The sequence below is a fragment of the Bacillus bruguierae genome (assembly GCF_037104725.1).
Classification (GTDB): domain Bacteria; phylum Bacillota; class Bacilli; order Bacillales; family Bacillaceae_G; genus Bacillus_A; species Bacillus_A bruguierae.
The window spans coordinates 230685-288355 of sequence record NZ_JBAWSX010000003.1; the positions used below are offsets into that span (position 1 = coordinate 230685).

A 57671-nucleotide genomic window follows, 5' to 3' on the forward strand; every position below is an offset into this window, starting at 1 on the left:
ATGCGAAAAAAGTAGCAGAATGGCTAGCAGAGAAGAAGTAAGAAAGAAAAGCGGAGCCGACTGTTTAGGCCTGTTGGCTAAGGTTCTTTCACACAGAAGGTGCTTTTTACCTTCTGGTGTGGAAAGTTCTTAGGCATGAGGGCCTAGGAGGCAGAGCTGGACAAAAAAGAAAAGCGGGAGCGGCTTGCTCAGAATGGGAGGGGGATGGAGCTCCTGACAGAGAGGCGTATTGTGCCTCGGAGGAAGGCGCGAAGCCACCGACCGTTCTAGCCGCAGGAGCTGGACAGAAAGAAAAGCGGAAGCGGCTTGCTCAGAATCGTTTTATGGAATAAATGAGACCTTTTTGTATGAAGGCAGAAGGTCTTATTTGTTTGTGTCATGTCCTATCCTATATTTCGCACTGTGTAACATAACTGTAACAAACTTGTATCCGAATTTAAAACGGAATAATGGTACAATGTAGAGCGTAGTGCCTTTTTGTAGAATTTTGGAGAAAAGTTTTGCATATTTAGATGATGTAATAGTGAAAAAAAGTAGAAACGACCGAAGATTTTAGCAGCTATAGTTAAACATCGAAGAATAGAAAGTGTCGAAAAAATCATTAGTATTGGGTGATAAATAATGATAACAATGACGAATGTTTATAAGGAGTATCCAAATGGCATGAAAGCCGTTAATGGACTCACAGTAAAAATTAAGCAAGGTGAATTCGTATATGTAGTAGGACCGAGTGGAGCCGGGAAATCTACATTTATTAAAATGATGTATCGTGAAGAAAAACCAACCACAGGATCTATTAATATAAATGGTTTGGTAATTGAATCTTTAGCAGAGCGTGACGTACCACATTTCCGTCGTCAGCTAGGCGTAATTTTCCAAGATTTTAAGTTGCTTCCGAAGTTAACTGTATATGAGAATGTTGCGTTTGCCTTAGAAGTAATCGAAGAAGAACGAGAAGTGATTCGTGAGCGTGTTATGGAAGTATTAGCTCTTGTAGGTCTTGAAGAACGTGCTGATTCATTGCCAAGTGAGCTTTCTGGTGGGGAACAACAACGTATTGCAATTGCAAGAGCGATTGTGAATCGTCCGAAAGTTGTAATTGCCGATGAACCAACAGGTAACCTTGATATAGATACAGCGATGGATATTATGAGTATTTTCAAGCGCATTAATGATCGCGGTACAACAATTATTATGGCGACGCATAATGCAGATATTGTAAATACAATTCGTCATCGTGTAATTGCAATTGAAGGTGGAAAAATTGTTCGAGACGAGATTGAGGGAGGATACGGATATGAAGACTAAAACCCTTAGTCGCCATTTACGAGAAGGTATCAAAAATTTATCCCGTAACGGATGGATGACATTTGCTTCTGTAAGTGCAGTAACAGTTACATTACTACTTGTAGGTGTCTTTTTAACAGCGATTATGAATATGAACCATTTTGCAACGAAAGTAGAGCAAGATGTAGAAATTCGTGTACATATTGATCCAGCAGCTAAGAAAGAGGATCAAAAAAAATTAAAAGAAGATATTTCAAAGATTTCGAAAGTCGAGTCTGTTAAATATTCTTCTAAAGATACAGAACTAAAAAAATTGATTAAAAGTTTAGGTGATAGCGGGAAATCATTTGAGCTATTTGAACAAGATAACCCGTTAAAAGATGTATATGTTGTAAAAGCGAAAGAACCAACTGATACAGCTGGTATTGCAAAGAAAATTGGAAAAATGCAATTTGTAAATAAAGTACAATATGGACAAGGCGAAGTAGAAAAATTATTTGATACAGTAAAAGCCGGCCGTAATATTGGGATTATATTAATTGCAGGTCTGTTATTCACAGCGATGTTCTTAATCTCTAATACAATTAAAATTACAATCTATGCACGAAGCACTGAAATTGAAATTATGAAACTTGTTGGAGCAACAAACTGGTTTATTCGTTGGCCATTCTTGTTAGAAGGGTTATTCCTAGGTGCACTAGGTTCAATCATTCCAATTATTATGATTGTGACTTCATATAATTCGCTTCAATCTATGTTTAATGAGCAATTTGCAGGAACAATTTTTGAATTGCTTCCATACAGCCCGTTTGTTTTCGAGCTATCTGCATTGTTAATGCTAATCGGTGCATTAATTGGTATGTGGGGAAGCGTTATGTCAATCCGTCGTTTCTTAAAAGTATAAAGTGTAAAAAGTTGCAAACATATTTCGTACAAGCTTATCATATAGTAGAAATAGATAAAGGCATCGCACAACGTGTGATGCCTTTTCATACACCATTGTGTGTTCGGAAAGGGGAATTCCGCATTGAAACGTAGAGTTGCGATTATAGGAATGGTTGTAGCGTTTTTCATTGGCGCTGGCGGAATGTTTGCGGGTATATATTGGCTTGGTGGCCCTTATATCGCGCAATCTATTACAGGAAAAGATGCCAATGTAAAACAAGCGGATTTGGATAAAATTCGCGAAGCGTATACACTAATTGATTCACGTTATGTTGAGGATGTGAAGGATGACAAGCTAGTTGAAGGAGCTATTCAAGGGATGCTTGCAATGCTGAAAGACCCATACTCTACATACATGGATAAGAAAACAGCAGAGCAATTTGAGCAATCGCTTGATCCAGAACTAGAAGGAATTGGTGCTGAAGTAAATAAAACGGATGAGAAATTAATCATTGTGTCACCAATTAAAGATTCGCCGGCAGAAAAGGCAGGTCTAAAACCGAACGATCAAATTTTAACAGTTGATGGAAATGGTGTGAAAGACTTATCGCGCGAGGAAGCAGTTATGAAAATTCGCGGAAAAAAAGGGACAACAGTTACGCTTGAAGTGAAGCGTTCAGGAGTTACTGATCCGTTAACATTTAAAATTAAGCGTGATAAAATTCCGATTTTCACTGTATTTAGTTCTGTGAAGAAAGAGAATGGAAAGGATATTGGATATATACAAATTACATCATTCTCTGAAAAAACAGCGAAAGAATTTAAAGATCAGTTGAAAGAGCTTGAGAAGAAAAATATACAAGGGCTTGTCATTGATGTGCGCGGAAACCCAGGCGGTTATTTAACAAGTGTTGAAGATATTTTAAAAGTGCTTATGACAGATAAAAAACCAATGCTTCAAGTAGAACAGCGAAATGGTGAGAAGCAAAAGTTCTACACATCGTTAAAAGAGAGAAAACCGTATCCAATCTCTGTATTAGTTGATAAAGGTAGCGCCTCTGCTTCTGAAATTTTAGCAGGAGCGTTAAAAGAAGGAGAAGGCTATTCTCTTATTGGTGAGAAAACATTTGGGAAAGGCACTGTTCAGCAAGCTGTGCCATTTACAGATGGCAGCAATATTAAATTGACAATGTTTAAATGGCTAACACCAGAAGGCAACTGGATTCATAAAAAAGGAATTGAGCCGACGGTCGAAGTGAAGCAGCCTGATTACTACCATGCAACGCCAATTCAAATTGAAAAAACGTTGTCTTACAATGATAATGATGAGCAAGTGAAGCATGTACAAGAGATGTTAAAGAGTCTTGGATATGAGCCAGGCCGTGAAGATGGCTACTTTAGTAAGGAAACAGAAGCAGCTGTGAAAGCATTCCAAAATGCAAACAGTATGGATGCAACGGGCAAGCTTGATAAAAGGACAGCAGAGACAATCCAGAATAAAATTGTTGAAAAAATTCGTTCTGGTGAAAACGATATGCAGCTTCAAGCAGCACTGAAATTAATGGCGAAATAAGAAAAGATGCCGGGGGTTCCCCGGCATCTTTTCTTTATAAGTCGCTGCTATGCAGAATACAACATGTTCGCTACTTAAAACCTGGCATGTGGCAGGAAAAGGCCCTGAACGCTCCTATGTGCGGCCAGACGCTCTCGCCCTTCCCTAAAAAAGAAAGGGTTTTTATGTCGTTTTTGCAATTTGTATTTATATATATTTTCAATGTGATAAGTACAATGTTCTGTATATTTTTTATGTGTTAAACAAACGTTTGATTAATTATGATAAGATAAAATGAAACGGAGTAAATCTTACATAAGGTAATGTGTACGGAAGAAATGAAATATCTTATAAATGGTGGTGAATCGTTTCGTGGAGAGTTGGTTATCAGAAATTGTGAAGGCAATCGTGCGTTTTTTAATGCATCCTGCTTTGTATGTTTTCTTTATAAGTAGTTTTTTTGTTGGATATTTACGAGTATTACGAGAGCGGAAAGATTTTTCCTTTAAGGTGTATGATGTTTGGTATGAACTACGTACATCTATATTTGCAGGAATTGGTTTAGGAATCATTTTATCATTGATTACAGTTGGAACAGGCCTTGTTGTATCACAAGCAAGTGTGTTTATAATGGCGATTTGGACGGGACTGTTTGCTATCATTGTTCAGTATAGATACTTATCACCTGCATATACGTTAGGGGTTGCCATTGTAGCAGCGATATTATCTTCGAAACTTCCGTATTCCTTCTTACAGCTTCAAGAAGGAGAAGAGAGTAGTATTGTATCATTAGCGATTTTACTTGGCCTCATGTTAGTTGTAGAAGGTTTACTTATTTCTAAAAATGCCACAAACTATTCAACTCCGAAATTGCGAAAAGGAAAACGCAGTTTAAATATTGGATTGCATGAATCAAACAGATTATGGCTGGTACCGTTATTCGTTCTTATACCAGGCGATACTTTAACGCAGTTTGTATCTTGGTGGCCAGTTGTCTCTGTTGGATCACAAAAGTTTTCTTTATTCTTAATTCCGTTTTTAGTTGGATTTACGAGAACGATTAAAAGCTTTGAACCAAAAGAAGCGTTGTTATTTACAGGACGGCGCGTGTTTGGGCTAGCTGCAGTTGTCCTTCTATTAGGAATAGTGAGTTATTGGTGGCATACATTAGCAATTGTAGCTATGGGAGTAGCAATTCTTGGACGGTTGACAATTGCTGTACAAGAGCGTTTGGAAGATGGACGGCGCCCTGCATACTTTTCTTCCCGCGATAATGGTCTAGTTGTACTAGGCACAATTCCAGGTACAGCCGGGGAGGCGCTGGACTTGAAACCAGGGGAAACCATTGTAAAAATGAACGGAGTCGTTCCAACAAATGTGGATGAGTTCTACAATGCGCTGCAATCAAGAACAACAGGTGCTTTTTGTAAAATGGAAGTTGTTGATACGAACGGTGAGCTTCGCCTTGTACAACATGCGATTTATGAAGGGGAGCATCACGAACTTGGGATTGTTTTTGTAGAACAAGAACATCAGTGGGATACGGAAGTTGGCTGATGCCGTTAAAAGAATGGCATATCAAAACGCATCTAAAGTTAGGTGCGTTTTTTTGTGCTATTTTTTCTATGATTTTTTATGTAAATCGTTAATTAATATACGATCGTTTTTAAGAATGTCATTGAAATGTACCGATACATTCTAGTACAGCAAAATAAATTATGCTATGATGTGAACAAATATAAAGCTATCTAACGGAGGGATTCACATGCCGCATGTTGTATTTCGTGGAATTACTACTGAACAATTAAAGGATATAAGTAAACCATTAGTAGAAGAGCTTGCAGAGATTTGTGAGTGTGGTACGGATAATTTTACGTTGGAACTACCAAGTTCTACATTTGTATACAATGGGGAAGAAATAGAAGCGTTTCCTCTTATTGAAGTAAAATGGTTCGAGCGTGGACAGGAAATTCGTGATCGATTTGCCAAGGCCATTACTACATATATAATGGATTTTGGACTTCCAGAAGTAGAGGTTGTATTTACGGTTTTCACAGAGTCAGCTTATTATATTAACGGGAAGCATTGTGCAAATTAGAGCTATTTGAAAGACTTTTGTAACATTCATGAGAGAGTAATGAAAGATTTGTTATGTATGATGAAGTTAAGGTTATTACCCAATATGATGTAATTTCATGAAAATAGGGTATTTTATACATAGGGTTATAAGCTTATATACATAGGAGGTAATCTATTATGATCGTTACAACAACTTCTGTTATTCAAGGAAAAGAAATTGAAGAGTATATTGATATCGTAAACGGAGAAGCAATTATGGGAGCGAATATCGTTCGTGATTTATTTGCTTCTGTTCGTGACGTTGTCGGCGGCCGTTCTGGTGCTTATGAAAGTAAGTTAAAAGAAGCGCGTGATATTGCAATGGAAGAAATGAAGCAGCTTGCAGCACAAAAAGGTGCAAACGCAATTGTTGGCATTGATGTTGATTATGAAGTAGTTCGTGAAGGTATGTTAATGGTAGCTGTAAGCGGAACTGCAGTTAAAGTTCGATAAGAGAATGATTTTTTGAACCCTTCCTCAACTAAGAGGAGGGGTTCCTTTTATATGGGCTTTAAGTTGTCTTTTCAGTAAAATCGTTTAGACTAATAGAGAGGTGAAAACGAATGAAAGAGAAGGTTTCAAGTACGAAATGGTTCGGACTTGCTGTGCAATCTTTATTGGTACTAGCAGATTATGACGGTATTTGCCCTAGTGCAATTATGGCTGAAAAGTTAGGAACAAAGTCACTCTTTTTGAGGAAAATCCTTACTCATTTAGTTAAAGCGGAACTGATTGCAGCGAAAGAAGGACGAGATGGCGGTTATTATTTAGCTAGATCTGCAAATGAAATTACATTAGTAGAAGTTTATGATGCGATAAGAGCAGACCCATATTCAAAAGGATTCCTTGATGTAGATGGGAAAGAGTGTTTTTCTCCTTCGACATGTTCAGCGTTATATGAATTAAGAGATGAAATGGAAAGATGGCTTGTAGATGGACTGGCAAAGAAAAAGCTAGCTGATTTACTTCCGAAAGAATGAATGAAACGGAACTGTAGTTTTCGTTTTATTTTTTATAATTAACTGTTCTTGACAAAGGAACAGTTAAAAGAATATACTGTTCTTAAAATCAGAACAGTTAAGGGGAGAAATATAATGTCTGCAAAAAGATCAGCAACAGAAGAGTATTTGAATAAAATCCATGAGCTTACTACTCATACGGAAGCTCCGAAAGAAATTACGGACACAGATTTCTTTACTATCGCTAAGGAGCGCCAATCTGTACGTCATTATGATTCACATTTTAAAATGGATGAAAAAGATATTCGTGAAATTTTAGAGCTCGCAACTTTAGCTCCGTCATCGTCAAACTTACAATCATGGAGATTTCTTGTTGTGCAAGATGAAGCAGCGAAAGAAGAGTTATTACCAATTGCAAACAATCAACAACAAATTGTAGATGCTTCTATTGTCATTGCTGTTTTAGGAGATAAACAGGCCTATAAAAATGCTGAGAAAATTTACGGAGAAGTAGTGAAAAAAGGAAGAATGACAGAAGAAACGAAGAATTTCTATGTCAATTCAATTGTTGAAAACTATGGGAAATTCTCTAATGAACAAGCTACTCGCGTGGCGATGATTGATGGTGGCTTAGTAGCGATGCAGCTTATGTTAGCCGCAAAAGCAAAAGGTTTTGACACTGTACCAATTGGTGGTTTCCATCCGCAGAAATTTGTAGAAGCTTTTCATGTTCCAGAAAATCTTGAACCTGTCATGTTAATTTGTGTAGGGAAAGCAGTGCAGGCTGGGTTTGAAAAAGTTCGCCTTCCACTTGATGATGTGCTAACGTGGAATAAATTTTAATCGAAAAAAAACGGGGCTGACCCAGGTCAGCCCTCTTTAGTGTGTGCAGAGTGTCTAATGTTGCCTGTGGGTTTTTATACTATGTCGAATCGCCGATATATCAGAGGACAGATGTTTTACATTCTTGAATTTGACGTAGCAACTGCTCGTATTCACTTCCCAGAGCAATCACATCATCATGACGTCCTGGCATCGAAATGCGTCCGATTACTTCTGTTAATTTTGTTTGCAGACGCAATAGTTCCTGCTCTGTTGGATTGATAGAAGACTGTTCAGTTCGTTTCGTATATTGCTTGTAATTGCCTTGAAAGATCCGCGGTTCGTCTTCATCTAGGTGTAAAATGTGATCAGCAATTTTATGAACAAATGTGCGATCGTGACTAATGAACAACACAGTACCAGGATAATCTTTCAGCATGTGCTCTAGTTCTTCTTGAGTGGCAAGATCTAAATAATTTGTCGGTTCATCAAGAAGAAGCATATTGTAGTCTCCTAAGAAGATTTTTGCTAGTGCGACCTTTACACGTTCGCCGCCGCTTAATACGTTTACTTGTTTATACACATCTTCTCTTCGAAATAGTAGGCGAGCAAGGATTGTTCGTACAAAAGCTTCGTCATAACGCGTTTCTTCCATCACGTTTTGTAAAATGGTTTTGTCTTTTTGCAGAATGGCTAATGTTTGTTCAAAATAACCAATTTTACAGCTTTTTGAAAGCTGAATTCCTTGTTCCTTTGCTTGAATCAGATGAAATAGCGTTGTTTTTCCACTTCCATTTTTTCCGAGAATAGCAAGCTTTGCACCTGGAGCTATACTTCCGTTTATATTGTGAAAGAGGGTGCGGTTGCTGATTTTTTTCGTAATTTTATTAAATTGCACAGCTGTTTTACTATGAATGGGTGCATGGTATTGTACATCAAACTTTGTATGCACAATTTCTTTTGGTTTTTCTTTCTTTTCTAGTTGTTCTAATCTTGTTTCTAGTGCTTTTGCGGCTTTTTGAACATTGCCTTGGCTATAAGCTGCTCCCGATTTATATAGCCTAGATTCAGAAGAACTAAAACTTGAACGAATTTTTGTCATACCGGAAGCCCGCTGTAGTCTGCTGGCGATTGCTGTTTCTAAGCGCTGTTTTTCTTTCGTATACTTTTCATATTCCGCTTGCTGGTGCTGCCTTTGCTGACCTTTTTGCCCCCGGTAGTTTGTGTAATTTCCTTTATATTCCCGAACGGTACCGTCTTCAATCTCGATTATCTTTGTACAAATGGCATCTAATAAGGCGCGGTCATGGGAAATTAAAATAATTGCTCCTTTATAAGATAGTAATGCCTGCTCTAGTTGTTCTGTGCCATGCATATCGAGATGACTTGTTGGTTCATCAGCAAATAAGATAGATGCTTCTTGTTCAAGAGCATGAGCAATTTTTAAACGCCCGCGTTCGCCGCCGCTCATATTCGTTGTGACGTGAGAAATACCCCATTGTCCTTTTGCAATAGAAGAGGCTGTTTCCAATGTCTCCTCATGGAATTGTGGAATGATAGCGATCGAACCGTAATGAGTAATTGTTCCGCCATCAGGTTCTATTTCTTTACTTAATATTTGTAATAGCGTTGATTTTCCGGCGCCGTTTACACCGACAATTCCAATGCGATCATGGGCGTGGATATCAAGTGCTTGTAACGTAAATAAAGTGCGGTCACCAAAGCTTTTTTCAATGTTTCGTGCTGTTAAAATGGTCATAAAAAAACCTCCCTAGTTTCACTAGAGAGGATAGATTTCACCCGTAGTATGTAAAAAAGAGATGCACAAAAAACTGTACACGTATTTTTACATGTTCCTGTCAAAAGAAAGTTATCGACAAAAGGGCAGACTAATCCTCTTCTAGTTTTCATCATTTTGTTTCACTATTTGTGATGGATGAATAAAAAAGAGAATTAGAACTTCATTGGCCGATGTACCTTCCTTTCATAATTTCACCTTTATTGTATGCATTTGGATGTTAGTTTGTCAAATCATTCTGTTAATTTTTCTTAAAAATTTGATTATATAGTTTTGCCTTTTCGATTGTTTCTTTGTCATTCACAATCTCTCCTGGTGCATTGGCAGATCCAATTATATAACCTTCAAAGGAAGCATCGACAAAATCAAAAATGTACTGGAACTGTGCAATGAGCGGAAGTGCTTTTAATTTTGGATTGTCGCCGCCGACAATGACAACATACATTTTCTTATCTTTCATACGTTCTTTAAAATGAAGGGAGGTATCTCGTAAGCTTTGCGACCAACGATCGACAAAGTTTTTCATATATCCGCTCATCCCGTACCAATAAAGCGGCGTTGCGAAGACAATAGTATCATGCTCAAGCATTCGTTTGACGATGCCCTCGTAATCATCATCAATTGGTTGAAAGCCCTCGGCATCGTGACGCTGGTCTGTAATGGGCTTGATGGTATGATTGCGTAAATATACTTCTTCCGTTTGGACGCCTTCTAACAGCATATGCGTTAATTGTTCTGTATTCCCATTTGAACGTGAACTGCCGTGTAAAACGAACATCGTATATCAATTCCTTTCTTTTAACAACGTAATGTGCTTTTGTAAATTCGCCTCGATATGAGAAAGTAACGAAATCTGCTTTTTTACTTCCGCAAGCTTATCCTCGTAAAGTGTGATGATACTGCTGCACGGGTTATCGTGTAAGTGCGGCTCTATTTCTAAACAACGCAATATTCTAGCGGTTTCTTCTAAATTTAGCCCAAGCTGCAAATACATTTGAATGAGCTTTACTTGTTCAATCGTCGTTTCATCAAAATCACGATAGTCATTTGCAAGTCGTTTTGAAGTCAATAAGCCTTTTTCTTCATAATGCCGTAATGAACGTTCGCTTACGCCTGTACGTTTCGATAATTCTCCGATGCGCAAATCTATCACTCCTTCTTTTCTTATTTTAAACCTTCACATTAGTGTAAAGGTCAACGCTGTTGATTCGCAAAGTTTTGCACATGATCTAAAAATACTTGAATCGCTTTAGAAGGAATAAAATATTTTCCCCGTACAATGGAGAACGGGCGCAGGAGCTTTTCGTTTGGCACAGGGATGTGACATACTTCACCAGCTTGCAATTCCTTACGTACTGTCCAGTCTGATAAAATGGCAATTCCGAGTCCGGCCGCAACGGCTTCTTTTACACTTTGAATGCTGCTAAATGTGAAGTAACGCTTCATTTTTAAATGATGGTCGTGAATAAAGCGGTCGCTGTAAGCCCTTGTTCCTGAACCGGTTTCGCGGAGCACCCATATTTGATCTTGCAGCATGTTTGTCTGAATTGGGTTTGTCATCGTCAGAGGATGATTTGGCGGAACGACAAGCTTCATTTCATCCTCCATAAATGATTCTACGTCTACATCTGTGTAGATGACTTGCCCTTCTACTAGGCCAATATCTAGCTGATTTGAGCGAACTCCTTGTAATACCTCTTCTGTATTCGAGATAAAGGTATGAACTTCAACGCGTGGATGTTCCTTCGCATAGTTTGCTAATATTTTAGGAAGAAGATATTCTCCAATTGTAAAACTAGCGCCAATACGCAGCGTCCCCGTAACGATATTATGAAGTTCATTAATTTCTTGTTTTGCTTCTTCGTACAGTGTAAGCATTTGTTTTGCATGTATGTATAAAATGTTTCCTGCTTCTGTGACTTGGACATGTTTTGGTGAGCGCTGAATGAGCGTTGTGCCGAATTCATTTTCTAAATTGCGAATGTGCATGCTTACCCCTGGCTGGGAAAGATTCAGCATTTCGGCAGCTCTTGAAAAATGTTTTTGCTCTACGACTGTTACAAAAATTTTTAAAATGTCGGTGTTTATGAGACTCATTCCTTTCGTTTTTTAAATTTTATCGTAACTACTTAGCCATACATTTCATTTAGAAATTTGGTAAGGGGTATGATTCCAGTGAAAATACGCCTCTTATTACCTATAGAAAGTTATGTTCATTTTTCAGCATATAGATTGCTGTTATGAAGATAAAAATGGACATATACCTTGCTGCCTTTCTTTGTTTTCAAACTTTGCGGGTGGCAGGAAAAGGCCCTGACCGCTCCTATACATAGCCATAAAATAATGCTTTTCTGCCTTTTTTTCATAGAGTGACTGAGTAGTTACATTCTATCATAAGTTTTCTTGATGATTGAAATAGCATATTAGTATTAAACTTATGGTTAAAATGCTCTTATAATGAAAGTAGAACGAACATGCATGTTACAAGATAGTTATTGGAGTGGTACAAAGTGAATCAAATGATAGCCTTACAAAAGGAGAAGCGTTTCGGATTCGCGCAGGGCATTGGGATTACGTTACTTATTGCTATTGTTGCAAAATACTTGGCGCAGCTTCCATTTTTAAGTATTATGGGCCAATTAGTAATTGCTATTCTAATCGGAATGATATGGAGAGCGGCAATTGGTGTACCGAATCAAGCGGTTGCAGGAACGAATTTTTCGAGTAAAAAACTACTGCGTCTAGGGATTATATTACTCGGTATGCGATTAAATTTAGTTGATATTGCGAAGGCTGGTCCAAAGGTATTGGTCATGGCCGCAATTGTCATTACATTTACGCTTACTGTTGTATATGCATTAACGCGTTTTTGTAAAGTAGAGAAGAAACTTGGCATTTTAACGGCATGCGGAACAGCGATTTGCGGGGCGGCAGCTGTTGTGGCAATTGGACCGCAAGTAAAAGCAAAGGATGAAGAGGTCGCAGTTAGTGCAGCGATCGTTGCGATTTTAGGAACAATTTTCACATTAGCATATACATTGCTGTATCCTGTGCTTCATTTGTCTCCGTATGGATATGGTGTTTTTTCTGGGGCAACATTGCATGAAATTGCTCATGTCATTGCAGCGGCAGCACCTGGTGGAAGTCAATCGGTTGATATTGCGGTAATTATGAAGTTAACGCGCGTTGCCTTTCTTGTACCTGTGGCCATTTTAATTGGCATATGGTTTCAGCGTGGAGAAGAAACGGGGCAAAAAAAATCTTGGCGTGACATTCCGATTCCGTGGTTTATTTTTGGTTTCTTAGCAGTGAGTGCGTTTCATTCATTAGGAATTGTACCTGAAAAAATCGCAAGCGATATCGTTGTTATTTCTTATATGCTTATGGCTATGGCCATGGCTGGGCTGGGCTTAAATGTAGAATTTAAGACATTTCGTAAGCTAGGAACGAAAGCATTTATTGCAGGGCTCATTGGATCGGTATTACTTTCTGTTCTTGGGTATACGCTTTTGTATGTGTTGCATTTTGTGTAGAGGACTTGCTGGGCAAGTCCTTTTTTATTGGGGATTTTGTAAAGATATCTTTACTTGTTCTGGAAAATATTTATAATAAAAGTAAAGATATCTTTACTTTTTGAGGGTGGGTTCTATGGGGGTACAAAACAGAATTAAAGAATTAAGAAAGAAAAATCATATTACGCAAGTTGAGATGGCAAAAGCAATGCAAGTGACGCGTCAAACAATTGTTGCGATTGAAAATCATCATTACAATCCGAGTTTGGAGTTGTCATTAAAGATTGCGAAGTATTTTAAGATGAGTGTGGAGGAGATTTTTACGTTGGAATAGGGGGAATTGAATCATGAAAAGACGAGTCGATGAATACGAATGGCACATAACAGGAAAAGCTTCTAGATACACCTTTATGTTTTACAGTACATGCTTATTAATTTGGACATTTTACGACATGATAACGAAAGGGAAAACAGGTTGGGAGTTTCCAATTATGGCAACTGGTAGTGCAATCTTTTTTGCGATTTGTGCATGGGAGAAACGAAAGCTTAAAAATCTTGAAGATGATGAATAAGAATGATTTCGATAAGAGCTGTTTACAAGAAGATGTAAACGGCTCTTTTTTATAAAACCTCTTGAAACTAACGTTACGTCACCTTTTATAATGAAAACGAGAGGGTGATGGAAATGATTTCTATTCAACAGTTAACGAAGGAAACGAGTGTTACAGTAAGGACGCTTCGGTATTATGATCAGATCGGTTTGTTAGAGCCGAGCGGAAAGACGGAAGGCGGGCACCGATTATATAGTGAACGTGATGTATGGAAATTGCAGCAGATATTGTTTTTAAAAGAAATGGGATTCCCTTTAAAAGAAATTATGAATATGTTAGAAACAGAGCGTGTAAATGTTAAAGAGTTTTTGCAACAGCAATTGTTGTTCGTAAGAGAAGAGCAGCAGAAGTTTTCACGTATGGAGAAAATGCTGCAAGCTGTCTTGTATTCTAATGAGCTGGAAGGAGAGCTGAATTGGGATATGATGTTTGAGCTTATGCAGCTCTCCCAGCAGTCCCCGCGAATGCGCCAGCTATTTCAGCAACAAGTATTTTCACAGGAAGAAGAACATTTACTTAAAAATTTGCCAAACATGAGTGAGCAAAATGCAGAAGTGCAAGAGTGGATTATTTTATTAAAGCGAATGCGGCAACTCATGCAGAAGAAAAAAGCACCAAGTGATGCGGAAGTACAAGGAATTACTGGAATCATTTTAGAAAAATGCAGGGAGATGGCAAACGGTGATGAAGCATTTTTAGATAAATTGTGGGAAGTACGTAAATCAAAAGAAGAGTCGAAAAGGATGAATATGTATCCAATTGAAGAAGAGCTTTTGCAGTATATGGATACGGCTTTTGAAGTGTATATAGAAGGAGAGGAGAAATAATGAATATACTAATCGAGTATCGCTGGGCATTTTTAATTGGCGCTGAAATTGTGTTTTGGAGTGCAGTGATTAGTTTCTTTTTGTTAAGGTATGCCTTTCAACTGCATAAAGCAAGTTTCATTGTAGGGATTGTATTATTGTTAAATGAATTATTTATTTTAACGTTAGGTGTCGTTGATTATTATGAAACAGGGAAGTTTTCTCAATTTCAAATTATTATCGTCATCATCTTATTGTATGCTGTTTTTTATGGAAAGAAAGATTTAAGGAAGCTAGATTTACGTATACAACGAATGATTGCAAAGTGGCGGGGAGAAGCACTGCCAATGACACAAGAGGAAGTAGAATTAACAGGCTGGGCATATACGAAGCAAGAGTTGTTACATTGGGGGATTCACTTTATTGTATTTGCGGGTGTGCACATTGTGTTTTTCTTTCTGTATGGATTAGTACCACTTGAAAACATATCAAGTTGGGATGCTGATATATTTTTAAATGAAACTGTGAATCGTGTAAGTAAAGTGTGGAGAATCGTTTTCGGTGTAGATACGCTTATTACTCTTTCTTACGTTATCTTTCCGAAAAAGAAAAAAGAAGTGTTGTCTCGTTAAAGACAACACTTCTTTTTATTAGGCAACGTCTTCTTTTTGCTCATTTTTCAGCGTACTATTTTTATAACCGTAGCTGAAATATACAACTAATCCGATAATTAACCAAACGACAAAGCCGATCCATGTTGTTGCAGGAAGTTGTAATGTTAAGTATCCGCAGAATAGAATTGCTAATATCGGAACCAATGGTACGAATGGTACTTTAAAAGCACGCGGCAACTCTGGTTGTTTTTTTCGTAAGATGATAACGCCGATTGATACAACGATGAATGCGAATAATGTACCGATGTTTGTTAGCTCTGCTAGCTTGTCCAATGGAACAAATCCAGAAAAGAAAGCAACCATAGCTGCTGTAATCCAGCTGTTCATAACAGGTGTTTGCGTTTTTTGATTTACGCGAGAAAATGCTTTTGGTAGTAAGCCATCACGGCTCATTGCATAAAATAAACGAGTTTGTCCATATAGCATAACGAGTAATACTGTTGTAATCCCAGCAATTGCTCCTAAAGAGATAAGTCCAGCAATCCAATCTTGATGAATATATTGCAAAGCATATGCAACAGGGTTCTTTACGTTTAATTGGTTGTAGGGAACGATTCCTGTCAATACTAATGAAACAACGATATATAAGATTGTGCAGATTGCTAAGGAAGCAATAATACCAATTGGCATATTACGCTGTGGATTTTTTACTTCTTCAGCAGCTGTTGATACAGCGTCAAATCCGATATAAGCAAAGAATACAGTTGCTGCTCCAGTTGTTACGCCAGAGAAGCCAAATGGCATGAATGGCGTCCAGTTCTCGGGTTTTACATAGAAAGCACCAACGCCGATGAATAGAAGAACAACAAAAATTTTGATAGCTACCATAATGGCATTGAAGCGAGCTGATTTTTTTGCGCCTCTTGTTAATAACAATGTCATGATAAAAATAATACAAATTGCTGGTACGTCTACGTATGTGCCAGCTGCAGGATTATAAGCGCTGGTTAAAGCGTGAGGCAATTTAATACCAAATCCAGCTAATAATCCTTGGAAATATCCTGACCAACCAGATGCAACGGCTGAAGATGCCAATCCGTATTCTAGAATTAAGTCCCAACCTAAAATCCAAGCAATGATTTCTCCAAATGTTGCATAGCTGTAAGTGTAAGCACTACCTGATACCGGTACAGTTGAAGCAAATTCGGAATAACATAATGCCGCAAATACACAGGCTAAACCGGATAAAATAAACGATAAAATAAGTGCTGGTCCTGCATGTTTTGCTGCTGCAACGCCGGTAAGAACGAAGATGCCTGTTCCAATAATAGCCCCGACTCCCAACATTGTTAAATCAAATGCACCTAGCTCCTTTTTTAAAGAAGCGCCTTTCTGCTGCGATTGCGCTAGCAGTGCAGAAATCGATTTTTTTCGAAATAGATCCATATAAGCTCCCTCACCCTCTAGTTGTTGTAATATTCTGAACTTTACGTTCGATTTGTCGTATAATGTCGAATCTTTAAACGTATTGTAATATGAAAAGTGGGTGTTGTAAATATTAATTTTTTAGAAAATTCTACCTATACAAAAAATAATTCGTTGTCGAATTGTTTATCGAATATTTGTTCGTTTTTTGGTTTTTTCATGAGTGTTCGTGTTAAAATGAAAATACAGATTTTTTACGAGGAGGGCGGATTTATTTGGAACATCAATTTGAAATTGTCTCAGAATATTCTCCGCAAGGTGATCAGCCAAGAGCGATAGAGCAGCTGGTAGCTGGGATCAAAAATGGTAAGAAACATCAAGTGTTGCTTGGAGCGACAGGAACGGGTAAGACATTTACGATTTCAAATGTCATTAAAGAAGTGAAGAAGCCAACACTTGTAATGGCTCATAATAAAACGTTAGCAGGACAGTTATACAGTGAGCTCAAAGATTTTTTTCCGAACAATGCGGTTGAATATTTTGTTAGTTACTACGACTATTATCAACCGGAAGCATATGTACCACAAACAGATACATTTATTGAAAAAGACGCAAAAATTAATGATGAGATTGATAAATTGCGTCACTCAGCGACATCGGCTTTATTTGAAAGAGATGATGTTATTATTGTAGCGAGTGTGTCTTGTATTTACGGTTTAGGTTCTCCAGAAGAATATAGTGAACTTGTTGTTTCTTTACGCGTTGGTATGGAGAAAGATCGCAATCAATTGCTTCGTGAACTTGTTGATGTGCAGTATGGCCGTAATGATATTGACTTCCAGCGTGGGACGTTTCGCGTGCGCGGTGATGTAGTTGAAATCTTCCCGGCATCTCTTGATGAGCATTGTATCCGAATTGAATTTTTTGGTGATGAAATTGATCGTATCAGGGAAGTAAATGCATTAACAGGTGAAGTATTAGCAGAACGTGAGCATGTGGCAATTTTTCCGGCATCTCACTTCGTTACACGCGAAGAAAAGATGAAAGTTGCCATCGAAAATATTGAAAAAGAATTAGAAGAACGCTTAAAAGAATTAAATGATAACGGTAAATTGTTAGAAGCGCAGCGGATAGAGCAGCGGACACGTTACGATTTAGAAATGATGCGTGAGATGGGCTTTTGTTCAGGGATTGAGAACTACTCCCGTCATTTGACACTTCGCCCAGCTGGTTCAACACCGTATACATTATTAGATTATTTTCCTAAAGATTTTCTCATCGTGATGGATGAATCGCATGTATCAGTGCCACAAGTAAGAGCGATGTATAACGGAGATCAGGCGCGTAAGCAAGTGCTTGTTGATCATGGATTTCGTCTGCCATCAGCGCTTGATAACAGACCGCTTATGTTTGAAGAGTTTGAAGAGAAAACGAATCAAGTTGTGTATGTATCAGCAACGCCGGGTCCATATGAGCTTGAGCATTCACCAAAAGTGGTGGAACAAATTATTCGTCCAACAGGGCTTTTGGATCCAAAAATCGATGTTCGTCCAATAGAAGGACAAATTGATGATTTATTAGGAGAAATTCATGACCGAATTGCCAAGAATGAGCGTGTGCTAATTACGACATTAACAAAGAAAATGTCGGAGGATTTAACTGATTACTTGAAGGATGTTGGCATTAAAGTAAACTACTTGCATTCTGAAATTAAGACGTTAGAACGAATTGAAATTATTCGCGATCTTCGATTAGGAAAGTTTGATGTGCTTATTGGCATTAACTTACTTCGTGAAGGACTAGACATTCCCGAAGTATCGCTTGTAGCTATATTAGATGCAGATAAAGAAGGATTCCTTCGTTCAGAGCGTTCGCTTATTCAGACGATTGGTCGTGCAGCTCGTAATGCAAACGGTCATGTTGTGATGTATGCAGACCGAATTACAAAATCGATGGAAATTGCAATTGAAGAAACGAAGCGTCGTCGTCAAATTCAAGAAGCATATAATGAAAAGCATGGCATTACACCGAAAACAATTCAAAAAGAGGTGCGCGATGTCATCCGTGCAACGATGGCTGCGGAAGATACCGAAACGTATGAGACAGCATCACTAGTTTCTAAGAAAATGACGAAAAAAGAACGAGAAAATGTAATTGCAAAAATGGAAGCGGAAATGAAAGAAGCTGCAAAAGCGCTTGATTTTGAGCGAGCAGCTGAGCTTCGTGATTTATTATTAGAACTAAAAGCAGAAGGGTGAAGGCAATGAGTAAAGATTTTATCGTTGTAAAAGGTGCGAGAGCCCACAACTTAAAAAATATAGATGTCACCATTCCGAGAAATCAGCTTGTTGTTGTAACAGGGCTATCCGGTTCAGGGAAATCGTCGTTAGCGTTTGATACGATTTATGCAGAAGGACAGCGCCGTTATGTAGAATCGCTATCGGCGTATGCACGTCAATTTTTAGGGCAAATGGATAAACCGGATGTCGATGCAATTGAAGGGTTATCGCCGGCGATTTCAATTGACCAAAAAACGACGAGTCGCAATCCGCGTTCAACAGTTGGAACGGTGACGGAGATTTATGATTATTTACGTTTATTATTTGCGCGTGTCGGAACACCGATCTGTCCAAATCATGGCATTGAAATTACATCGCAAACAATTGAGCAAATGGTAGATCGTATTTTAGAATATCCAGAACGTACGAAGCTGCAAGTGCTCGCACCGATTGTATCGGGACGTAAAGGTGCGCATGTAAAGCTATTAGAAGATATTAAAAAGCAAGGATATGTCCGCGTTCGCATTGATGGAGAAATGCTTGATATATCGGAAGAAATTACGTTAGATAAAAATAAAAAACATTCCATTGAAGTCGTGATTGACCGTATTGTGGTGAAAGAAGGAATTGCAGGTCGCCTTGCCGATTCATTAGAAACGGCTTTGAAGCTTGGTGAAGGCCGCGTTTTAATTGATGTGATTGGAGAAGAGGAGTTGCTGTTTAGTGAGCATCACGCTTGTCCGTATTGCGGGTTCTCCATCGGTGAACTTGAGCCGCGCATGTTTTCTTTCAACAGTCCGTTCGGTGCGTGTCCGTCTTGTGATGGCCTTGGTTCAAAGTTAGAAGTAGATCTTGATTTAGTCATTCCAAACTGGGATTTATCATTAAATGATCATGCAATCGCACCTTGGGAGCCAACAAGCTCACAATATTATCCGCAATTGTTGCAGTCTGTTTGTAACCATTATGGCATTGATATGGATGCATCAGTAAAAGATATTCCGAAGCATTTGTTTGAAAAAGTGTTGTACGGAAGCGGAGAAGAAAAAGTGTATTTCCGCTATGTGAACGACTTTGGCCAAGTGAAGGAAAGCGAGATTATTTTTGAAGGTGTAATTCCGAACATTGAGCGCCGTTACCGAGAAACGAGCTCCGATTATATTCGTGAGCAAATGGAAAAATATATGGCGGAGCAAGCTTGTCCAAAATGTAAAGGCGCTCGTTTGAAGCCGGAAACTTTAGCTGTTTTTGTAGGTGGAAAAACGATTGCGGAAGTGGCGCAGTTTTCTGTGCAGGATGCGCATGAATTCTTTACAAATATTGAATTAACGGAAAAGCAACAAAGTATTGCGAAACTTATTTTGCGTGAAATTAAAGAGCGTCTTAGCTTCTTAATTAACGTGGGACTTGATTATTTAACGCTTAGCCGTGCAGCTGGAACATTATCGGGCGGAGAAGCGCAGCGTATTCGCTTAGCGACGCAAATCGGTTCGAGCTTAACGGGCGTATTATATATTCTTGATGAACCTTCTATTGGTTTACATCAGCGTGATAACGATCGCTTAATTCAAACACTGAAAAATATGCGTGATTTAGGAAATACGCTTATCGTTGTTGAGCATGATGAAGATACGATGATGGCTGCGGATTATTTATTAGATATTGGTCCTGGTGCAGGTATTCATGGCGGGCAAGTTGTTTCAGCTGGGACGCCGCAAGAAGTAATGCATGATGACAATTCGTTAACAGGACAATACTTATCAGGTAAAAAGTTTATTCCGGTTCCGCTGGAGCGCCGCAAAGGTGATGGGCGTAAGATTGAGGTTATTGGAGCGAAGGAAAATAACTTGAAAAATGCGAAGATGTCATTTCCGCTTGGTACATTTGTTGCTGTAACGGGTGTATCTGGTTCAGGGAAAAGTACATTAATTAATGAAGTGCTATATAAAGCAGTGGCTCAAAAACTATATAAATCGAAGAGTAAGCCTGGTATGCATAAGGAAATTAAGGGCCTTGAGCATTTAGACAAGGTAATTGATATTGATCAATCACCAATTGGGCGTACACCGCGTTCTAACCCAGCAACATATACAGGTGTGTTTGATGATATTCGTGATGTGTTTGCGCAAACGAATGAAGCAAAGGTACGCGGTTATCAAAAAGGCCGCTTTAGCTTTAACGTAAAAGGTGGCCGCTGCGAAGCGTGCCGCGGTGATGGGATTATTAAAATTGAAATGCACTTCTTACCAGATGTGTACGTTCCGTGTGAAGTTTGTCACGGAAAACGTTATAATCGTGAAACATTGGAAGTAAAATATAAAGATAAAAACATTTCTGACGTGTTAGAGATGACAATTGAAGATGGGGTAGAGTTCTTTGCGAATATCCCAAAAATTAAACGTAAGCTCCAAACGCTTGTGGATGTAGGGCTTGATTATATGAAGCTCGGTCAGCCGGCAACGACGTTATCGGGCGGAGAAGCACAGCGCGTGAAGTTAGCATCTGAGCTGCACCGCCGTTCAACAGGCCGCACGTTGTACATTTTAGATGAACCGACAACGGGGCTTCATGCACATGATATTGCGCGTCTGTTAAAAGTGCTTCAGCGTCTTGTTGATAATGGTGAAACTGTACTTGTTATTGAACATAACTTAGATGTCATTAAAACGGCAGATTATCTGATTGACCTTGGTCCTGAAGGCGGAGATAAGGGCGGACAAATTGTTGCTACAGGTACGCCGGATCAGGTTGTGAAAGAAGAGCGATCTTACACAGGAAAGTATTTAAAAGGTGTTTTAGAACGTGATAAAGCACGTATGAAAGAAAAAGTAAAAGAAGTAGAATTAACACAGTAAAGAAACATGTAACAGAGGGGCTGTGCTTCTCTGTTACATGTTTTCTGCTATCCCGCATTAACGGGCAGTAATCCCCCACCTCAAGATTGAGAGAGAAACAAAGAAGATAGGTAGGGGATAACTGTCCGTAAAAGCCCGATTGGTTCAACTAACCATCAGTGGGGGGAAAACTCCCCACTGATGGAAGTTTCACTTTATATGCATCCAAAGGAGATGAGGATGTGGATTCTACCCAAAAAGTGTTAGCATCTTGTTGTTATTTTAGTATTTTTGTGGCTCCGCTATTATTTCCGATCATTGTATATTTTGTTGTTCCTCACGAAGAAGTGAAATGTCATGCAAAGAAAGCTTTCATTTCGCATTTACTACCGTTCTTTTGTTTATTTCTCATTTTTCTACTTGTATTTGTTATGAACACACCAGAACAAATTGGTGCAATCGTGCTTATTGCGATGTTGTTATTTGGATTTGTGAACCTTGTTATTTTCATCTGGAATATTGTGAAAGGTGTACAATTGCTTGTGAATGAGTAAATAACTTTAAAGAAGAACTGTTCGTAAGAGGAATCTTATGTGTGTTTTCATTTCATTTGTTCTTGGTAATCTTTGCGGATTTCAAGTATTATTGTTGGTATATGTAGTTTGGGTATTCATTGTCCCTAGTGAAAAGGAAGTGTAAAGAACATGAGATGGATTATATCACTTATTGTAAACAGTATTGTGCTAATCGTTGTATCAGGTCTTCTCAAAATATTTGCACCAGGTGCGTTTGAAATAGCAAATATACAAACAGCAGTGATTGCGAGCGTTATTTTGTCTCTTCTAAACGTATTTGTTAAACCGTTATTAATTTTAATTACGCTGCCAATTACTGTGTTAACATTTGGGTTTTTCTTAATTGTTATTAATGCGATTACGCTAGAAATTACAGATTCGATACTTGGTGATGCGTTCAATTTATCTGGATTTGGCGCAGCGATTATTGCGGCAATTTTCATTTCAATTTTAAATATGTTGATTGAGAAAGTGATTATTGAACCGTTATATGAGAAAGAATAATCGGAAGGCAGAAAGTATCCGACAAAACGTAAAACATTTTGCGCAAAGCGTGGAATGTTTTTTTTCTTTTTCAAAAGAAAGCGTGTTTCGTGTTTTCAGAAAAAAATGGTACAATAGCGGGTAGAGTGGTAGTACGCTGCTTAGATACATTCCGCAACGTGGAGGTTTATATATGCCAAAAGTTCGAACGAAAGATTTAATTGAACATTTTCAGTTAGAGTTAGTAAGTGGTGAGGAAGGAATTCACCGTCCAATTGATACAAGTGATTTATCACGCCCTGGAATTGAAATGGCAGGATTCTTTACATATTATCCAGCTGATCGTGTTCAGCTTCTTGGGAAAACAGAGCTTACTTTTTTTGATACGTTAACAGAAGAACAAAAGAAAATGCGCATGCAAGCGCTTTGTACAGAAGAAACACCGTGCATTATCGTAACGCGCGGTCAAGATGTACCAGAGGAGTTAATGCAAGCATCTCGTCAGACTGGCGTACCGTTATTATGCTCGCCGTTAAAAACAACACGTTTATCGAGTCGTTTGACGAATTATTTAGAAAGTAAATTAGCGCCAACAACAGCTATTCACGGTGTGTTAGTTGATATTTACGGTGTTGGTGTAATGATTACAGGACAAAGTGGTGTCGGGAAAAGCGAAACAGCACTTGAGCTTGTGAAGCGTGGACATCGTCTTGTGGCTGATGATAGTGTAGAAATTCGTCAAGAAGATGACGATACATTAGTCGGGAGTTCACCGGAGTTAATTGAACATTTACTTGAAATTCGTGGACTTGGCATTATTAACGTTATGACGTTATTTGGTGCAGGTGCAGTGCGTAACCATAAACGTATTTCACTTGTAATTAATCTTGAGATTTGGGATCAAAAGAAAAATTACGACCGTCTTGGTTTAGATGAAGAAAAAATGAAAATCATTGATACAGAGATTACAAAGATCACACTTCCAGTACGACCTGGTCGAAACTTAGCTGTTATTATTGAGGTAGCAGCGATGAATTTCCGTTTAAAACGTATGGGTGTCAATGCAGCGCAGCAATTTTCAGAGCGTCTTATGAGTGCGATTGAACTAGGGAATCAAAATTAAATACAAATGAAATTTCCATTAGTGAAGGATAAAAAGAAAGGGAGTGGAGAGTATGCTATTAGGATCTGTACCGCAGCTTGATCGCGTGGCAATTCAGCTTGGGCCGTTTCCGATCTATTGGTATGGTGTCATTATTGGTACTGCTGTTTTGCTCGGATTGTGGCTCGCAACCCGTGAAGGAGAGCGTCTTGGTATTCCGAAAGATACATTTATTGATTTGGTCCTAATTGCAGTGCCGCTTGCAATCCTTTGTGCACGTGCATACTATGTTATTTTCGAATGGGATTACTATTCGCACAATCCAAGTCAAATTATTAACATTCGTCAAGGTGGTTTAGCGATTCATGGCGGATTAATTGGTGCGGTTCTTACAGGAATTGTATTTGCGAAAAAACGCGGTCTGTCTTTTTGGAAGCTAGCGGATATTGCAGCGCCGAGTATTTTACTTGGACAAGCGATTGGACGCTGGGGAAACTTTATGAACCAAGAAGCTCATGGCGGTGAGGTAACGCGTCAATTTCTTGAAAGTTTACATTTACCACAATTTATTGTGAATCAAATGTATATTGATGGTGTATATTACCATCCAACATTTTTATATGAATCGTTATGGGATTTTGCTGGGGTTATTTTACTTCTACTTCTTCGAAAAGCGAATTTACGACGCGGGGAACTATTTTTTACATATTTAACTTGGTATTCTATCGGTCGCTTCTTTGTAGAAGGATTACGTACAGATAGCTTAATGCTTGGCCCGCTTCGCATTGCACAAGTTGTATCAATTACCTTAATTCTCGTTTCTATTATTTTTGTGTTTGTGAGACGAAAAATGGGGTATGCGGATAAACGATATTCAGAACAATAAGGATAGAACTTCAGAGGTGAATGAGAAAAAGTAGCGTCAAACATGCGGCGCTGCTTCTTTTCTTATCCTGCTATTCGCGGGCTTCCCATCGGCGGGATAAAATCGTTGATGGAAGTTTCACTTTATCATACAACAACTAAGGACGTGGAAAAAATGAGCATAAATACAGTGTTATTTGATTTGGATGGAACGTTGATTAATACGAACGAACTTATTATCTCTTCATTTTTACATACTTTAGAAAAGTACTATCCAAATCAGTATAAGCGTGAAGACGTACTACCGTTTATTGGTCCATCATTGCACGATACATTTAGTAAAATTGACGAAAACCGAGTAGAAGAACTCATTCAATGTTACCGCAATTTTAATCATGAACATCATGATGAGTTAGTAGAAGAGTATGAAACAGTGTATGAAACTGTACAAGAGCTTCGGAAGAAAGGTTATAAAATTGGGATTGTAACAACGAAAGTGCGCCAAACTGTCGAAATGGGATTAAAGCTATCGAAATTAAAAGAGTTTTTTGATGTTGTGGTGACAATTGATGATGTAGAGCATGTGAAGCCGCATCCAGAACCGATTCAAAGAGCACTGCAATTATTAGGAGCAAAGCCAGAAGAAGCTTTAATGGTAGGGGATAATCATCACGATATTGTTGGCGGACAAAATGCTGGCGTGAAGACAGCGGCTGTTGCATGGACAATTAAAGGACGCGAATACTTAGAGTCTTATAAACCGGACTATGTGTTAGAAAAAATGAGTGACTTGTTAACAATCTTGCCTCATGAATTGAGTTGACAAGGGGAGAGAATGGTGCGACGGACAACACGCTATCCTGTGTCAGGAGCAAATTCATTATGGAACGTATATAAGACAGTTTCATTTTGGAAAGTGATGAAAAACTTCATTGTCATTCAAATTGCACGTTATACTCCATTTTTACGGATGAAAAATTGGTTATATCGCACATTTTTGCGAATGAAAATTGGAGAGCAAACTTCTTTTGCACTTATGGTTATGCCAGATATTATGTTTCCAGAGAAAATTACAGTTGGGCATAATTCGATTATTGGTTATAATACAACATTATTAGCTCATGAATATTTAATTACAGAATATCGCCTTGGTGAAATTACAATTGGAAACGAAGTAATGATTGGAGCAAATTCGACTATTTTACCGGGTGTTGTCATTGGAGATGGAGCGATTGTTTCAGCGGGCACACTTGTTCATCGTGATGTACCGAGCGGTGCTTTCGTTGGTGGAAATCCGATGCGTGTTATTTATACGAAAGAGGAAATGGCAGTGAGAGAAGGGAAATGTTAGAAATGTAACATTTTCCTTTTCTTTTCGGGAATGAAAAGGAAATATTTGCGTATAATATACTGTTTTGTTTTTAGAAGAATCGTTTATACTTATAGATAGAAGAATGAAATAATGGAGGATCTATGGGGAAAAATCAAGAAATTCATAAAGATAACGGACAAGTTATTTCTTTTAATCAATTAGCCGATTTCTTTTATGATAAAGGAATGAAGGCTTATCGCAATCATCATTTAGAAGATGCAATTAAATATTTTAAAAGAGCGGCACAAAATCAGAAAGAGCCGTTTATTTTATGTCAATTAGCAACGGCATTATCAGAAGCGGGAGAGTATCACGAATCTAATCAAATTTTATTACAAATTGTTCGTACGGGTGAACAAATAGAAGAATGCTATTATTTTATGGCAAATAATTATGCGTATCTTGGTCTATTCCAACAAGCAAAAAAGTATGCAGAGCGGTATTTAGAAATTGCGACGGATAAAGAGTTTATTGCGGAGACGATGGAACTTTTAGAGATTATTGAAGAAGAAGAAATGGATGCGCCGGAATTTGAAGATGAAGATGGATTAATTGTGATGCAAGAGCAAGCGAATCATTATATTCGGAACGGTCAATTAGAAGAGGCGATTGCGACGCTTGAAGGGGTTATAACGGAATATCCGGAATTTTGGTCGGCACATAATAATTTAGCGATTGCTCATTTTCAGCTTGGAAATGTTGATCAAGCATTGAAAATGACAGAGCTAATTTTAGAGAAGAATCCAGGGAATATTCATGCTTTATGTAATACGCTTATTTTTCTATATTCCGTTGGGGAATATAAGCAAGTAGAAAAGTTAGCAGAGCAATTGGAGACAGTGTATCCGATGTCGTTTGAACATCGTGTGAAATTAGGGACAACATTTGCAACAATTGGTCGTTTCGAAAGTGCATATAAATGGTTAAAAGTTTTAAAGCGTCAAGGTTACGAAGGTGATGTTAGTTTTTATTATTGGTTTGCATATTCTGCTTATATGGTAAATGATGAACAAACAGCAGAGAAAATGTGGGCGCATGTTGTAGAGTTACATCCTGATAAAAAAGGAAAGGAGCCTTGGAATGCTATTAATTTAGCAGATGAAGGCCAAAATATTTTATTTCGAGAACTGCAGCAATCTTTTCAGCAAAGTGAAACGTTAGAAGAACAAATGCTAGCTTTATATTTAATGAATGAGCTGACAACACCAGAGAAAATCGGTTTTTTCTTTGATGTGATGCAATCTCCTAAGCGTGTTCCGATTGTATCACAGCTGGCGCACTATTTCTTTTTAATTAATAGTCATAAAAATATTCCGCAGGAGCTTCAGCCGTTTGAACAATGTGTCCGTATTGCAGATGCTTTATACAATTATACAAAAAAAGATGATGAGCTGATTGAAGAATGTTTACATCTTTGGTTTTGTACATTTATACGCTTATACACAAGCGGAACGGCGTTTACAAATGTATATGGCTGGTCAGCGGCAGTTGAATATATTGTAAGAGGCGAATGTCAAAATAAATTGACGCAGGCAGAGCTTGGGAATATATATAATGTATCGGTAGCAACTGTACGAAAGTATGTGCAAGCAGTAAGATGTGTGCATGCATAAGCGCGAGCAAATCATTGGGAAAAAAACATTACCGACAGTATAATGAGGGTATCAAAAGAGCGATAAGAACAGGAGATGAAGAATATGGCAGAAGAAAAAATTTATGATGTAATTATTATCGGAGCTGGTCCGGCAGGGATGACAGCAGCTGTGTATACCTCTCGCGCAAATTTAAGTACGTTGATGTTGGAGCGTGGTATCCCGGGCGGACAAATGGCAAATACAGAAGAAGTAGAAAATTATCCAGGTTATGATCATATTTTAGGACCGGACTTATCAAATAAAATGTTTGAACATGCGAAGAAATTCGGTGCAGAATATGCATATGGTGATGTGAAACAAGTTATTGATGGAAAAGAATATAAAACAGTAATCGCTGGAAAGAAAGAATATAAAGCACGCGCAATTATTGTGGCGAGCGGTGCGGAATATAAGAAAGTTGGCGTGCCAGGCGAGAAAGAACTTGGTGGACGCGGCGTGTCATACTGTGCAGTATGTGACGGTGCATTCTTTAAAGGAAAAGAACTTGTCGTTGTTGGCGGCGGCGACTCAGCTGTTGAAGAAGGTGTGTATTTAACACGTTTTGCAACGAAAGTAACGATTGTTCACCGCCGAGATCAATTGCGTGCACAAAAGATTTTACAGGACCGTGCTTTCCAAAATGAAAAAGTTGATTTCATTTGGAATCACACTGTAAAAGAAATTAATGAAGCAAACGGAAAAGTAGGCAGCGTAACACTTGTAGATGTAAATAGCGGTGAAGAGCAAGAGTTTAAAACAGAAGGCGTATTTATTTATGTTGGTATGTTACCACTTTCTAAACCATTTGCAGAATTAGGTATTACAAATGAAAATGGTTATATTGAAACAAATGAACGTATGGAAACAAAAGTTCCTGGTATTTTCGCAGCTGGTGACATTCGTGAAAAAATGCTTCGCCAAATTGTAACAGCAACAGGTGATGGAAGTATTGCAGCGCAAAGTGCACAGCATTACGTGGAAGAGCTGTTAGAAGAATTGAAAGTAGAAAAATAATGAACAAAAAAGAGAAGCTGTCTTTATTGAGACAGCTTTTTTTCTATATAAATACAAAAGGAAACCCCCTTTTTTTAGGTGGGTGAGAGCAACTGGCGATGCATAGAAGCGGTCAGGGCCTTTTCCTGCCACGTGCAATGTTTAAAACAAGAGGAAAAAGCGAGTATAGATCATGTTCCGCATAGCAGCAACTTCTATGTCAAAAAATAATTAGTAATCAGTGTGGGTTGAAGATTACTAATTATTTTTATTAATAATTTTTGTATTTTTTACCAATAATATGCAAAAGAGATAGATTTGAAGAAGTTACTTTATATGAGTTAAAAAACTTACATAAAACCCCCTTTCTTTTTAGGAGAACGTGAGCATCTGGCGGTGCGCAGCAGTAATTTCTATGTCGAAAAATGAAGAGGATAATTATTTTTATTTTTCTATTTTATCCCGCTATTCACAAACAGTAAGTCCCCCATCGTAAGAAAAAAGCTTTGCTGATAAAGGTTTTATTTTGAGACGTATTACTTACCTTATTTGGAGGTGTCTATATGAAAGTGTCAGTATTCATTACTTGCCTTGCTGATGTTTTTTATCCAGAAGTAGGAAAAGATGTTGTTGAGATTCTTGAAGACTTAGGCTGTGAAGTTGACTTTCCAAAAAAACAAACCTGCTGTGGTCAGCCTGCTTATAATAGCGGGTATCATAAAGAAACGAAAACGGCTGCAAGGCATATGATTGAAGCATTTGCTGATTCAGAGTATGTTTTGGCACCGTCCGGTTCTTGTGTCATGATGGTTCACGAGTTTTCAAGTTTATTTTCTGAAAGTGAAACAGAATGGCGACAAAAAGCTACGGAACTTGCAAATAAAACATATGAATTTACACAGTTTATTGTAGAGGTGTTAGGTAAAGAAGATTTAGGTGCAAAGCTTCATAAAAAAGCAACTGTTCATACATCCTGTCATATGAGCCGGTTAATGAATATTAAAGAGCCTCCTCAAACATTATTAAAACACGTAAAAGGGTTGGAAGTCGTTCCGCTTTCTCACAATTATGATTGCTGTGGATTCGGTGGTACATTCGCAGTGAAGATGGCGGAAATATCTGAGCAAATGGTTGATGAAAAAGTGAAGCACATTATGGAAACAGGTGCGGAATTGTTAATCGGAATGGATTGCAGCTGCTTAATGAATATACAAGGCCGGTTAACTCGTAATGGTTATCCAATTGAAGTAAAGCATATTGCTCAAGTACTAAATGAGGATCGAAAATAAGAGGGGGATAGAAATATGGGAATGAAAATTGGGAACAATCCCTTTCATAAACGTGCTGAAACAGGTATTGGGGATCAATTCATGAGAAATGCTGTTAAGAAAGCACAAGATGGCCTTAGAAGTAAGAAATTAAAAGCTACTGAGAGTCTTGGGAATTGGGAAGAATGGCGTTCTTTAGGAGAAGAGATTCGAAAGCATACATTAGAAAATCTTGATTATTATTTATATCAACTTACTGACAAAATTGAGCAAAATGGTGGTTTTGTTTATTTTGCAGAGACTGCTGAAGAGGCAAGGGCATATGTGAAAGAGATTATAAAAAAGAAAAACGCGAAAAAAATTGTAAAGTCAAAATCTATGGTAACGGAAGAAATTAGTCTAAATGAAGCGATTGAAGAAGTTGGAGGGGAAGTATTAGAAACGGATTTAGCGGAATTTATTTTACAAATTAATGATCATGATCCACCATCACATATTGTTGTTCCGTGTCTACATAAAGATAAAGAAAGCATTTGCGAGTTGTTTAAAGAAAAAATAGGCTATACCGGAACAGCTGATCCTGAAAAAATGGCGAGGTTTGTACGGAACTATTTGCGTAATGATTTCTTAACAGCGGATGTAGGTGTGACGGGGTGTAATTTTGCTGTTGCGGAGTCCGGGTCTATTTCGATTGTAGCGAATGAAGGGAATGCGAGATTGGTTACGACCATTCCGAAAACGCTAATTACTGTGATGGGGATGGAGCGCATTGTCCCAACATGGGAAGAGCTTGATGTGTTAGTAACGCTTCTGTGCCGAAGTTCTGTCGGGCAAAAATTGACAAGCTATATTACAGGCTTAACGGAACCTGGGGGGACAGATGGACCTGAAGAATTTCATTTGGTAATTGTTGATAATGGTCGTTCTAATATTTTAGGAACAGAGTTTCAAAGTGTTCTTCAGTGTATTCGCTGTGCGGCATGTATTAATGTGTGTCCAGTATATCGTCATATCGGGGGGCATGCATATGGATCAATCTATCCAGGGCCAATCGGTGCTGTATTGACACCGCTTTTAGGTGGATATGATGAATACAAGGATTTGCCTTATGCATCTAGCCTTTGCGGTGCTTGTACGGAAGCATGCCCGGTAAAAATACCTTTACATGAATTATTAATTCAGCATCGTAGGCAGATTGTGGAGGAAGCGAAAAAGTCCCCCTTAGCTTGGGATATGGCTATGAAAGGCTTTGAAAAAATGGTGAATAGTTCGAGGTCGTTCTCTTTCGCAGCGAGGACAGCTCCGTATGCATTAAAGCCTTTTACAAAAGGAGATAAAATTGAACGCGGGGTAGGACCGTTAAAAGTTTGGACAGAAGCAAGGGACTTTCCAGCTCCCAAAAAACAACCGTTTAGAGATTGGTTTGAAAAGCGGGTAAAGGAGGATCGATAATGGTCATTCAAAATCGCGAAAAATTTTTATCCAAACTATCAGAAAGACTGGGGAGAAAACGTCCAGAAACCGTAGAAAAACCGAGCTGGTCTGTTTCTCCGCAATGGAGCGTTTTTGACGGGTTAACAAAGGATGAACTTGTATTGAAGTTAATGGAACATTGTGAAACTATTCATACAGAAGTTCGGCGAACCAAAAAGGCTAATCTTGCTGGAACGTTACATACCTTTATGAAAGAATGGAATATAAAATCTGTTATTTATTCAAATGATGAACGATTCGATGAATATAATCTTAGTGATTTTTTAACAAATGAAGGCACAATGCATTTCCATAAATGGGATTTAGCCCATAAGGAAGAGAGTATTGAATTTGCGAAAACAGCTGATGTTGGAATTACGTTTTGTGATATCACTCTTGCAGAATCAGGAACCGTCGTTTTATATAATGATGGTATGAAAGGAAGGCACGTTAGTCTTCTTCCAGAATCGTATATTGCCATTGTTCCAAAAAGTACGATTGTCCCCAGGTTAACACAAGCTACAAAGATAATTCATAATCAAAATGTTGAGGGTGAAACCCCTCCATCCTGTTTGAATTTCATCTCTGGTCCATCAAACAGTGCTGATATTGAAATGAATCTTGTCGTAGGTGTACATGGACCAATAAGAACAGCGTATATTATTGTAGATGATCAATAATTTCTATCTAAATCATTATGAGATATGCAGTTTTTTCATTTTTTCCTGAATGGTGATGGGAATAGTCTCCCATCATCTTTTTCATTTGCTTTAGACAAGAGGTTCATTCGTTGTGACAAACTGTATTTGATAGTATAATGAAGGAAGTATATAATGGGGATTTCTCCGTTAATAGCTGAGGTGAAGAAGCTTGCAAAGAGTGACAAACTGTGTGTTAATCAAGGATAATGAAGTTCTTTTATTACAAAAGCCTCGTCGAAATTGGTGGGTTGCCCCAGGCGGTAAGATGGAACGCGGGGAAACAGTAAGAGAATCGGTTGTTCGCGAATATCGCGAAGAAACGGGGATTTATTTGAAAAATCCAGCATTAAAAGGTGTCTTCACTTTCGTAATCCAAGAAGGAGACAAGGTTGTTTCCGAATGGATGATGTTTTCTTTCTTAGCGACAGATTTTGCAGGAGAAAATAAACTGCAAAGCGAAGAAGGGATAATAGGCTGGCATACATTTGATAAGATTGATGAGCTGCCAATGGCACCAGGAGATTATCATATTATTGATTATTTAATTAAAGGAAATGGTATTATTTACGGTACATTTGTATATACACCAGACTTTGAATTACTTTCGTATCGGTTAGATCCGAGTTAAACCATGAGGGGGGATATAATGGACGCGCATAATGATATTAAAATGGTTATTATTACAGGAATGTCTGGAGCCGGGAAAACAGTTGCTTTGCAAAGTTTTGAAGACCTAGGATATTTTTGTGTGGATAATTTACCGCCCATGTTGTTGCCGAAGTTTGTTGAATTAATGGCAGACTCGAAAGGCAAAATGAATAAAGTAGCGCTCGGTATTGATTTACGCGGACGAGAGTTCTTTGATCATTTATGGGGAGCGCTTGATGATTTAACAGAACGCACATGGATTATTCCGCATATTTTATTTTTAGATGCAAAAGATAGTACGCTTGTAACACGTTACAAAGAAACAAGGCGTTCACATCCACTTGCTCCAACAGGTCTTCCACTAAAAGGAATAGAAGCAGAACGTACGCTATTAACAGATATGAAGGCGCGTGCAAATATTGTACTTGATACGTCGGAATTAAAGCCGAAAGAACTAAGAGAAAAGATTATTCAATTATTCTCAACAGAGGATGAACAAGCATTTCGCGTAAACGTAATGTCATTTGGATTCAAATATGGTATTCCAATTGATGCTGATTTAGTATTTGATGTTCGTTTTTTACCAAATCCATACTATATTCCACACATGAAGCCATTAACAGGTCTTGACGAGGAAGTATCATCATATGTGCTGAAATTTAATGAAACGCACAAATTTTTGGAGAAGTTAACAGACCTTATTTCCTTTATGCTTCCGCATTATAAGCGCGAAGGAAAAAGTCAGCTTGTTATTGCCATTGGATGTACAGGAGGACAACATCGATCCGTTACACTTGCAGAATATTTGATGAAACATTTGAAGCAAGAATATACAACCCATGTGTCTCATCGTGATGTGGAGAAAAGAAAGGGACATTAAGTGATGGGAAAAGAGAAGAAACCGAAAATCGTTATTATGGGAGGCGGAACTGGTCTATCCGTTTTATTACGCGGTTTAAAAAAGTATCCAGTCGACATTACCGCGATTGTAACGGTTGCTGATGATGGGGGAAGCTCTGGGAGACTTCGTGATGAGTTAGAAATCCCGCCTCCTGGAGATATTCGCAATGTGCTTGTTGCATTGTCTGATGTAGAGCCACTTGTGGAAGCGTTATTTCAACATCGTTTTACATCAGGAGAAGGATTAACAGGACATGCACTTGGGAATTTATTGTTAGCTGGAATGACAGCTATTACAGGTGATTTTTTTCATGCTATTACGGAAACAAGTAAAGTGTTAAATGTAAGGGGACGTGTACTTCCGGCTGCGAATCAAAGTGTTGTGTTGCACGCGGAATTGGAAGATGGGCAAATTGTAAGCGGGGAATCGAAAATTCCGTATTACGGTAAAAAAATTAACCGTGTCTTTTTAACACCGGGAGACGTAGAACCGCTTCATGAAACATTAATGGAAATTCAAAAAGCTGATTTACTTGTATTTGGACCAGGAAGTGTGTATACGAGCATTTTGCCGAATTTAATGGTGAAAAAAATCGGGGATGCGGTTCTTCAGGCAAAAGCGAAGAAAGCATACGTTTGTAATGTTATGACCCAAGCTGGTGAAACAATGGGATATACAGCATTTGACCATGTGAAAGCATTGCATGATCATCTTGGAGAAGCGTTTATCGATACAGCAATAGTGAACGATGAACCAATTCCATCTGAACTATTAGGGCGTTATGCAGAAGAAATGTCGGAGCCAGTTGCGATTGATGAAGATCGCTTTATCGCGCATAATATTAAGTTGATTAAAGGTTGTTTAGCAAAGTATGATGATCAAGTTGTACGTCATGATACGATAAAGTTAGCTTCGATTTTATATTCATTAATATAACTTGTAAGCTTGAAAAAGTTTGCATGGTAGAAGGCGTTACTTCTTTGAGGTAACGCTACAAGTTCATTTAGGGCATAAAAGTAATTATGACTGTTAGGAGGTGGAACTGTTGTCCTTTGCATCAGAAACAAAGAAGGAGCTGACAAAGCTCGAAATGAAGGAATGCTGTGAGAAGGCAGAGTTGTCAGCATTACTTCGTATGAATGGTTCACTCTCCTTTTCAAACCGCCGTGTAATCATTGACATTCAAACGGAAAATGCAGCGATTGCTCGGAGAATTTATACATTATTGAAAAAAGGATATAATGTGACAGTTGAACTACTTGTCCGTAAGAAAATGCGTTTAAAGAAAAATAATGTATACATCGTTCGTTTAGTTGAGAAAGTACGTGAAATTTTATTGGATTTGCACATTGTACGAGAGGACTTTTCGTTTATTCGTCATATTTCACAAGAACTAATCGAGAAAAAGTGTTGTAAACGGTCATACTTACGCGGGGCTTTTTTAGCGGGGGGATCTGTTAATAACCCAGAAACATCATCGTATCATTTAGAAATTTTCTCATTATACAAAGAACATAATGACGCGATATGTGAGCTTATGAATGAATTTGCATTAAATAGTAAAACGTTAGAAAGGCGAAAAGGGTACATTACATATTTAAAGGAAGCGGAAAAGATTACCGAGTTCTTAAATATTATTGGTGCTCATACCGCTCTTTTGAAGTTTGAAGATATTCGTATTGTGCGCGATATGCGTAACTCTGTAAATCGTCTTGTGAATTGTGAAACAGCAAACTTAAATAAAACGATTGGTGCAGCTTTAAGACAAATTGAAAACATTCGTTATATTGAAGAGACTGTTGGACTTGATTTTTTACCAGATAAATTACGTGAAATCGCAGAATTGCGTATCAATTATCAAGATGTTACATTGAAAGAATTAGGAGAAATGGTATCTGGGGGAAACATTAGTAAATCGGGTATCAATCATCGTTTGCGTAAAATTGATGATATTGCTGAGAAATTACGCGCCGGTGAAGCGGTTATAAAAAAATAATAGGCAAAGGGGAATGGAACAGTGGTTCAAAAACGGGTAGAGGTGCTGTTGAAGACTGGATTACAAGCACGTCCGGCAGCGTTGTTTGTACAAGAGGCAAATCGTTTTCAAGCTGATATTTTTATGGAGAAAGATGGTAAAACGGTTAATGCTAAGAGCATTATGGGGATTATGAGCTTAGCTGTTGGATCTGGATGTGAAGTTACAATTACGACAGAAGGATCAGATGAGACAGAAGCATTGGAAGCACTCGTTGCTTATGTGCAAAAAGAACAATAAAAAGGGCTATCGCAATGTGCGATAGCTTTTTTATCCCGCTATTTTTGGGCAGTAATACTCCCACCTCAAAATTCAGCGAAAGCATTGTCCAGCTTCAGTGGCTAGAATGTTCGGTGGCTTCGCTTCTTCCTACGAGGTAAAAAAACCCTCTACGTCAGAAGCTCCATCCCCCTCACATTCTGAACGAGCCACTTCCGCTTTTCTTAGCGATTTGTAAAGATTTTATCAATTAAGCCGTATTCTAACGCTTTTTCTGCTGTCATGAAGTTGTCGCGTTCTGTGTCGCGCTCGATTACTTCTAATGGCTGACCTGTACGCTCAGAAAGAATTTTGTTTAGTTTATCCCGTAAGAATAGGATGCGTTTTGCAGCGATTTCAATTTCTGTCGCTTGTCCTTGTGCACCGCCAAGTGGTTGGTGAATCATAACTTCACTGTTTGGAAGAGCGAAACGTTTTCCTTTTTCACCAGCTGCAAGTAAGAAAGCACCCATAGATGCAGCCATACCGATGCAAATTGTAGATACGTTTGGTTTAATAAATTGCATTGTATCGTAAATTGCCATACCTGCTGTAATAGATCCGCCAGGACTGTTGATATATAAATGAATATCTTTTTCTGGGTCTTGTGATTCTAAGAATAAAAGCTGAGAAACGATAGAGTTTGCTACGTTGTCATCAATTGCGCTGCCAAGCATGATGATGCGGTCTTTTAATAAACGAGAGTAAATATCGTAAGCACGTTCCCCGCGATTTGTTTGTTCAATAACTGTAGGAATTAAATTCATGTGTAACTTCCTCCTTTAACACATTTGTTAATTTTATAATACAATTATGGTCAATAAAGGTCAAACGAAACCACTTCAGTTTTAAAAAATATGTAGGTGTATCATGTTAATTCGCTATAAATAAGGAATTCCCTTTTTCTATATCTTCCTCATGATAACCGAATTGGGTGAATTTAAACATATTTATAGAAAACCCCTCTTTTTTAGGTGGGCGAGAGCATCTAGCCATGCATAGAAGCGGTCAGGAACTTTTTCTGCCACGTGCGAAGTGAAAACAAAAAGAGAAAGCGAGTGCAGGTTCCTTGTTCGCCGCATGGCAGTGATTTATATAAGCACAAAAAAGAACGCCGTTACATATATAAGCGTTCTTTTTCGTACTATTCTTTAAGTAAATAAGTTACTTTATTTAAAATTTCCTCTAGCTTCTTGGCGTTGTTTGCATACATGCTCGCGGCGGTACTTGATTTCGTTTCTAAAGAAAAGAGTTCAAGATCAGCATGACACTTCTTTAAGGAAGCGAGTAATAATGGTTTGTCTTGAGGAGAAGGCATTTGAATTTTATCGTTGTATATGTCGACAGTTAGTTGGCCGTAGGAGTCGATTTGTCCAATGAATACGTTGTCTATTGCAACTCCTATTTTTTCGAGTTCAGTGCGAACCCAAGCTCGGTTATGACCGCTTGCTGCAAGAGGTTCATCCATTATGTTTCCATCCATAATGACTGTGTGCGTTTCTTTTTCATTTGGTAGTTTTAATCCAATATCTTTTGCAGTTAATGGTTGTTTGTCTTTCTTTAATAATACGTTTAATTCACCGCTTGGCTCTAATATAGCGAATTCAACATCGTTTATGTTGAATACATCTTTTTTTCTTAGGAGCTCTAGTAGTTCGTCGCTCGTATATTTTTCCTTTTTTAAATTATCTTCGAGTACTTTGCCATCTTTTATGAAAATAGTGGATTTACCCTCTACAAAATCTCGTACCGTCTTATTTTTTAAGGAAACTAGTCCTGCGAAAAAAGGTATGATAGCAAAAACCATCATACTAGAAATACCGTGGAAGAAGTTTTGTTCCAACCCTGTTGATACTTCTGCAGCGATATCACCAATCGTCATACCTGCTATGTACTCAAAAAAGGAAAGTTGAGAGATTTGTCTTTTTCCAAGCCATTTCGTAATGGCGAATAAAATAATTAAGACAAATAAAGAACGTATAATGACAAGCGGCCATTCTGGTATGTGAATGTCAGGCATATATATTCCCTCCAGTCTTCCTAGAATCCTTTATATTGTGGTTCTTCTCGTTCTAATGCTGAAACTCGCCCTTGTAAATCAGCAATTACACTATCCATCTCTAACATACATTCATGAAACACGCGTTTCGCTTCGTCGTCAGCAGCATTTTGTGAAAGTGCACTTAAACTTGCTTGTGCACCTTTCAAACTAGCAAGGCATGTTTTTACACTTGCAACAACGGTCATGAGAACACCTCTTATCCTTTTGGTTTGAATAATAAAGCACCGATAAATCCGAAGATAATTGCGGCGGATACACCGGCGCTTGTTACTTTAAACATTCCTGTTATAACGCCAATGATGCCATGTTCAGCCGCTTCTGCCATTGCACCGTGAACGAGAGCGTTCCCAAAGCTTGTAATAGGAACTGTTGCACCTGCTCCAGCAAAATCAATTAACGGTTCATACAAATTAAATCCATCTAATATGGCGCCAATGACAACAAGTGTCGCCATAGTATGAGCAGGGGTGAGTTTGAATACGTCGAACATAATTTGTCCAATAACACAAATGAGGCCGCCAATTACAAAAGCCCAAAAAAAGATCATGTATTATACACCTCCAACTTCAATGGATACTGCATGGGCGATACAAGGAATCGTTTCTTGTTGCTGGAAAGTTAATGGAGAAAGTAAAGCTCCAGTAGCAACTACAAGTATTTTGCTAAACTCTCCTTTTTTCATTCGGTTTAATAAATGCCCATACACAACAGTTGCTGAGCAGCCTGGACCGCTTGCTCCTGCTAAAATAGGTTGATCGTCTCTGTAAATGAGTAATCCGCAATCTAGAAATTGTTCGCTTTGTATTGATGTTCCTTGCTTACGTAGTAAGTCAAAGGCAATTTCACGTCCTACATGGCCGAGATCGCCCGTTACAATTAAGTCGTAGTAGGATACGTCGATTTGTCGTTCTCTTAAATGTGCTTCAATCGTGTCGACAGCAGCAGGAGCCATAGCCCCGCCCATATTAAACGGATCGGTTAGCCCCATATCGATCACTCTTCCAATTGTTGCTGACGTTACGCAAGGTCCATCTCCTTGATCACTTAATAAGGCAACACCGGCCCCTGTTACTGTCCACTGCGCAGTAGGGGGTTTTTGTCCTCCGTATTCAGTTGGATATCTGAACTGTTTTTCTACAGCAGTATTATGACTTGATGCTCCTGCTAATAAATATTTTGCTCCTTTTGCATTTACGATGCTTGCACCTAAAGCAAGTCCCTCCATCGAGGTAGAACAAGCCCCGAATAATCCGAGATAGGGAGTACCGAGTGTCCGGCAAGCAAAGCTGGAAGGAGTAATTTGATTAATTAAATCTCCAGCCAGGATAAATTGAATATCGTCTTTCCGTAGTTTTGCTTTTTCAGTTGCCCTGCTGCAGGCTTCTTCGAATAAAACTCGATGCGCTTTCTCGTAGGAGTCTTGTCCTAACCATAAATTGTCGTGCAATGTATCGAAATCATCAGGGATTTTGCCGTTCGCTTCAAATGGTCCGCCAATGACACCAGTTGATATAATCACGGGTTTGTTTTCAAATACCCATGTTCGGTGGCCTTGTAACATTTAAAACCCTCCCCATTGGATTAGAATCGTTCGAATCAGTGCGATTACAAAAGCGGAAAATACGCCAAATAAAATAACAGATCCGGCTAGTTTAAACATATTCCCGCCCACCCCAAGAACAAAACCTTCCGTACGGTGCTCGATACAAGCTGATATGACAGAATTTCCAAATCCGGTAACAGGAACGGCTGTACCTGCCCCGCCAAACTGAGCTAATCGATCGTATACACCAAAACCTGTTAGAAGCATAGAAATAAAGATCATTGTAGCTACAGTCGGATTACCTGCAGATCGTTCAGTAAAATCGAAATAAGTAATATAAAATGTGGAGATAAGTTGCCCGATTAAACAAATGAATCCGCCAACAAAAAAAGCTTTTATACAATTTTTTAGAACTGGACGCTTTGGTTCGCGCTGCTGTTCAAATTTTTTATATTCTTGCTGCATTGGTGTTAAATCTTTGTTTTGGCTTGACATACGAATCCATCCTTTTCTATGTTGAAAAGTATTATTAAATATCGGAATGCATTTCTTCTTTTACTACTTTTAGTTGTTTTTTTATTTCTTTTTTATCTGCTTCTTTGTTTTTAATCTTTGTTTCTAATTTATCTAGCAACATTAAAATTTTTTTATCCATACTGACATAAACTTTTAAATTAGGATACATCTTTTCTAATGTCTGTTTCATTTCTTTTTTTAATTTCTTGATTTGAAAGCGTTCGTGGTGCTCTGGCTTCGCGGCTACATATAGTTCGTTATTGAAATTAACCGCTTTTACTTCAATTACTTCTTCCATATTAAGAATCTGATCTTTCGCTTGATTTGCTATGGATTGATCAACAGTCTCCATGCTGACTTGTGTTAATTGTGTATCTTTTTTAGTTGTTTTGTGCTCTTCTTTCTCATTCGCTTCTTTTTTTACTTTTTTATCTAGAGGACTGTTACAGCCGCTTAGGAAACTGAAGAAGAGAAGGAATAACAAAGTAATGATCCTGAATTTTCGCATTGTATCATTCCATTTCTATAGCTCTATGTAATTTGAGGTGAAAAAAGGATGATATTGTATCACCCTTTTTTCGATTCAGCATAAAGTGGGTATCATTATGTTTGCTTTAAGTGCCCTTTACTGCTGTGTATATTGAGGTTCTTCTTGTTGAACCTCTTGAACGCGCGGATTTAAAGATTCAATAATTGATTGCGTTTGCTGTGCTGCACTTTGAAATAATTGCTTCGCTTGTTGGTTATCAGTATCAAGAGCGAATCCCTCTAAGCTTGCTTGTGCGCTTTTTAATCCTGAAACAGTTTGTTTAAGTTTTGTAATTACAGTCATAACGTAATTCCTCCTCTAAGTGAATTGAATTTCAATCATTAGAATTTGTGAATGTGTGTTGAAATATAATTACCAATTTTAGGTTCCTTTCGAAATCTAAACTTTCATCCATATGTAATTTGAAAATATAAGGATTTATGATGACGAATTATAATATCAGTAGTTATGTTTATTTAAGAATAACGATTATATATGTATTTGTAGAACTTTAATTGAGGGTATTTTCAGGAAGTACATATTTTATATTTCGTTGTTTAAAATATTATGTATCAATTTAAATTAGGAGAATAAAAATTAGCAAATAGCGATTAAAAGGAGAAAGGGTTATGGATCATCATACTTTAGTTAGATGGCTGGAAGCAGTGTTAATTATATTCGCATTAATTGCAATTTGGTTTTCTGCAAGTAATTTCAGTAGTGTGAAGCGCTTTTTAATTGGTCGTCCTATGCGAACGTCAGAGCTTCATGCGCACCATAACAAATTATTTTGGTTAATTGCGCTGCCTATCCTTTCAGCGGATTTGTATTCATCTGTTGCTTATGGACCTGAATCAGGAATGACAGAGCTTGCAGGACTTGGCCCTGATGCGAAATGGTTGATTTTTCCTATCACCATTTCTACTATCGTTCTTTTGGCAATTTTGATTGTATCGTATATTATGGGGATTTTGGCATATCCAAATGGCGGAGGGGCGTATGCCATTGCAAAAGATAATTTCAAGCCGCGCTGGGTTTCTCTTGTTGCCTCTAGTTCCTTGCTTGTTGATTACGTGTTAACCGTAGCGGTATCTGTATCAGCAGCTATAGAAGCGGTTTCTTCTGCGTATCCTGTAGTCGCTCCATATGAAACAATTTTGGCAATCTTATGCGTCGTTATCTTAGTACTTGTGAACTTACGCGGAGTAGCAGAATCAGCTCGCGTATTTGCTTGGCCGACATTCGGGTTTATGATTTGTATGTTAATTTTAATTTTTACGGGATTTTTTGATGAACTTCGTCACGGGTTTATTCAACCAAGTACACCGAGCTTTGGAACAGTTCCAGAAGGCTTAACAACTTTATTAGTTTTGAAAGCGTTCAGTTCAGCCTGTTCAGCACTTACAGGAATTGAGACGATTTCAAATGCAGTTCCTATTTTTAGAGAACCACAGCAAAAAAACGCAATTAGAACGTATATTGCTTTAGGTTCTATCACAGCTGTAACACTTTTAGGATTTTCGTATCATCTGTATGCGAAAGGTGTTACACCAGATCCACACAATACGATGTTGTCGCAGTTAACTGGCATGTATTTTGGACATGGAATTTTATATCAAGTAATTATATGGTTTACGTTTATTGTGTTGATTTTAGCGGCAAATTCTACATTTACAGGATTTTCTCAGCTTGCTGCAATTGTGGCGGCAGACGGATTTTTGCCTCGAAGTTTAACAAATCGTGGAGACCGTTTAGGATATTCAAATGGAATTATTGTGCTAGCATCACTAGCATGTATTTTGATTATATCGTTTCGTGCGCATACGAATGCGTTAATTCCGTTATATGCAATCGGTGTTTTCCTTTCGTTTACAGTAGCGCAAATTGGTTTGATGCGGCGCTGGAAACGAGTAAAAGGATCAAACTGGAAAGTTAAGTTTACGATTAATACGGTTGGTGCTGTAATTACATCAATCGTTGCTGTTATTTTTGCTGTTACAAAGTTTACGGGCGGCGCTTGGGTTGTATTAGTTGTCTTGCCTATTATGATTTTTATCTCAATGTCAATTCACAGTCATTATGAAGATGTTGCAAAAGAATTGCGCATCGATATGCAAACGATACGTCCAGTAGCAAGTGATGTAGTCACACTCGTTTTAGTGTCAGGCGTTCATCGTGTTGTGAACAACACGATATCCTTTGCGAAAAGTCTAGATGTTGATCCGATTGCTGTATACGTTGGTTTCGATGAACAATCTATAAATAAAATGGAGAAAAAATGGAAAGACTGGGGAACTCCTTGTAGACTGGTAGTTCTTCGCAGTAAATATCGTTCTCTTCTTGAACCGCTGAATCGCCTTATTAAAACAATAGAGGCGAAACAAGAAGCCGGGGGGCATATCCATATTATTATTCCGCAGTTTATTGCGCACAAATGGTGGCATAATGCATTGCATAACCAAAGTGCACTTCTTTTACGCATGTGGTTTATACGCAATAAAGATATCGTGATTACAACGGTTCCGTATCACTTACATAAATAATATTGTTTTATTATTGATAATTTGAGTTATGTGGTCTACGTCGTTGTGCGATGTAGGCCGTTTGTTTTATCCTGCTATTAGTGGGGAGTAAAACCACCATTGATGGAAGTTTCACTTTATTGTATAAAGAGAATTTACGTTCAGGTAAAAAGATGATTCTTTCATATTGATGTCTAAGATGTAGCTCTGTAAACTGCGATATTAAGAAATAATTGCTTCCAAAACGAAGATATCGTATAATAAACAGTGCGCGATAGGGTAAAAAGGTGTCCTTTTGCCGTAGAGTGTATTATAATGCGCCCATAGCTCAGTCGGATAGAGCGGTGGTTTCCGGTACCACGTCTGCCGGGGGTTCGAATCCCTCTGGGCGCGTCGAAAAACCCTAACTTATATTAAAGTTAGGGTTTTTATTAATTTGTTTATAGAATTCTTAAATATAAAAGGGAAAAAGAGTAGTTTAAGTATAATGAGGTTTCATTATATTTAAACTACTCTTTTTAATTGTTATTTCTTAAAATGGGAGTTACTATTAGTATGTGGTATAAAAAATGGCGGATATTTTTAAAGTCTGTCACTAATTCCGCCTGATATTATTCATTTTTTAGTTGTAATATATAAACTTGAATAATACATATAGAGTAATAATATGTGGATATTGGTGTTTTGTAAGGATTCTCCTTTTTATAAACTTATTGTACAATAGAAGTGAGGGGGAGATTAGGGTGAAAGCAAGTCTTTTACAAGAACAAAGTTTACGTTTGGCAATGACGCAAGAGTTAAGGCAAGCGATTACAATGCTCCAGTACAATGTGCAGGAATTAACGGAGTTTTTGTATGAGCAATCGCTGGAAAATCCCCTTATTGAGCTAGGTGGCTTTGACAGGGAAAAGAAAAAGAGTAAAACAACAAGTAAACAAACTGAGAATCAAATGGAAATTTATAGTGTGGATTCCACGACGATTCAACAACATTTAGTAAACCAATTACAGTATTATAAAATAGATGAAGAGCAAAGAAAAATTGCCTCATTCATTATTTTAAATGTAGATGAGAACGGGTATTTACAAGAAACGAATGAAGAATTAGCGTCGTTATTATCGGTATGTATAGAAGAAGTAAATAGTTGCATGGAGCTCGTTCAATCGTTAGAGCCAGCAGGGGTAGGAGCGAGAAATATTCAAGAGTGTTTAACCATTCAATTAAAGCGCTTACAAAAAAGGAGTACTTTAGCGGAAATAATTGTAGATGAACATTTTGCATATTTTGTAAAGAAAGATTGGCGCAAGTTAACAAATGTATTGAAATGTAGTGCAGAAGAATTACAAGAAGCTGTTCATGTGATTACATCATTGCAGCCGAAACCAGGATTGGCGTTTTCTTCGGAGAAGCCGATGTACATTGTTCCAGATATAGCGGTGAAAAAAGAAGATAATCGCTTGCTGATTCAGATGAATGAGCGTAATATGCCGAGAATTGAAATTCATTCAGAATATAGTGAGCTTCTTCATAATAGTGAAAGTGACGTCGCTTCTTATGTTTCGGAAAAATATCAGCATGTACAATGGATTATGCGTAGTTTAAAACAAAGAAAACAAACGCTTTTAAATGTAATGGAAGTAATTATTGAAAAGCAGCGCGACTTTTTTATGAATGGTCCGCAATATTTAAAGCCGCTTGCGTTAAAAGAGGTGGCGGAAATATTAGGTGTCCATGAGTCAACCATTAGCCGTGCAACGCGTAATAAATATGTGCAAACACCGTATGGTTTATTTGAAATGAAGTCATTCTTTAGCAATGCGGTAGCAACAACAGAAGACGCGGCAATTTCAACGAAGAGAGTGAAGCAGCTCATCGGGGAGTTTGTAGAGAGAGAAAATAAGAAAAAACCACTTTCAGATCAAAAGATTTCAAAAATGTTAGAAGAAGAACACGAAATTATTGTTTCACGCAGAACAGTAGCGAAATATCGAGAGCAGTTAAATATTCCAGCTTCTTCTCTGCGAAAAACGATTGTATAGGTGATAAGTATGGAGGTTATTCTATATACAAAAGAAGAATGTGGTCTTTGTCAAAAGGCGAAACAACTTCTGCAAGAGTTGAAAGATGAATACGTATTTGATTTGAAAGAAATAGATATTTATGAGGATGAACAGCTGTTAGAAAAGTATCATCTTACGATTCCCGTCGTTGAAATCGAAGGGGAAGAGGTAGGATATGGGATTATTCACAAAGATGTCATAATGAACAGCATAATTCGTGCGATAAGAGTTGAATAACTTTGCATCTCCTGTTACAATACTAAATGTAGCAGGAATATTTTTTTACTCTATGCGGGACACAATATGTCACTACGGGACATATAATGACCATATAGAGAATGAACCAATGTGGTGAGGAGATACAATATGATGCGCTCATGGATTCAGTATACAAAAAAATTATTACCTGATCTGCTACCTGTTATGCAAAAGAGAATGCAAATTCTTCAGTACATCCGGTTAACACAACCTATTGGTAGAAGAAATTTATCTGCAAGTCTTGGTATGACAGAACGAGTATTACGAAGTGAAGTACAGGTTTTGAAAGATGAGAACTTGATTCACGTCGCCTCTTCTGGAATGACATTAACAGAAGAAGGAACAGCTGTTATTCTTGCTTTGGAAGACTTTATGAAAGAAATTTCTGGTTTGAAGGTTTTGGAAAAGCAGCTTAAGGAAACATTAGACTTAGATGAGGTTTTCGTTGTCCCTGGTGATAGCGATGAATCACCTTGGGTCAAGCTGGAGATGGGCCGCGCTTGTGCTTCTTGTATAAAAGATCGTCTGACAGCGAATAATATCGTTGCTGTGACTGGAGGAACCACGATAGCTGCCGTAGCTGATATGATGCAAATTGATTGCAGGGACCTACATATGTTATTTGTCCCAGCTCGCGGTGGAATAGGAGAGAGTGTTGAGCTAGAAGCAAACACGATTTGTGCGAAAATGGCACAAAATACGATGAGTAATTATCGCTTATTGTATGTTCCTGACCATGTAAGCAGCGAGGCATATGCATCCATTGTGACAGAACCTTCTGTGAAAGAAATTCTTGAGTTGATTCGATCTTCCAACATTGTCATTCACGGAATCGGTGATGCCTTAACAATGGCGCGTAGAAGAAGTACTTTAGAAGCAGATTGGATGAAAATTAAAGAGAACAAAGCGGTCGGTGAAGCCTTTGGATACTACTTCAACGAACAAGGTGAAGTCGTTCATAAAGTACAAACAGTTGGCATGCAGCTTGAAGATTTACAGCATGTATCTCATGTCGTGTCAGTTGCTGGAGGTTCATCAAAAGCAAAAGCAATTCAAGCAGTAATTAAACAAGGACACACTTCGTTACTTATTACAGACGAAGGTGCAGCAAAAGAGTTAGTAAAGGGTAAATAACCCTTAATATACATCCCCCAAGGAGGAAATTCAAATGACTAAAATTGGTATTAATGGATTTGGCCGTATCGGACGTGTAGTATTCCGCGCAGCTCTTAACAACCCTAACGTAGAAGTAGTAGCAATTAACGACTTAACAGATGCAAAAACATTAGCACATCTTTTAAAATATGATTCTGTTCACGGAACAGTAAATGCAGAAGTATCTGCAAACGGCGACAGCATTATCGTTAACGGTAAAGAAATCAAAGTTATCGCTGAGCGCGACCCAGCTCAATTACCATGGAGCGACTACGGCGTAGAAGTAGTAGTAGAATCTACTGGCCGTTTCACTAAAAAAGCAGACGCTGAGAAACACTTAGGTGGATCAGTTAAAAAAGTTATCATCTCTGCACCAGCTTCTGACGAAGATATCACAATCGTTATGGGTGTTAACCATGAGCAATATGATGCAGCTAACCATAATGTAATCTCTAACGCTTCTTGTACTACAAACTGCTTAGCTCCATTTGCTAAAGTATTAAACGAAAAATTTGGTGTAAAACGTGGTATGATGACAACTATTCACTCTTACACTAACGATCAACAAATCTTAGACTTACCACATAAAGATTTACGTCGTGCACGTGCAGCAGCAATGAGCATGATCCCAACTACAACTGGTGCAGCGAAAGCAGTAGCTTTAGTATTACCAGAACTTAAAGGTAAATTAAACGGTGGTGCAGTTCGTGTTCCAACTGCTAACGTATCTCTTGTTGACTTAGTTGTTGAGCTTGAGAAAGAAGTAACAGTTGAAGAAGTAAACGCAGCATTCAAAGCAGCAGCTGAAGGCGAATTAAAAGGTATCCTTGGATACAGCGAAGAGCCATTAGTATCTATCGACTATAACGGATGCACAAGCTCTTCTACAATCGATGCATTATCTACAATGACTATGGAAGGCAATATGCTTAAAGTTCTTTCTTGGTACGACAACGAAACTGGTTACTCTAACCGCGTAGTTGACTTAGTAGACTACATTGCTTCTAAAGGTCTTTAATTCTTAAGTTTATCAGTTATCAATGACAAAACGAGGGAGAGGGTTTGTTCCCTCTCTCTTCTTTCGTTTTAGAAGCAAATGTGATAAGCTTTTGAATGGGTTTTGTCAATCCTAACTAGTCGGAGGGAAATCCAATGAATAAAAAATCAATTCGTGACGTAGATTTAAAGGGTAAACGAGTATTTTGCCGCGTTGACTTCAACGTACCAATGAAAGAAGGCAAAATTACAGACGAGACTCGCATTCGTGCGGCTCTTCCTACAATTCAATATTTAGTAGAGCAAGGCGCGAAAGTGATTTTAGCAAGCCATTTAGGTCGTCCAAAAGGACAAGTAGTAGAAGAAATGCGTCTAACTCCAGTAGCAGTACGTTTAGGTGAGCTTCTTGGTAAAGACGTGAAAAAAGCGGACGAAGCATTCGGACCTGCTGTACAAGAAACGATTGCAGCAATGAACGAAGGTGACGTATTAGTTCTTGAAAACGTACGTTTCTATGCGGGCGAAGAAAAGAACGATGCAGAACTTGCGAAAGAATTTGCAGCTCTTGCTGATATTTTCGTAAACGATGCATTCGGTGCAGCTCACCGTGCTCATGCTTCTACTGCAGGTATTGCAGATTACTTACCAGCAGTATCAGGTTTCTTAATGGAAAAAGAATTAGAAGTACTAGGTAAAGCACTTTCTAATCCGGATCGTCCATTTACAGCAATCATCGGTGGTGCGAAAGTAAAAGATAAAATCGGTGTAATACGTCATCTACTTGATAAAGTTGATAACTTAATCATTGGCGGCGGACTTGCTTATACATTTGTAAAAGCAGCAGGTCATGAAATCGGAAAGTCTCTATGTGAAAACGACAAAATTGAACTAGCAAAAGAGTTTATGCAACTTGCAAAAGAAAAAGGTGTAAACTTCTACATGCCAGTTGATTGCGTCATTGCAGATGACTTCTCTGAAACTGCAAACCGACAAGTTGTAGATATCGATTCTATTCCTGCTGATTGGGAAGGATTGGATATTGGACCGAAAACAAGTGCGATTTATGCAGATGTAATTAAAAACTCTAAGCTTGTTGTATGGAACGGACCAATGGGTGTGTTCGAAATGGCTCCATATGCAGAAGGTACAAAAGCAGTGGGACAAGCATTAGCAGATGCAGAAGGTACATACTCTGTTATCGGCGGTGGTGACTCTGCAGCAGCTGTTGAAAAATTCGGTATGGCTGATAAAATGAGCCACATTTCTACTGGCGGCGGTGCGTCATTAGAATTTATGGAAGGTAAAGAACTTCCTGGTGTAGTTTGTCTTAACGACAAATAATTAGCAGCCAAGAAAAAGGACGGTGCAAAGCATGCGTAAACCAATTATCGCAGGTAACTGGAAAATGAATAAAACTCTATCTGAAGCAGTTAGCTTCGTAGAGGAAGTAAAAAGTCAAATCCCAGCAAGTGCAGCTGTTGATGCAGTTGTTTGCTCTCCAGCTCTTTTCTTAGAGCGTCTTGTAGCAGCAGCAGAGGGAACTGACTTACAAGTAGGTGCACAAAACATGCACTTCGAGAAAAATGGTGCATTCACTGGCGAAATTAGCCCAGTAGCACTTAGTGACTTAAAAGTGAGCTACGTAGTACTTGGCCACTCTGAGCGTCGTGAAATGTTTGCTGAAACAGACGAAACAGTAAACAAAAAGACTCTTGCAGCATTTGAACATGGTTTAACACCAATCGTTTGCTGTGGTGAAACGTTAGAAGAGCGCGAAAGCGGAAAAACATTTGATCTTGTAGCAGGTCAAGTGACGAAAGCACTTGCAGGCTTAACAGAAGAGCAAGTAAAAGTAACTGTTATCGCATATGAGCCAATTTGGGCGATCGGTACAGGTAAATCTTCTTCTGCACAAGATGCAAACGAAGTATGTGCACACATCCGTAAAGTTGTTGCTGAAGCTGTTTCTCCGGCAGCTGCAGAAGCAGTTCGCATTCAATACGGCGGCAGCGTAAAACCTGAAAACATTAAAGAATATATGGCACAATCTGATATCGATGGTGCTTTAGTTGGTGGTGCAAGCTTAGAGCCTGCTTCCTTCTTAGGTCTTTTGGAGGCGGTAAAATGAGAAAGCCAACAGCTTTAATCATTCTTGATGGTTTCGGTTTACGTGAAGAAACATACGGGAATGCTGTAGCGCAAGCTAAGAAACCTAATTTCGATGGTTACTGGAACAAGTTCCCTCACACAACGCTTACAGCGTGCGGTGAAGCGGTAGGTCTTCCAGAAGGTCAAATGGGTAACTCTGAGGTAGGTCACTTAAATATTGGTGCCGGCCGCGTTGTATATCAAAGTCTAACACGTGTGAACGTTGCAATTCGTGAAGGTGAGTTCGATCAGAACGAAACGTTCCAAAGTGCAATGAAACACGTAAAGGAAAAAGGTACAGCTCTTCATTTATTCGGTTTACTTTCTGATGGCGGTGTGCATAGTCACATTGACCATATGTTTGCCCTTCTTCGCTTAGCTGCAAAAGAAGGCGTGGAGAAAGTATATCTTCATGCGTTCTTAGATGGCCGCGATGTTGGTCCGCAAACAGCAAAAGGGTATATCGATGCAACAAATGAAGTAATGAAAGAAACAGGAGTAGGACAGTTCGCGACAATCTCCGGTCGTTACTACTCCATGGACCGTGACAAGCGTTGGGATCGCGTTGAAAAATGTTACCGTGCCATGGTGAATGGTGAAGGTCCTACTTATAAAACAGCATATGAGTGTGTGGATGACTCATATGCAAATGGTATCTATGATGAATTCGTATTGCCGTCTGTAATGGTAAATGAAGATGAAACGCCAATTGCAACAATCAATGATGATGATGCAATCATCTTCTACAATTTCCGTCCAGACCGTGCAATTCAAATTGCTCGTGTATTTACAAACGAAGACTTCCGTGAGTTCGATCGTGGTGAAAAAGTACCTCACATTCCAGAATTCGTTTGTATGACACACTTTAGTGAAACGGTAAAAGGTTACGTAGCGTTCAAGCCAATGAACTTGGATAATACGTTAGGTGAAGTTGTTTCACAAGCGGGATTAAAACAACTTCGCATTGCGGAAACTGAAAAGTATCCGCACGTTACATTCTTCTTTAGCGGTGGTCGTGAGGCTGAATTCCCAGGAGAAGAACGTATCTTAATTAACTCACCAAAAGTCGCAACATACGACTTAAAGCCAGAAATGAGCATTTATGAAGTAACGGATGCTCTTGTAAATGAAATTGAGAATGATAAACATGATGTGATCATTCTAAACTTTGCAAACTGTGATATGGTTGGCCATTCTGGGATGATGGAACCAACAATTAAAGCAGTAGAAGCAACTGACGAATGTTTAGGAAAAGTTGTAGAAGCAATTCTTGCAAAAGATGGTGTAGCACTTATTACTGCTGACCATGGTAATGCTGATGAGGAGTTAACTCCAGAAGGTACACCGATGACAGCTCATACAACAAACCCGGTTCCTTTCATCGTTACAAAAGAAGGCGTTGAGCTTCGTGAAGGCGGTATTTTGGGAGATATCGCACCAACAATGCTTACACTTCTTGGCGTTGAACAGCCAAAAGAAATGACAGGTAAAACAATTATTAAATAATTATTTATATAAAAGGAGAGAAATAATATGCCAGCAATTTTAGATGTTTATGCTCGTGAAGTTTTAGACTCTCGTGGTAACCCAACTGTAGAAGTAGAAGTATACACAGAAAGCGGCTCATTCGGACGCGCATTAGTACCAAGTGGTGCATCTACTGGTGAATACGAAGCAGTAGAATTACGTGACGGTGACAAATCTCGTTACCTAGGTAAAGGTGTTCTTAACGCAGTAAATAACGTAAACGAAATTATCGCTCCAGAAATCGTTGGTTTCGATGTAACTGACCAAGCTGGAATCGACCGTGCTATGATCGAATTAGACGGTACTCCAAACAAAGGTAAATTAGGCGCTAACGCTATTCTTGGTGTATCTATGGCAGTAGCTCATGCAGCAGCTGACTATGTAGGTCTTCCATTATACCGTTACCTTGGTGGATTCAATGCGAAACAATTACCAACTCCAATGATGAACATCATCAACGGTGGTTCTCACGCTGACAACAACGTAGACTTCCAAGAGTTCATGATCTTACCAGTTGGTGCACCTTCATTCAAAGAAGCAATCCGTATGGGCGCTGAAGTATTCCATGCGTTAAAAGCTGTACTACATGACAAAGGTCTTAACACAGCAGTAGGTGACGAAGGTGGATTCGCTCCAAACCTTGGTTCTAACCGTGAAGCATTAGAAGTAATCATCGAAGCAATCGAAAAAGCTGGTTACAAAGCTGGCGAGAACGTATTCTTAGGAATGGACGTTGCTTCTTCTGAGTTCTACAACAAAGAAACTGGTAAATATGACCTTGCAGGTGAAGGCCGCACTGGCTTAACTTCTGCAGAAATGGTTGATTTCTACGAAGAGCTTTGCAAAGACTTCCCAATCATCTCTATCGAAGATGGTTTAGACGAAAACGACTGGGATGGTCACAAATTATTAACTGAGCGTCTTGGCGATAAAGTTCAATTAGTTGGTGACGACTTATTCGTAACTAACACGCAAAAACTTGCTGAAGGTATCGAAAAAGGTATCTCTAACTCAATCTTAATTAAAGTTAACCAAATCGGTACTTTAACTGAAACTTTCGAAGCAATCGAAATGGCTAAACGTGCTGGTTACACAGCAGTTGTATCTCACCGTTCTGGTGAAACTGAAGATGCTACAATCGCTGACATCGCAGTTGCAACTAACGCTGGCCAAATCAAAACTGGTTCTATGAGCCGTACAGACCGTATTGCTAAGTACAACCAATTATTACGCATCGAAGACGAACTAGGCGAAATCGCTGTTTACGATGGTTTAAAATCTTTCTACAACTTAAAAAAATAATTGTAGAATGTAAAAACCGGCCGTGAGAAATCACGGCCGGTTTTATTTTTATCCCGCTATTCGCGGGCAGTAAGACCCCCATCTCAAGATTGAGAGAGAAGCAAAGAAGATAGGTGGGAGACAACTGTTGGCATGTGCCCGATCGGTGAAGGTCTTTTGTTAGTGGAAAAGTATGGATAAAAAGAACTTGTAAATTATTGTAATTTAATATATAAATAGGGGTGTGGGACAGAAATGGGGGAGAATTTTATGAAAAAAATTATTGCAGTTTCTAGTTTAGCACTTATGGTAGGAATAGTAGGAGTAGGGTGTAGCAGTGAAAAAACCGCAAAGACTGATGAGCCTAAAACAGTATCAGTACAAAAAGAAAAAGAGAAAGAACTAGCAACGAAGGATATTTTTAAGAATGCTATTGATAATTTCAAAAAAGAAGAACATGTTACAATGACATGTGATATGAACACGAAAGCTTTAAATATGTCAACAGATACAAAAATGAAATCACAGTTTGAGCCGAAGAAAGGAAACTCTCGAACTGAAACGAATATTGGGGGTACAGATCTTGTAGTCTTTGATGTAGGTGGGAAGATTGCGGCTGAAGTAAAAGATCCGAATTCAGGAAAGTTTGTCCCAGTTCCAGCAGATCGATTAAATCAAGTAAACGCGAATAATTTCAAAACATCTAAAAATACGACGGAAGAGCTCGAGAAAACATTACAATTGACAGATAAAATGAAAGTGGAGAAAAATGGAAATTCATATAAACTTTCATTTCAGTTGAACGGACAAGAAGCAAAGGACTATTTAATCAGTGTTAATGAAAACGCGAAAAAAATATTTGAACGGCAACAGGCAACTGTTGACTCAATGCATGTAGAGTATATCATTACAAAAGAATTTAAATTGGAATCTATTAAGACAGATGCCAAGATGAAAATGAATAAAGAAACAGTTCAAATTATAGGAGATACAAAAATTTCTTATGATGAGAAATTCGATCCAATCCAGTTACCAGAAGGAAACTAAAAGGATTTCTTGCAAAAAAACAGTTGCTAAGTGAAGCGATTGTTTTTTTTTTTTTTTTTTTGCCAATAAGGCAAAGGTATAGTGCAGACTAGGGACTTATTTGCTGCTATTTAGAATACAACATGACCTACAGCTGCAAGTCTTTCGGAAATTTTGAAGATATAAACTTTATATAACAATAAAAAACTCTAATTGCTAATTCTGTTATAAATACAGAAAAATAAGAATGTAAGCGCATACCATATTGTTCTGAATTTGTCAACAAAATAAATTGAAGGTCTTCACAATTTGTACTATGATGAATGTAGGAGATGTCAACAATCGCATAATAAAGGATGATAGACAGATGAAATTCACAAAAATTATTATCCAAGTAGTAGCACTTTATATATTTTATATGATTGGAGCGTGGATAGAAAGAGCGCTTCATCTTCCGGTTCCGGGAAGTTTAATAGGGATGTTTTTGTTATTTATATTGCTTGGTTTGAAAGTCCTTCCTGTGAAATGGTTTGATTTTGGAGCAGAAACATTGGTTGATCTTATGCCATTTTTATTAATTCCTTCAATTATTGGTTTAATGAATTATGGTTCTTTTTTTGTGCATAAAGGTATTTCGCTATTGCTTACTGTTGTCGTGAGTACGTTTTTAATTATCGTTGTAGCAGGACATACAGGACAATACTTTGCGAATAGGAAGGAAAAAGAGATACAATGAGCATAGTAATTGGAATTGGTTGGATTATATTAACAGTGTTATTATATCAATTTTCAAAGAAGATTTATGAGTGGTTTCCAACGCCGTTTACCATTCCCATGCTTGTAACAACAGCTTTGATGATTATATTGTTAGTTGTATGTGATATACCGTATCAACAATATATGCAAAGTGGTGGGGGCTGGATTTCGAAATTGCTTGGACCTGGTGTAGTAGCTTTTGCGATCCCTCTTTATAAACAACGCGGTATTTTAAAGAAATATATTGTACCAATTGCTGGCGGTGTATTGGTTGGAACAATAGTTGCCATTACAAGTGATATGATGATTGCAACCGTTATTGGAACGGATAGAACCTTAATTTTATCTTCACTACCGAAGTCAGTAACGATGCCAGTAGCTATGAGTGTGTCAGAGGAAGTTGGTGGTGTACCATCGTTAACAGCGGCTTTCGTAATAATTGCTGGGATATCTGGAACAATTTTTGGTCCTCTTTTATTAAAATGGAGCAGAGTGACAAATTCTGTTGGAAGAGGAATTGGGTTTGGCTGTGCATCGCATATTATGGGCGTTATGCAGGCGATGAAAAATAATGAAAACGAAGGCGTAATCGGATCTGTAACGATGACATTAACAGCAATCTTAACATGTTTACTAGGTCCATTAATTGTAACGTTTTTTATTTAACCTGGTGAAATATTAGGTGTATGAGACGCTCTCGCTTTTCCAATTCTTTTATGTTACATTTAAAGTAATTGAAACTTTAGGAGGCATGTAAAGTGCATACGTTTTTATCAGTTTTACTTATTATTGTATCGCTGTTATTAATTGTACTTGTATTAATGCAATCTAGTAAGAGTGCTGGTTTATCCGGTGCAATTTCTGGCGGCGCGGAGCAATTATTTGGCAAGCAAAAAGCACGTGGAGTAGAGGCTGTATTAAACCGCATTACAATTGTTCTTGCTGTATTATTCTTCGTGTTAACATTTGCTGTTACGTATTTACAAGTATAAATAAAAAAGATTCGCCTTCCCAGGTTGAATCTTTTTTTATTTATCCCGCTATTTTTGAGCAGTAATACTCCCACCTCAAAATTCAGCGAAAAGCATTGTCCAGCTCCAGTGGCTAGAATGTTCGGTGGCTTCGCTTCTTCCTACGAGGTAAAAAACTCCTCTACGTCAGAAGCTCCATCCCCCTCACATTCTGAACGAGCCACTTCCGCTTTTCTAAAGAAGTTAGGTGGGAGATAAACTGCTGGCATGCGCCCGATTGGTGAGGGCTAATAATCAGTGGGGGATGAAGAAAACCCCCCCACTGATTAAAGTTTCACTTTATCGAGAGAAATTTCTGATTAGATTATGGAAAAGAAACTATGTTACACTATGGATAGACAATATATAAATACAAATTAAAAAACGACATAAAAACCCCTTTTCTTTTTAGGGGAGGACGGGAGCATCTGGCCATGCATGGAAGCGGTCGGTTCCTTTTTCTGCCATGTGCCAGGTTTAAAACAATAGGAGAAAGCAAGTAGCGGTCATGTTGTATTGTGCACGGCAGCGACTTATGTGTCGGAAAATTAAAATGGACATATATATGAGGATTACATTATAGATAGAGAAGGAGAAAGAGAAATGAAACTAGCATCCCCAAAACCATTTACATTTGAGGCGGGAGAACGTGCTGTTTTACTATTACATGGTTTTACAGGAAATTCTGCAGATGTTCGTATGCTTGGACGTTATTTAGAGACAAAAGGTTACACATGTCATGCTCCGATTTATAAAGGTCATGGTGTACCACCAGAGCAGCTCGTGCACACGGGTCCAGAAGACTGGTGGAAAGATGTAATGGAAGCATATCAACATTTAAAAGATAAAGGATATGAAAAGATTGCAGCTGTTGGCTTATCACTTGGCGGTGTCTTTTCGTTAAAACTTGCTTATACAATGCCGATTATCGGAGTGGTACCGATGTGTGCTCCGATGTATATTAAAAGCGAAGAAACGATGTACCAAGGTATACTAGCGTACGCACGCGAATATAAAAAGCGTGAGCGTAAATCACCAGAGAAGATTGAAGAAGAGATGTTTGCGTTTAAGCAAACACCGATGAACACATTAAGAGCACTGCAAGATTTAATTCGCGATGTGCGTAATAACATTGATATGATTTATGCACCAACATTTGTTGTGCAAGCGCGCCATGATGAAATGATTAATACAGATAGCGCAAATATTATTTATAATGGAGTAGAATCAAATGTAAAAGAAATTAAGTGGTACGAAGATTCTACACATGTAATTACGCTTGATAAGCAGCGTGATGAGCTGCATGAAGATGTATATAACTTCTTGGAGCAACTAGATTGGTAAGATCTAGTTGCCTCTTTTTTACCTATATACATACAAGTTGAAAAGTCGATATAAAAACCCTTTTCTTTTTAGGATTGGCGAGAGGAATTGGCCGCGTGTAGAAGTGGTCAGTGTTCATTTGTGTCACGTGCGAGGTTTAATGCAAAGGGAGAAGGCGAGAATGGATTCTATTTTGAACGATTTATGTGTTGAAGCATCAAAATGGATCTATATAGGACAACATCATTTATATATGGTTATCTTTTCGGATACAATATAAAATACGAGGATTTAGAAGGAGGTTTTTGTACTTGGAGGAAATTATTCAAGAAAACATCGATAAATTGTTATCGTTTATGAAAGAAGAAGCATATAAACCGCTTACTGTGCAAGAGTTAGAAGAAGCGTTCGGTATTGAAGATGCAGCGGATTTTAAAGAGTTTGTGAAAGCACTTGTCATTATGGAGGAAAAAGGACTTGTTGTGCGGACAAGAAGTAATCGCTACGGTCTTCCAGAGAAAATGAACTTAGTGCGCGGCAAGCTTATTGGACATGCCCGCGGCTTTGCATTTGTCGTACCGGAAGAAAAAGGCACAGATGATATTTTTATACCGCCAACAGAATTAAAAGGCGCACTGCATGGTGACACAGTATTAGCACGTATTAGTTCAGAGTCAAGCGGTTCGCGCAAGGAAGGGACAATTGTTCGTATCATAGAGCGCGGAACAAAAGAATTAGTTGGTACATATACAGAATCGAAAAACTTTGGCTTTGTGATTCCTGATAATAAACGCTGGACGAGCGATATTTTCGTTCCAAAAAATGCTTCTATGGGTGCGGTAGAAGGGCATAAAGTTGTTGTTAAAATTACAAGCTATCCGCAAGATCGTTTAAGTGCAGAAGGAGAAGTTATTCAAATTCTTGGTCATAAAAACGATCCAGGCGTTGATATTTTATCCGTTATTCATAAGCATAACTTACCGCTTGCGTTCCCGGAAGATGCAATGGAGCATGCGAACAGTGTACCAGAAACAATTGATGAGAACGATTTACAAGGGCGCCGTGATTTAAGAGATCAAACAATTGTTACAATCGATGGTGCGGATGCGAAAGACTTAGATGATGCAGTTACAGTAACGAAGCTTGAGAA

General features: G+C 38.3%; 59 protein-coding genes, 1 tRNA gene and 1 pseudogene (2 of these 61 cut by a window edge). 48 read left to right on the forward strand and 13 right to left on the reverse strand.

Translation table 11 applies throughout. From position 1 onward, the window contains the following. The 9 genes from cccB to WAZ07_RS07815 form a co-directional block, all read left to right on the forward strand. Positions 1-41: the 3' end of a cytochrome c551 gene (gene cccB / locus WAZ07_RS07775; protein ID WP_336471984.1), read on the forward strand. It extends 289 nt beyond the left edge of the window; 41 of the gene's 330 nt are visible here — the last part of the coding sequence; its start codon lies off the left edge, out of view; it ends in the stop codon at positions 39-41. Between the two features lie 580 nt (positions 42-621). Beyond that, positions 622-1308: a cell division ATP-binding protein FtsE gene (gene ftsE, locus WAZ07_RS07780; RefSeq protein ID WP_090920293.1), complete on the forward strand. Its 687-nt coding sequence runs from the start codon at positions 622-624 to the stop codon at positions 1306-1308. Beyond that, positions 1298-2191: a permease-like cell division protein FtsX gene (gene ftsX, locus WAZ07_RS07785; RefSeq protein ID WP_090920296.1), complete on the forward strand. Its 894-nt coding sequence runs from the start codon at positions 1298-1300 to the stop codon at positions 2189-2191. Before ftsE ends, ftsX begins: the two co-directional genes overlap by 11 nt. A 123-nt stretch (positions 2192-2314) precedes the next feature. Continuing rightward, positions 2315-3745 carry a S41 family peptidase gene (locus WAZ07_RS07790; RefSeq protein ID WP_336471985.1) on the forward strand — a complete coding sequence of 477 codons (1431 nt, stop codon included), beginning with the start codon at positions 2315-2317 and terminating at the stop codon, positions 3743-3745. Between the two features lie 333 nt (positions 3746-4078). Next, the gene (locus WAZ07_RS07795; RefSeq protein ID WP_336471986.1) at positions 4079-5281 is read left to right on the forward strand and encodes a PDZ domain-containing protein; all 1203 of its coding nucleotides are present in this window, start codon (positions 4079-4081) and stop codon (positions 5279-5281) included. Positions 5282-5489: 208 nt separating this feature from the next. Continuing rightward, the gene (locus WAZ07_RS07800; RefSeq protein WP_336471987.1) at positions 5490-5822 is read left to right on the forward strand and encodes a DUF1904 family protein; all 333 of its coding nucleotides are present in this window, start codon (positions 5490-5492) and stop codon (positions 5820-5822) included. A 158-nt stretch (positions 5823-5980) separates the two neighbouring features. Further along, positions 5981-6295: a heavy metal-binding domain-containing protein gene (locus WAZ07_RS07805; protein ID WP_090915904.1), complete on the forward strand. Its 315-nt coding sequence runs from the start codon at positions 5981-5983 to the stop codon at positions 6293-6295. Positions 6296-6405: 110 nt separating this feature from the next. Beyond that, positions 6406-6822: an RrF2 family transcriptional regulator gene (locus WAZ07_RS07810; RefSeq protein ID WP_336471988.1), complete on the forward strand. Its 417-nt coding sequence runs from the start codon at positions 6406-6408 to the stop codon at positions 6820-6822. Between the two features lie 114 nt (positions 6823-6936). Continuing rightward, a complete protein-coding gene (locus WAZ07_RS07815) occupies positions 6937-7644 on the forward strand; it encodes a nitroreductase family protein (RefSeq protein WP_090915908.1) in 708 nt (235 codons plus the stop codon). A 100-nt stretch (positions 7645-7744) separates the two neighbouring features. Here the strand turns inward: WAZ07_RS07815 and abc-f are convergent, their stop codons facing one another. The 4 genes from abc-f to WAZ07_RS07835 all read right to left on the reverse strand — a co-directional run bounded on the left by abc-f (position 7745) and on the right by WAZ07_RS07835 (position 11509). Beyond that, complete coding sequence (gene abc-f, locus WAZ07_RS07820) at positions 7745-9382, reverse strand: ribosomal protection-like ABC-F family protein (protein ID WP_336471989.1); 1638 nt, start codon at positions 9380-9382, stop codon at positions 7745-7747. A 280-nt stretch (positions 9383-9662) separates the two neighbouring features. Then, complete coding sequence (locus WAZ07_RS07825) at positions 9663-10199, reverse strand: flavodoxin family protein (protein ID WP_336471990.1); 537 nt, start codon at positions 10197-10199, stop codon at positions 9663-9665. Between the two features lie 6 nt (positions 10200-10205). Then, positions 10206-10565, reverse strand: coding sequence for a MerR family transcriptional regulator (locus tag WAZ07_RS07830; RefSeq protein ID WP_336471991.1), 360 nt, complete (start codon positions 10563-10565; stop codon positions 10206-10208). Positions 10566-10615: 50 nt separating this feature from the next. After that, complete coding sequence (locus tag WAZ07_RS07835; RefSeq protein ID WP_336472108.1) at positions 10616-11509, reverse strand: LysR family transcriptional regulator; 894 nt, start codon at positions 11507-11509, stop codon at positions 10616-10618. Between the two features lie 431 nt (positions 11510-11940). Here WAZ07_RS07835 and WAZ07_RS07840 point away from each other — a divergent pair, with 431 nt between their 5' ends. The 5 genes from WAZ07_RS07840 (at position 11941) to WAZ07_RS07860 (ending at position 14982) form a co-directional block, all read left to right on the forward strand. After that, positions 11941-12954, forward strand: coding sequence for a YeiH family protein (locus WAZ07_RS07840; RefSeq protein ID WP_413788875.1), 1014 nt, complete (start codon positions 11941-11943; stop codon positions 12952-12954). 115 nt (positions 12955-13069) lie between these two features. Continuing rightward, positions 13070-13267, forward strand: a complete 198-nt coding sequence (locus tag WAZ07_RS07845) for a helix-turn-helix transcriptional regulator (protein ID WP_336471993.1) — start codon at positions 13070-13072, stop codon at positions 13265-13267. A 13-nt stretch (positions 13268-13280) separates the two neighbouring features. Continuing rightward, entirely contained in the window at positions 13281-13505 is a 225-nt protein-coding gene (locus WAZ07_RS07850) for a hypothetical protein (protein WP_336471994.1), read from the forward strand. 107 nt (positions 13506-13612) lie between these two features. Further along, a complete protein-coding gene (locus WAZ07_RS07855) occupies positions 13613-14371 on the forward strand; it encodes a MerR family transcriptional regulator (protein ID WP_336471995.1) in 759 nt (252 codons plus the stop codon). After that, positions 14371-14982 carry a hypothetical protein gene (locus WAZ07_RS07860; protein ID WP_336471996.1) on the forward strand — a complete coding sequence of 204 codons (612 nt, stop codon included), beginning with the start codon at positions 14371-14373 and terminating at the stop codon, positions 14980-14982. Before WAZ07_RS07855 ends, WAZ07_RS07860 begins: the two co-directional genes overlap by 1 nt. 18 nt (positions 14983-15000) lie before the next feature. On the opposite strand, the gene WAZ07_RS07865 is transcribed toward WAZ07_RS07860, so the two are convergent. Continuing rightward, entirely contained in the window at positions 15001-16410 is a 1410-nt protein-coding gene (locus WAZ07_RS07865; protein WP_336471997.1) for an amino acid permease, read from the reverse strand. 254 nt (positions 16411-16664) lie between these two features. On the opposite strand from WAZ07_RS07865, the gene uvrB reads away from it, so the two are divergent. From uvrB to WAZ07_RS07955, 18 genes and pseudogenes are all read left to right on the forward strand, one after another. Then, the gene (uvrB, locus tag WAZ07_RS07870) at positions 16665-18647 is read left to right on the forward strand and encodes an excinuclease ABC subunit UvrB (RefSeq protein WP_336471998.1); all 1983 of its coding nucleotides are present in this window, start codon (positions 16665-16667) and stop codon (positions 18645-18647) included. A 5-nt stretch (positions 18648-18652) separates the two neighbouring features. After that, positions 18653-21523, forward strand: a complete 2871-nt coding sequence (gene uvrA / locus WAZ07_RS07875) for an excinuclease ABC subunit UvrA (RefSeq protein WP_336471999.1) — start codon at positions 18653-18655, stop codon at positions 21521-21523. 221 nt (positions 21524-21744) lie between these two features. Beyond that, a complete protein-coding gene (locus WAZ07_RS07880; protein WP_336472000.1) occupies positions 21745-22056 on the forward strand; it encodes a hypothetical protein in 312 nt (103 codons plus the stop codon). A gap of 150 nt (positions 22057-22206) precedes the next feature. Next, the gene (locus WAZ07_RS07885; RefSeq protein WP_090915932.1) at positions 22207-22581 is read left to right on the forward strand and encodes a phage holin family protein; all 375 of its coding nucleotides are present in this window, start codon (positions 22207-22209) and stop codon (positions 22579-22581) included. 172 nt (positions 22582-22753) lie between these two features. Beyond that, a complete protein-coding gene (hprK, locus tag WAZ07_RS07890; protein ID WP_090915934.1) occupies positions 22754-23683 on the forward strand; it encodes an HPr(Ser) kinase/phosphatase in 930 nt (309 codons plus the stop codon). Positions 23684-23735: 52 nt separating this feature from the next. Next, on the forward strand, positions 23736-24548 hold the full coding sequence (gene lgt, locus WAZ07_RS07895; protein ID WP_336472001.1) for a prolipoprotein diacylglyceryl transferase: 813 nt from the start codon (positions 23736-23738) through the stop codon (positions 24546-24548). Positions 24549-24701: 153 nt separating this feature from the next. Next, positions 24702-25349 (forward strand): pyrophosphatase PpaX, encoded by a 648-nt coding sequence (ppaX, locus tag WAZ07_RS07900; protein WP_336472002.1) that lies wholly within the window; start codon positions 24702-24704, stop codon positions 25347-25349. Between the two features lie 15 nt (positions 25350-25364). Then, positions 25365-25877 (forward strand): acyltransferase, encoded by a 513-nt coding sequence (locus tag WAZ07_RS07905; RefSeq protein ID WP_090916134.1) that lies wholly within the window; start codon positions 25365-25367, stop codon positions 25875-25877. Positions 25878-25999: 122 nt separating this feature from the next. Continuing rightward, on the forward strand, positions 26000-27511 hold the full coding sequence (locus WAZ07_RS07910) for a tetratricopeptide repeat protein (RefSeq protein ID WP_336472003.1): 1512 nt from the start codon (positions 26000-26002) through the stop codon (positions 27509-27511). An 84-nt stretch (positions 27512-27595) separates the two neighbouring features. Then, positions 27596-28546, forward strand: coding sequence for a thioredoxin-disulfide reductase (gene trxB, locus WAZ07_RS07915; protein ID WP_139207673.1), 951 nt, complete (start codon positions 27596-27598; stop codon positions 28544-28546). 542 nt (positions 28547-29088) lie between these two features. Then, on the forward strand, positions 29089-29814 hold the full coding sequence (locus WAZ07_RS07920) for a (Fe-S)-binding protein (protein WP_336472004.1): 726 nt from the start codon (positions 29089-29091) through the stop codon (positions 29812-29814). A 15-nt stretch (positions 29815-29829) separates the two neighbouring features. Then, positions 29830-31261, forward strand: a pseudogene (locus WAZ07_RS07925) (LutB/LldF family L-lactate oxidation iron-sulfur protein); the annotation flags it as partial. After that, entirely contained in the window at positions 31245-31946 is a 702-nt protein-coding gene (locus tag WAZ07_RS07930) for a LutC/YkgG family protein (protein ID WP_336472005.1), read from the forward strand. The pseudogene WAZ07_RS07925 and the gene WAZ07_RS07930, both read left to right, overlap by 17 nt. Positions 31947-32136: 190 nt before the next feature. Continuing rightward, entirely contained in the window at positions 32137-32595 is a 459-nt protein-coding gene (locus WAZ07_RS07935; RefSeq protein ID WP_028411235.1) for an NUDIX hydrolase, read from the forward strand. Between the two features lie 18 nt (positions 32596-32613). After that, positions 32614-33495 (forward strand): RNase adapter RapZ, encoded by an 882-nt coding sequence (rapZ, locus tag WAZ07_RS07940; protein WP_090915944.1) that lies wholly within the window; start codon positions 32614-32616, stop codon positions 33493-33495. Positions 33496-33498: 3 nt separating this feature from the next. Further along, positions 33499-34452, forward strand: a complete 954-nt coding sequence (locus WAZ07_RS07945) for a gluconeogenesis factor YvcK family protein (RefSeq protein ID WP_336472006.1) — start codon at positions 33499-33501, stop codon at positions 34450-34452. Between the two features lie 109 nt (positions 34453-34561). Next, positions 34562-35512 (forward strand): DNA-binding protein WhiA, encoded by a 951-nt coding sequence (gene whiA, locus WAZ07_RS07950; protein WP_090915945.1) that lies wholly within the window; start codon positions 34562-34564, stop codon positions 35510-35512. A 21-nt stretch (positions 35513-35533) separates the two neighbouring features. Next, entirely contained in the window at positions 35534-35791 is a 258-nt protein-coding gene (locus WAZ07_RS07955; protein ID WP_090915947.1) for an HPr family phosphocarrier protein, read from the forward strand. 203 nt (positions 35792-35994) lie between these two features. Here WAZ07_RS07955 and clpP read toward each other — a convergent pair whose 3' ends face one another. From clpP to WAZ07_RS07995, 8 genes are all read right to left on the reverse strand, one after another. Further along, a complete protein-coding gene (gene clpP / locus WAZ07_RS07960) occupies positions 35995-36576 on the reverse strand; it encodes an ATP-dependent Clp endopeptidase proteolytic subunit ClpP (RefSeq protein ID WP_090915949.1) in 582 nt (193 codons plus the stop codon). A 377-nt stretch (positions 36577-36953) separates the two neighbouring features. Beyond that, positions 36954-37829: a DUF421 domain-containing protein gene (locus tag WAZ07_RS07965; RefSeq protein WP_336472007.1), complete on the reverse strand. Its 876-nt coding sequence runs from the start codon at positions 37827-37829 to the stop codon at positions 36954-36956. 20 nt (positions 37830-37849) lie between these two features. Beyond that, positions 37850-38056 (reverse strand): DUF1657 domain-containing protein, encoded by a 207-nt coding sequence (locus WAZ07_RS07970; RefSeq protein ID WP_090915953.1) that lies wholly within the window; start codon positions 38054-38056, stop codon positions 37850-37852. An 11-nt stretch (positions 38057-38067) separates the two neighbouring features. Further along, entirely contained in the window at positions 38068-38418 is a 351-nt protein-coding gene (spoVAE, locus tag WAZ07_RS07975) for a stage V sporulation protein AE (protein ID WP_090915955.1), read from the reverse strand. Positions 38419-38421: 3 nt separating this feature from the next. Beyond that, a complete protein-coding gene (spoVAD, locus tag WAZ07_RS07980) occupies positions 38422-39432 on the reverse strand; it encodes a stage V sporulation protein AD (protein ID WP_336472008.1) in 1011 nt (336 codons plus the stop codon). Further along, on the reverse strand, positions 39433-39909 hold the full coding sequence (gene spoVAC, locus WAZ07_RS07985) for a stage V sporulation protein AC (protein WP_090915958.1): 477 nt from the start codon (positions 39907-39909) through the stop codon (positions 39433-39435). Between the two features lie 34 nt (positions 39910-39943). Beyond that, positions 39944-40438 carry a YhcN/YlaJ family sporulation lipoprotein gene (locus tag WAZ07_RS07990; RefSeq protein ID WP_090915960.1) on the reverse strand — a complete coding sequence of 165 codons (495 nt, stop codon included), beginning with the start codon at positions 40436-40438 and terminating at the stop codon, positions 39944-39946. Positions 40439-40555: 117 nt separating this feature from the next. Further along, positions 40556-40762, reverse strand: coding sequence for a DUF1657 domain-containing protein (locus WAZ07_RS07995; protein ID WP_090915962.1), 207 nt, complete (start codon positions 40760-40762; stop codon positions 40556-40558). Positions 40763-41088: 326 nt separating this feature from the next. Here WAZ07_RS07995 and WAZ07_RS08000 point away from each other — a divergent pair, with 326 nt between their 5' ends. The 16 genes from WAZ07_RS08000 to rnr form a co-directional block, all read left to right on the forward strand. After that, positions 41089-43002 carry an APC family permease gene (locus WAZ07_RS08000; RefSeq protein ID WP_336472009.1) on the forward strand — a complete coding sequence of 638 codons (1914 nt, stop codon included), beginning with the start codon at positions 41089-41091 and terminating at the stop codon, positions 43000-43002. Between the two features lie 296 nt (positions 43003-43298). Continuing rightward, positions 43299-43374 (forward strand) — tRNA-Arg (locus WAZ07_RS08005). 350 nt (positions 43375-43724) lie between these two features. Next, entirely contained in the window at positions 43725-45020 is a 1296-nt protein-coding gene (rpoN, locus tag WAZ07_RS08010; protein ID WP_336472010.1) for an RNA polymerase factor sigma-54, read from the forward strand. Between the two features lie 9 nt (positions 45021-45029). After that, positions 45030-45278 (forward strand): glutaredoxin family protein, encoded by a 249-nt coding sequence (locus WAZ07_RS08015; RefSeq protein WP_090915968.1) that lies wholly within the window; start codon positions 45030-45032, stop codon positions 45276-45278. Positions 45279-45410: 132 nt separating this feature from the next. Next, positions 45411-46433 (forward strand): sugar-binding transcriptional regulator, encoded by a 1023-nt coding sequence (locus tag WAZ07_RS08020; protein WP_090916139.1) that lies wholly within the window; start codon positions 45411-45413, stop codon positions 46431-46433. 34 nt (positions 46434-46467) lie between these two features. Then, positions 46468-47472: a type I glyceraldehyde-3-phosphate dehydrogenase gene (gene gap, locus WAZ07_RS08025; RefSeq protein ID WP_020061700.1), complete on the forward strand. Its 1005-nt coding sequence runs from the start codon at positions 46468-46470 to the stop codon at positions 47470-47472. Positions 47473-47606: 134 nt separating this feature from the next. Continuing rightward, entirely contained in the window at positions 47607-48791 is a 1185-nt protein-coding gene (locus WAZ07_RS08030) for a phosphoglycerate kinase (protein ID WP_336472011.1), read from the forward strand. Between the two features lie 31 nt (positions 48792-48822). After that, positions 48823-49578 carry a triose-phosphate isomerase gene (gene tpiA, locus WAZ07_RS08035; RefSeq protein WP_336472012.1) on the forward strand — a complete coding sequence of 252 codons (756 nt, stop codon included), beginning with the start codon at positions 48823-48825 and terminating at the stop codon, positions 49576-49578. Beyond that, positions 49575-51104, forward strand: a complete 1530-nt coding sequence (gene gpmI / locus WAZ07_RS08040) for a 2,3-bisphosphoglycerate-independent phosphoglycerate mutase (RefSeq protein ID WP_336472013.1) — start codon at positions 49575-49577, stop codon at positions 51102-51104. The genes tpiA and gpmI overlap by 4 nt, the downstream gene beginning before the upstream one ends. Before the next feature lie 27 nt (positions 51105-51131). Beyond that, on the forward strand, positions 51132-52427 hold the full coding sequence (gene eno, locus WAZ07_RS08045) for a phosphopyruvate hydratase (protein WP_090915976.1): 1296 nt from the start codon (positions 51132-51134) through the stop codon (positions 52425-52427). A gap of 249 nt (positions 52428-52676) precedes the next feature. Further along, positions 52677-53453 (forward strand): DUF6612 family protein, encoded by a 777-nt coding sequence (locus tag WAZ07_RS08050; protein WP_336472014.1) that lies wholly within the window; start codon positions 52677-52679, stop codon positions 53451-53453. A gap of 346 nt (positions 53454-53799) precedes the next feature. Next, positions 53800-54168, forward strand: coding sequence for a CidA/LrgA family holin-like protein (locus WAZ07_RS08055; protein ID WP_336472015.1), 369 nt, complete (start codon positions 53800-53802; stop codon positions 54166-54168). After that, complete coding sequence (locus WAZ07_RS08060; RefSeq protein ID WP_336472016.1) at positions 54165-54854, forward strand: LrgB family protein; 690 nt, start codon at positions 54165-54167, stop codon at positions 54852-54854. The genes WAZ07_RS08055 and WAZ07_RS08060 overlap by 4 nt, the downstream gene beginning before the upstream one ends. Positions 54855-54946: 92 nt before the next feature. Further along, complete coding sequence (gene secG, locus WAZ07_RS08065) at positions 54947-55180, forward strand: preprotein translocase subunit SecG (protein ID WP_090915984.1); 234 nt, start codon at positions 54947-54949, stop codon at positions 55178-55180. 621 nt (positions 55181-55801) lie between these two features. After that, positions 55802-56542 carry an alpha/beta hydrolase gene (locus WAZ07_RS08070; RefSeq protein WP_090915986.1) on the forward strand — a complete coding sequence of 247 codons (741 nt, stop codon included), beginning with the start codon at positions 55802-55804 and terminating at the stop codon, positions 56540-56542. A gap of 335 nt (positions 56543-56877) precedes the next feature. Next, on the forward strand, positions 56878-57671 hold the start of the coding sequence (gene rnr, locus WAZ07_RS08075; RefSeq protein ID WP_396551041.1) for a ribonuclease R. The gene runs 1507 nt beyond the window's last position; the window shows 794 of its 2301 coding nt (coding positions 1-794); the start codon lies at positions 56878-56880; its stop codon lies off the right edge, out of view.

Excerpts from the sequence above, each read along its gene's own strand:
- ftsE (WP_090920293.1), top strand. The coding sequence starts at position 622 with ATGATAACAATGACGAATGTTTATAAGGAGTATCCAAATGGCATGAAA.
- ftsX (WP_090920296.1), top strand. The coding sequence starts at position 1,298 with ATGAAGACTAAAACCCTTAGTCGCCATTTACGAGAAGGTATCAAAAAT.
- WAZ07_RS07795 (WP_336471986.1), top strand. The coding sequence starts at position 4,079 with ATGGTGGTGAATCGTTTCGTGGAGAGTTGGTTATCAGAAATTGTGAAG.
- WAZ07_RS07800 (WP_336471987.1), top strand. The coding sequence starts at position 5,490 with ATGCCGCATGTTGTATTTCGTGGAATTACTACTGAACAATTAAAGGAT.
- WAZ07_RS07805 (WP_090915904.1), top strand. The coding sequence starts at position 5,981 with ATGATCGTTACAACAACTTCTGTTATTCAAGGAAAAGAAATTGAAGAG.
- WAZ07_RS07810 (WP_336471988.1), top strand. The coding sequence starts at position 6,406 with ATGAAAGAGAAGGTTTCAAGTACGAAATGGTTCGGACTTGCTGTGCAA.
- WAZ07_RS07815 (WP_090915908.1), top strand. The coding sequence starts at position 6,937 with ATGTCTGCAAAAAGATCAGCAACAGAAGAGTATTTGAATAAAATCCAT.
- abc-f (WP_336471989.1), bottom strand. The coding sequence starts at position 9,382 with ATGACCATTTTAACAGCACGAAACATTGAAAAAAGCTTTGGTGACCGC.
- WAZ07_RS07825 (WP_336471990.1), bottom strand. The coding sequence starts at position 10,199 with ATGTTCGTTTTACACGGCAGTTCACGTTCAAATGGGAATACAGAACAA.
- WAZ07_RS07840 (WP_413788875.1), top strand. The coding sequence starts at position 11,941 with ATGATAGCCTTACAAAAGGAGAAGCGTTTCGGATTCGCGCAGGGCATT.
- WAZ07_RS07845 (WP_336471993.1), top strand. The coding sequence starts at position 13,070 with ATGGGGGTACAAAACAGAATTAAAGAATTAAGAAAGAAAAATCATATT.
- WAZ07_RS07850 (WP_336471994.1), top strand. The coding sequence starts at position 13,281 with ATGAAAAGACGAGTCGATGAATACGAATGGCACATAACAGGAAAAGCT.
- WAZ07_RS07855 (WP_336471995.1), top strand. The coding sequence starts at position 13,613 with ATGGAAATGATTTCTATTCAACAGTTAACGAAGGAAACGAGTGTTACA.
- WAZ07_RS07860 (WP_336471996.1), top strand. The coding sequence starts at position 14,371 with ATGAATATACTAATCGAGTATCGCTGGGCATTTTTAATTGGCGCTGAA.
- WAZ07_RS07865 (WP_336471997.1), bottom strand. The coding sequence starts at position 16,410 with ATGGATCTATTTCGAAAAAAATCGATTTCTGCACTGCTAGCGCAATCG.
- uvrA (WP_336471999.1), top strand. The coding sequence starts at position 18,653 with ATGAGTAAAGATTTTATCGTTGTAAAAGGTGCGAGAGCCCACAACTTA.
- WAZ07_RS07885 (WP_090915932.1), top strand. The coding sequence starts at position 22,207 with ATGAGATGGATTATATCACTTATTGTAAACAGTATTGTGCTAATCGTT.
- hprK (WP_090915934.1), top strand. The coding sequence starts at position 22,754 with ATGCCAAAAGTTCGAACGAAAGATTTAATTGAACATTTTCAGTTAGAG.
- lgt (WP_336472001.1), top strand. The coding sequence starts at position 23,736 with ATGCTATTAGGATCTGTACCGCAGCTTGATCGCGTGGCAATTCAGCTT.
- ppaX (WP_336472002.1), top strand. The coding sequence starts at position 24,702 with ATGAGCATAAATACAGTGTTATTTGATTTGGATGGAACGTTGATTAAT.
- WAZ07_RS07910 (WP_336472003.1), top strand. The coding sequence starts at position 26,000 with ATGGGGAAAAATCAAGAAATTCATAAAGATAACGGACAAGTTATTTCT.
- trxB (WP_139207673.1), top strand. The coding sequence starts at position 27,596 with ATGGCAGAAGAAAAAATTTATGATGTAATTATTATCGGAGCTGGTCCG.
- WAZ07_RS07920 (WP_336472004.1), top strand. The coding sequence starts at position 29,089 with ATGAAAGTGTCAGTATTCATTACTTGCCTTGCTGATGTTTTTTATCCA.
- WAZ07_RS07930 (WP_336472005.1), top strand. The coding sequence starts at position 31,245 with ATGGTCATTCAAAATCGCGAAAAATTTTTATCCAAACTATCAGAAAGA.
- rapZ (WP_090915944.1), top strand. The coding sequence starts at position 32,614 with ATGGACGCGCATAATGATATTAAAATGGTTATTATTACAGGAATGTCT.
- WAZ07_RS07945 (WP_336472006.1), top strand. The coding sequence starts at position 33,499 with ATGGGAAAAGAGAAGAAACCGAAAATCGTTATTATGGGAGGCGGAACT.
- clpP (WP_090915949.1), bottom strand. The coding sequence starts at position 36,576 with ATGAATTTAATTCCTACAGTTATTGAACAAACAAATCGCGGGGAACGT.
- WAZ07_RS07965 (WP_336472007.1), bottom strand. The coding sequence starts at position 37,829 with ATGCCTGACATTCACATACCAGAATGGCCGCTTGTCATTATACGTTCT.
- WAZ07_RS07970 (WP_090915953.1), bottom strand. The coding sequence starts at position 38,056 with ATGACCGTTGTTGCAAGTGTAAAAACATGCCTTGCTAGTTTGAAAGGT.
- spoVAE (WP_090915955.1), bottom strand. The coding sequence starts at position 38,418 with ATGATCTTTTTTTGGGCTTTTGTAATTGGCGGCCTCATTTGTGTTATT.
- spoVAD (WP_336472008.1), bottom strand. The coding sequence starts at position 39,432 with ATGTTACAAGGCCACCGAACATGGGTATTTGAAAACAAACCCGTGATT.
- spoVAC (WP_090915958.1), bottom strand. The coding sequence starts at position 39,909 with ATGTCAAGCCAAAACAAAGATTTAACACCAATGCAGCAAGAATATAAA.
- WAZ07_RS07990 (WP_090915960.1), bottom strand. The coding sequence starts at position 40,438 with ATGCGAAAATTCAGGATCATTACTTTGTTATTCCTTCTCTTCTTCAGT.
- WAZ07_RS07995 (WP_090915962.1), bottom strand. The coding sequence starts at position 40,762 with ATGACTGTAATTACAAAACTTAAACAAACTGTTTCAGGATTAAAAAGC.
- WAZ07_RS08000 (WP_336472009.1), top strand. The coding sequence starts at position 41,089 with ATGGATCATCATACTTTAGTTAGATGGCTGGAAGCAGTGTTAATTATA.
- WAZ07_RS08015 (WP_090915968.1), top strand. The coding sequence starts at position 45,030 with ATGGAGGTTATTCTATATACAAAAGAAGAATGTGGTCTTTGTCAAAAG.
- WAZ07_RS08020 (WP_090916139.1), top strand. The coding sequence starts at position 45,411 with ATGCGCTCATGGATTCAGTATACAAAAAAATTATTACCTGATCTGCTA.
- gap (WP_020061700.1), top strand. The coding sequence starts at position 46,468 with ATGACTAAAATTGGTATTAATGGATTTGGCCGTATCGGACGTGTAGTA.
- WAZ07_RS08030 (WP_336472011.1), top strand. The coding sequence starts at position 47,607 with ATGAATAAAAAATCAATTCGTGACGTAGATTTAAAGGGTAAACGAGTA.
- tpiA (WP_336472012.1), top strand. The coding sequence starts at position 48,823 with ATGCGTAAACCAATTATCGCAGGTAACTGGAAAATGAATAAAACTCTA.
- gpmI (WP_336472013.1), top strand. The coding sequence starts at position 49,575 with ATGAGAAAGCCAACAGCTTTAATCATTCTTGATGGTTTCGGTTTACGT.
- eno (WP_090915976.1), top strand. The coding sequence starts at position 51,132 with ATGCCAGCAATTTTAGATGTTTATGCTCGTGAAGTTTTAGACTCTCGT.
- WAZ07_RS08050 (WP_336472014.1), top strand. The coding sequence starts at position 52,677 with ATGAAAAAAATTATTGCAGTTTCTAGTTTAGCACTTATGGTAGGAATA.
- WAZ07_RS08055 (WP_336472015.1), top strand. The coding sequence starts at position 53,800 with ATGAAATTCACAAAAATTATTATCCAAGTAGTAGCACTTTATATATTT.
- WAZ07_RS08060 (WP_336472016.1), top strand. The coding sequence starts at position 54,165 with ATGAGCATAGTAATTGGAATTGGTTGGATTATATTAACAGTGTTATTA.
- WAZ07_RS08070 (WP_090915986.1), top strand. The coding sequence starts at position 55,802 with ATGAAACTAGCATCCCCAAAACCATTTACATTTGAGGCGGGAGAACGT.